52 protein-coding genes and 2 tRNA genes (1 of these 54 running past the window's edge) are annotated in these 56486 nt (G+C 63.4%); 24 read left to right on the top strand and 30 right to left on the bottom strand.

Annotated elements, in window-relative coordinates; all coding sequences use genetic code 11:
- Together O3297_RS22970 and O3297_RS22965 are read right to left on the bottom strand one after the other, a co-directional pair.
- Nucleotides 1-159 carry the start of a response regulator transcription factor gene (locus tag O3297_RS22970; protein WP_305050290.1) on the bottom strand. It extends 510 nt beyond the left edge of the window, so only the first 159 of its 669 coding nucleotides appear in the window; the start codon lies at nucleotides 157-159; the stop codon falls past the left edge of the window.
- Entirely contained in the window at nucleotides 156-1064 is a 909-nt protein-coding gene (locus O3297_RS22965; protein WP_305050289.1) for a histidine kinase, read from the bottom strand. Before O3297_RS22965 ends, O3297_RS22970 begins: the two co-directional genes overlap by 4 nt.
- A 430-nt stretch (nucleotides 1065-1494) precedes the next feature.
- Between O3297_RS22965 and O3297_RS22960 the strand changes: the two genes are divergently transcribed.
- From O3297_RS22960 to O3297_RS22940, 5 genes are all read left to right on the top strand, one after another.
- Nucleotides 1495-2310 (top strand): NF038120 family PEP-CTERM protein, encoded by an 816-nt coding sequence (locus O3297_RS22960; protein ID WP_034784293.1) that lies wholly within the window; start codon nucleotides 1495-1497, stop codon nucleotides 2308-2310.
- Between the two features lies 1 nt (nucleotide 2311).
- Nucleotides 2312-5476, top strand: a complete 3165-nt coding sequence (locus tag O3297_RS22955; RefSeq protein WP_305050288.1) for a S8 family serine peptidase — start codon at nucleotides 2312-2314, stop codon at nucleotides 5474-5476.
- 155 nt (nucleotides 5477-5631) lie between these two features.
- Complete coding sequence (locus O3297_RS22950; protein WP_034784290.1) at nucleotides 5632-6249, top strand: AIM24 family protein; 618 nt, start codon at nucleotides 5632-5634, stop codon at nucleotides 6247-6249.
- Between the two features lie 17 nt (nucleotides 6250-6266).
- Nucleotides 6267-6908 carry an AIM24 family protein gene (locus O3297_RS22945; protein WP_099389936.1) on the top strand — a complete coding sequence of 214 codons (642 nt, stop codon included), beginning with the start codon at nucleotides 6267-6269 and terminating at the stop codon, nucleotides 6906-6908.
- A 3-nt stretch (nucleotides 6909-6911) separates the two neighbouring features.
- Entirely contained in the window at nucleotides 6912-7649 is a 738-nt protein-coding gene (locus O3297_RS22940; RefSeq protein WP_070282895.1) for an AIM24 family protein, read from the top strand.
- A gap of 1 nt (nucleotide 7650) precedes the next feature.
- On the opposite strand, the gene O3297_RS22935 is transcribed toward O3297_RS22940, so the two are convergent.
- Nucleotides 7651-8451, bottom strand: a complete 801-nt coding sequence (locus tag O3297_RS22935; protein WP_305050284.1) for an enoyl-CoA hydratase — start codon at nucleotides 8449-8451, stop codon at nucleotides 7651-7653.
- A 42-nt stretch (nucleotides 8452-8493) separates the two neighbouring features.
- Entirely contained in the window at nucleotides 8494-9123 is a 630-nt protein-coding gene (locus O3297_RS22930; protein WP_070259867.1) for a head GIN domain-containing protein, read from the bottom strand.
- Nucleotides 9124-9299: 176 nt separating this feature from the next.
- On the opposite strand from O3297_RS22930, the gene O3297_RS22925 reads away from it, so the two are divergent.
- On the top strand, nucleotides 9300-9857 hold the full coding sequence (locus O3297_RS22925) for a flavin reductase family protein (protein ID WP_092608849.1): 558 nt from the start codon (nucleotides 9300-9302) through the stop codon (nucleotides 9855-9857).
- A gap of 60 nt (nucleotides 9858-9917) precedes the next feature.
- On the opposite strand, the gene gdhA is transcribed toward O3297_RS22925, so the two are convergent.
- The 5 genes from gdhA to O3297_RS22900 form a co-directional block, all read right to left on the bottom strand.
- Nucleotides 9918-11261 carry an NADP-specific glutamate dehydrogenase gene (gene gdhA, locus O3297_RS22920; protein WP_034784281.1) on the bottom strand — a complete coding sequence of 448 codons (1344 nt, stop codon included), beginning with the start codon at nucleotides 11259-11261 and terminating at the stop codon, nucleotides 9918-9920.
- A gap of 206 nt (nucleotides 11262-11467) precedes the next feature.
- Nucleotides 11468-12715: a DUF819 domain-containing protein gene (locus tag O3297_RS22915; protein WP_305050280.1), complete on the bottom strand. Its 1248-nt coding sequence runs from the start codon at nucleotides 12713-12715 to the stop codon at nucleotides 11468-11470.
- 184 nt (nucleotides 12716-12899) lie between these two features.
- Nucleotides 12900-14261 (bottom strand): tRNA 5-hydroxyuridine modification protein YegQ, encoded by a 1362-nt coding sequence (yegQ, locus tag O3297_RS22910; protein WP_305050279.1) that lies wholly within the window; start codon nucleotides 14259-14261, stop codon nucleotides 12900-12902.
- Nucleotides 14262-14353: 92 nt separating this feature from the next.
- Nucleotides 14354-15742, bottom strand: coding sequence for an FAD-binding oxidoreductase (locus O3297_RS22905; protein WP_305050277.1), 1389 nt, complete (start codon nucleotides 15740-15742; stop codon nucleotides 14354-14356).
- 221 nt (nucleotides 15743-15963) lie between these two features.
- Nucleotides 15964-16602 (bottom strand): TetR/AcrR family transcriptional regulator, encoded by a 639-nt coding sequence (locus O3297_RS22900; RefSeq protein ID WP_034784272.1) that lies wholly within the window; start codon nucleotides 16600-16602, stop codon nucleotides 15964-15966.
- A gap of 105 nt (nucleotides 16603-16707) precedes the next feature.
- On the opposite strand from O3297_RS22900, the gene O3297_RS22895 reads away from it, so the two are divergent.
- Complete coding sequence (locus O3297_RS22895; RefSeq protein WP_305050275.1) at nucleotides 16708-17928, top strand: TCR/Tet family MFS transporter; 1221 nt, start codon at nucleotides 16708-16710, stop codon at nucleotides 17926-17928.
- On the opposite strand, the gene O3297_RS22890 is transcribed toward O3297_RS22895, so the two are convergent.
- The 4 genes from O3297_RS22890 to O3297_RS22875 form a co-directional block, all read right to left on the bottom strand.
- Nucleotides 17925-18170 carry a DUF1059 domain-containing protein gene (locus O3297_RS22890; protein WP_070282880.1) on the bottom strand — a complete coding sequence of 82 codons (246 nt, stop codon included), beginning with the start codon at nucleotides 18168-18170 and terminating at the stop codon, nucleotides 17925-17927. The genes O3297_RS22895 and O3297_RS22890 overlap by 4 nt on opposite strands.
- A gap of 71 nt (nucleotides 18171-18241) precedes the next feature.
- Entirely contained in the window at nucleotides 18242-20614 is a 2373-nt protein-coding gene (locus O3297_RS22885; RefSeq protein WP_305050273.1) for an acyl-CoA dehydrogenase, read from the bottom strand.
- Nucleotides 20615-20736: 122 nt separating this feature from the next.
- Nucleotides 20737-21078, bottom strand: coding sequence for a hypothetical protein (locus tag O3297_RS22880; protein ID WP_099389949.1), 342 nt, complete (start codon nucleotides 21076-21078; stop codon nucleotides 20737-20739).
- Between the two features lie 286 nt (nucleotides 21079-21364).
- A tRNA-Phe gene (locus O3297_RS22875) sits at nucleotides 21365-21440 on the bottom strand.
- A 119-nt stretch (nucleotides 21441-21559) separates the two neighbouring features.
- Here O3297_RS22875 and O3297_RS22870 point away from each other — a divergent pair.
- Nucleotides 21560-22330: a hypothetical protein gene (locus tag O3297_RS22870; RefSeq protein ID WP_211552096.1), complete on the top strand. Its 771-nt coding sequence runs from the start codon at nucleotides 21560-21562 to the stop codon at nucleotides 22328-22330.
- Nucleotides 22331-22375: 45 nt separating this feature from the next.
- Here O3297_RS22870 and O3297_RS22865 read toward each other — a convergent pair whose 3' ends face one another.
- Nucleotides 22376-22804, bottom strand: a complete 429-nt coding sequence (locus tag O3297_RS22865) for a hypothetical protein (RefSeq protein ID WP_305050271.1) — start codon at nucleotides 22802-22804, stop codon at nucleotides 22376-22378.
- Between the two features lie 208 nt (nucleotides 22805-23012).
- On the opposite strand from O3297_RS22865, the gene O3297_RS22860 reads away from it, so the two are divergent.
- Complete coding sequence (locus O3297_RS22860) at nucleotides 23013-24008, top strand: cytochrome-c peroxidase (protein WP_034784396.1); 996 nt, start codon at nucleotides 23013-23015, stop codon at nucleotides 24006-24008.
- Nucleotides 24009-24050: 42 nt separating this feature from the next.
- On the opposite strand, the gene O3297_RS22855 is transcribed toward O3297_RS22860, so the two are convergent.
- The 3 genes from O3297_RS22855 to O3297_RS22845 all read right to left on the bottom strand — a co-directional run bounded on the left by O3297_RS22855 (nucleotide 24051) and on the right by O3297_RS22845 (nucleotide 29737).
- Nucleotides 24051-26435 (bottom strand): S9 family peptidase, encoded by a 2385-nt coding sequence (locus tag O3297_RS22855; RefSeq protein WP_305050269.1) that lies wholly within the window; start codon nucleotides 26433-26435, stop codon nucleotides 24051-24053.
- Nucleotides 26436-26527: 92 nt separating this feature from the next.
- Entirely contained in the window at nucleotides 26528-28792 is a 2265-nt protein-coding gene (locus O3297_RS22850) for a bifunctional diguanylate cyclase/phosphodiesterase (RefSeq protein ID WP_305050267.1), read from the bottom strand.
- Between the two features lie 138 nt (nucleotides 28793-28930).
- Entirely contained in the window at nucleotides 28931-29737 is an 807-nt protein-coding gene (locus O3297_RS22845; RefSeq protein ID WP_305050265.1) for a YggS family pyridoxal phosphate-dependent enzyme, read from the bottom strand.
- Nucleotides 29738-29829: 92 nt separating this feature from the next.
- On the opposite strand from O3297_RS22845, the gene ptsJ reads away from it, so the two are divergent.
- Complete coding sequence (gene ptsJ, locus O3297_RS22840; RefSeq protein WP_305050471.1) at nucleotides 29830-31131, top strand: transcriptional regulator PtsJ; 1302 nt, start codon at nucleotides 29830-29832, stop codon at nucleotides 31129-31131.
- Between the two features lie 33 nt (nucleotides 31132-31164).
- Nucleotides 31165-31884, top strand: coding sequence for a hypothetical protein (locus O3297_RS22835; protein WP_305050263.1), 720 nt, complete (start codon nucleotides 31165-31167; stop codon nucleotides 31882-31884).
- Between the two features lie 50 nt (nucleotides 31885-31934).
- Here O3297_RS22835 and O3297_RS22830 read toward each other — a convergent pair whose 3' ends face one another.
- Nucleotides 31935-32240, bottom strand: coding sequence for a PsiF family protein (locus O3297_RS22830; RefSeq protein WP_211552105.1), 306 nt, complete (start codon nucleotides 32238-32240; stop codon nucleotides 31935-31937).
- A gap of 265 nt (nucleotides 32241-32505) precedes the next feature.
- Here O3297_RS22830 and O3297_RS22825 point away from each other — a divergent pair, with 265 nt between their 5' ends.
- Nucleotides 32506-33045 (top strand): DUF2058 domain-containing protein, encoded by a 540-nt coding sequence (locus O3297_RS22825; RefSeq protein ID WP_034784389.1) that lies wholly within the window; start codon nucleotides 32506-32508, stop codon nucleotides 33043-33045.
- Nucleotides 33046-33200: 155 nt separating this feature from the next.
- On the opposite strand, the gene O3297_RS22820 is transcribed toward O3297_RS22825, so the two are convergent.
- Nucleotides 33201-34202, bottom strand: coding sequence for a hypothetical protein (locus tag O3297_RS22820; RefSeq protein ID WP_305050260.1), 1002 nt, complete (start codon nucleotides 34200-34202; stop codon nucleotides 33201-33203).
- 245 nt (nucleotides 34203-34447) lie between these two features.
- Nucleotides 34448-34523 (bottom strand) — tRNA-Phe (locus tag O3297_RS22815).
- A gap of 186 nt (nucleotides 34524-34709) precedes the next feature.
- On the opposite strand from O3297_RS22815, the gene dkgB reads away from it, so the two are divergent.
- The 9 genes from dkgB (at nucleotide 34710) to O3297_RS22770 (ending at nucleotide 45444) form a co-directional block, all read left to right on the top strand.
- Nucleotides 34710-35534 (top strand): 2,5-didehydrogluconate reductase DkgB, encoded by an 825-nt coding sequence (gene dkgB, locus O3297_RS22810; RefSeq protein WP_305050259.1) that lies wholly within the window; start codon nucleotides 34710-34712, stop codon nucleotides 35532-35534.
- 1 nt (nucleotide 35535) lies between these two features.
- Complete coding sequence (locus O3297_RS22805) at nucleotides 35536-36465, top strand: LLM class oxidoreductase (RefSeq protein ID WP_305050258.1); 930 nt, start codon at nucleotides 35536-35538, stop codon at nucleotides 36463-36465.
- Between the two features lie 66 nt (nucleotides 36466-36531).
- Nucleotides 36532-37770 (top strand): FAD-dependent monooxygenase, encoded by a 1239-nt coding sequence (locus O3297_RS22800; protein WP_305050257.1) that lies wholly within the window; start codon nucleotides 36532-36534, stop codon nucleotides 37768-37770.
- A 159-nt stretch (nucleotides 37771-37929) separates the two neighbouring features.
- Nucleotides 37930-38646: a DsbC family protein gene (locus O3297_RS22795; protein ID WP_034785648.1), complete on the top strand. Its 717-nt coding sequence runs from the start codon at nucleotides 37930-37932 to the stop codon at nucleotides 38644-38646.
- A 132-nt stretch (nucleotides 38647-38778) separates the two neighbouring features.
- Nucleotides 38779-39237, top strand: a complete 459-nt coding sequence (locus O3297_RS22790) for a (2Fe-2S)-binding protein (RefSeq protein ID WP_034753534.1) — start codon at nucleotides 38779-38781, stop codon at nucleotides 39235-39237.
- A 10-nt stretch (nucleotides 39238-39247) separates the two neighbouring features.
- Nucleotides 39248-41512 carry a xanthine dehydrogenase family protein molybdopterin-binding subunit gene (locus tag O3297_RS22785; RefSeq protein WP_305050256.1) on the top strand — a complete coding sequence of 755 codons (2265 nt, stop codon included), beginning with the start codon at nucleotides 39248-39250 and terminating at the stop codon, nucleotides 41510-41512.
- Between the two features lie 13 nt (nucleotides 41513-41525).
- Nucleotides 41526-42134, top strand: coding sequence for a nucleotidyltransferase family protein (locus tag O3297_RS22780; protein WP_305050255.1), 609 nt, complete (start codon nucleotides 41526-41528; stop codon nucleotides 42132-42134).
- Nucleotides 42135-42251: 117 nt separating this feature from the next.
- Nucleotides 42252-44054 carry a M61 family metallopeptidase gene (locus O3297_RS22775; RefSeq protein WP_305050253.1) on the top strand — a complete coding sequence of 601 codons (1803 nt, stop codon included), beginning with the start codon at nucleotides 42252-42254 and terminating at the stop codon, nucleotides 44052-44054.
- 187 nt (nucleotides 44055-44241) lie between these two features.
- Nucleotides 44242-45444, top strand: a complete 1203-nt coding sequence (locus O3297_RS22770; protein ID WP_225317177.1) for a GGDEF domain-containing protein — start codon at nucleotides 44242-44244, stop codon at nucleotides 45442-45444.
- Here the strand turns inward: O3297_RS22770 and O3297_RS22765 are convergent.
- The 7 genes from O3297_RS22765 to rpe form a co-directional block, all read right to left on the bottom strand.
- Complete coding sequence (locus tag O3297_RS22765; protein ID WP_305050252.1) at nucleotides 45395-45859, bottom strand: hypothetical protein; 465 nt, start codon at nucleotides 45857-45859, stop codon at nucleotides 45395-45397. The two genes, O3297_RS22770 and O3297_RS22765, sit on opposite strands and share 50 nt — an antisense overlap.
- Nucleotides 45860-45879: 20 nt before the next feature.
- Complete coding sequence (gene trpC, locus O3297_RS22760) at nucleotides 45880-46680, bottom strand: indole-3-glycerol phosphate synthase TrpC (protein ID WP_034785640.1); 801 nt, start codon at nucleotides 46678-46680, stop codon at nucleotides 45880-45882.
- A 34-nt stretch (nucleotides 46681-46714) separates the two neighbouring features.
- Complete coding sequence (trpD, locus tag O3297_RS22755) at nucleotides 46715-47758, bottom strand: anthranilate phosphoribosyltransferase (RefSeq protein ID WP_305050251.1); 1044 nt, start codon at nucleotides 47756-47758, stop codon at nucleotides 46715-46717.
- A gap of 65 nt (nucleotides 47759-47823) precedes the next feature.
- Nucleotides 47824-48387: an aminodeoxychorismate/anthranilate synthase component II gene (locus tag O3297_RS22750; RefSeq protein WP_099396060.1), complete on the bottom strand. Its 564-nt coding sequence runs from the start codon at nucleotides 48385-48387 to the stop codon at nucleotides 47824-47826.
- 1 nt (nucleotide 48388) lies between these two features.
- Nucleotides 48389-49885: an anthranilate synthase component I gene (trpE, locus tag O3297_RS22745; RefSeq protein ID WP_305050250.1), complete on the bottom strand. Its 1497-nt coding sequence runs from the start codon at nucleotides 49883-49885 to the stop codon at nucleotides 48389-48391.
- Nucleotides 49886-50154: 269 nt separating this feature from the next.
- Nucleotides 50155-50859, bottom strand: a complete 705-nt coding sequence (locus O3297_RS22740; protein ID WP_305050249.1) for a phosphoglycolate phosphatase — start codon at nucleotides 50857-50859, stop codon at nucleotides 50155-50157.
- A complete protein-coding gene (gene rpe, locus O3297_RS22735) occupies nucleotides 50859-51533 on the bottom strand; it encodes a ribulose-phosphate 3-epimerase (protein WP_070254125.1) in 675 nt (224 codons plus the stop codon). The genes O3297_RS22740 and rpe overlap by 1 nt, the downstream gene beginning before the upstream one ends.
- A gap of 165 nt (nucleotides 51534-51698) precedes the next feature.
- On the opposite strand from rpe, the gene apaG reads away from it, so the two are divergent.
- Nucleotides 51699-52073 carry a Co2+/Mg2+ efflux protein ApaG gene (gene apaG / locus O3297_RS22730; RefSeq protein ID WP_034785627.1) on the top strand — a complete coding sequence of 125 codons (375 nt, stop codon included), beginning with the start codon at nucleotides 51699-51701 and terminating at the stop codon, nucleotides 52071-52073.
- A 23-nt stretch (nucleotides 52074-52096) separates the two neighbouring features.
- Here apaG and O3297_RS22725 read toward each other — a convergent pair whose 3' ends face one another.
- Complete coding sequence (locus tag O3297_RS22725) at nucleotides 52097-52243, bottom strand: hypothetical protein (RefSeq protein ID WP_305050247.1); 147 nt, start codon at nucleotides 52241-52243, stop codon at nucleotides 52097-52099.
- Between the two features lie 10 nt (nucleotides 52244-52253).
- On the opposite strand from O3297_RS22725, the gene O3297_RS22720 reads away from it, so the two are divergent.
- Nucleotides 52254-53519: a murein transglycosylase A gene (locus O3297_RS22720; RefSeq protein WP_305050246.1), complete on the top strand. Its 1266-nt coding sequence runs from the start codon at nucleotides 52254-52256 to the stop codon at nucleotides 53517-53519.
- Between the two features lie 41 nt (nucleotides 53520-53560).
- Here O3297_RS22720 and O3297_RS22715 read toward each other — a convergent pair whose 3' ends face one another.
- Nucleotides 53561-53998: a universal stress protein gene (locus O3297_RS22715; RefSeq protein WP_070312619.1), complete on the bottom strand. Its 438-nt coding sequence runs from the start codon at nucleotides 53996-53998 to the stop codon at nucleotides 53561-53563.
- A 137-nt stretch (nucleotides 53999-54135) separates the two neighbouring features.
- On the bottom strand, nucleotides 54136-55455 hold the full coding sequence (locus O3297_RS22710; protein WP_305050245.1) for an MFS transporter: 1320 nt from the start codon (nucleotides 55453-55455) through the stop codon (nucleotides 54136-54138).
- Between the two features lie 62 nt (nucleotides 55456-55517).
- On the opposite strand from O3297_RS22710, the gene O3297_RS22705 reads away from it, so the two are divergent.
- A complete protein-coding gene (locus O3297_RS22705; RefSeq protein ID WP_305050243.1) occupies nucleotides 55518-56294 on the top strand; it encodes an enoyl-CoA hydratase in 777 nt (258 codons plus the stop codon).
- The last annotated feature ends 192 nt before the right edge of the window (nucleotides 56295-56486 follow it).

Raw genomic sequence — 56486 nt, 5'->3', positions numbered from 1 at the left:
CAGGTGCAAGGCATACGCCGTCTCGCCATTGCCCGCCTCGGCCACGACGGCGATGTCGCCGCCCTGTTCCAGCAGGCGGCGGTAGCCCGTGCGCACCACCGGGTGGTCGTCCACCAGCATCACGCGGATCGGCCGTATGCCGCCGTGCATGGCGCTCATGCCGCGCACCGTGCCGCCAGGGCCACTTCGATGCGCAAGCCCTTGCCCAGCGCGCTGATCCAGCGGATATGGCCGCGCAAGCCGGCCACGCGCTCGCGCATGCCCAGCATGCCGTAACCGGATGCCTTCTGCATGTCCTGGCGCAAGCCCCGGCCATTGTCTTCGATGGCCAGGTGCAGCACGCCGCGCGCATCGGCGCGCAATTCCACCGTGGCCTGGTCGGCGCCCGCGTGGCGCGCCACGTTCGTCAAGCCTTCCTGCACCAGGCGGTAGATGGCGGTGGCGGTGCTGTCGTCGAGGCCGGCGGGGATGGCGTGCGCCGCGAAATGGCAGGCGATGCCGTGCTGCTGGGCCCAGCTGTCGCACAGCGCCTGCAGGGCCGGCGCCAATCCCAGGCTGTCGAGCACGGGCGGGCGCAGCCGGCGCAGCATGGTGCGCACCATCGCATGCAGCGCTTCCGAGGAGCGGGCGATGCTGGCGGCGCAGGCCTGCACGTTGGCCTGGTCGCCATCGCGCGCGCGCAGGATGTAGCTGGCGGCGGCGCGGATGGCCGTGCAGTCTTGTCCCACTTCATCGTGCAGCTCGCGCGCCAGCGCGCAGCGTTCCTCTTCCTGCGCGCGCAGCAGGCGCTGCGTGAGGGCGCGGTTTTGCGCCAGCAGCAGCGCCACCTGGCGTCCGCGCCGCACGGCAAAGCCGGCCAGCGCCAGCACCAGCAGCAACAGGCTCAGGACCAGTTCATCGAGTTGCCAGTGTTCCTGGCGCCAGAGCGCGCGCGTCAGCCGTTCGGCCAGGTCCAGCCTGGCGGCCAGCAGGAAAAAAGCCAGCGCCAGCGTGCCGCACGCGATGATGCGCCGGGCCGGCAGCGTGCCTGAGCGGCCGCTGCCGGCCAGTTGGTAGTGTTCCATGATGCTGCTCCCTGAGCACGGTCGATCTCTTTGTTGTGCAAGCTTCATGCCATCGGTGCTGGGGCTGTGGCCGGGCGCGTGGCGGGGAGAGACAAGTGTTCCAGGATGGAACAGGTGTACCGCGATGTGACGGGAAGATGATGGTGCGGCAGGCGCGGTTTTCGAGCTTATCTGAAGTCGGGCCGGCACGCTGGCGCGCACGTCTGCAGTGCGCAGCATTGTTGTTCCAATGTAACGTTGAGATTGCTCAAGCTTTCATAGATAAAACAAAACAAAGTTTCGCGGAGCTAGATAAAAAATAAATAAATGATATTAAAAATATGTTATTTGTTTTATGCGATTTGCTATATTTGTTGACACTTTTGTGAAAAAGCTGAAAGCGGGCGCCAGACCTGCCGACCTATCTATCCACAACAAACAAGGGAATAGAATGAATCGTTCATCACATGCGCGGGTATCGCCCGCCACCGCCAATCCGCCCGCTACCCGCGGTCGCGCCACCATCCTGGCCGCGCTGGCCACCTTGTCCGTGCTGGCCTCGGCGCCGGCCATGGCCGATGTCCTGACCTTCGATAACTTGCGCCCCGACGTGTATGCCAGCGGCCAGACGCTCAATACGTCGAGCTACAACCTGCTGTTCCTGGCCGATCCGACCACGGCGGCCGGCGGCGGCGTCAGCGGCGTGGGCGCCATCCTCGATGGCCGCGTGGGCTCGTCGTGCGATATCGCCGCCTGCCCGCAGGGCGCCACCGGCAATTACCTGGCCATCCTCAACGATGGCGGCGTGAATTTTTCGCGTGCCGACCGCCAGGCGTTCAGTCTGGCCGGTTTCGATTATTCCTTCATCGCGCCCGTATCCGGCTTGCCCAACATGAATTGGGGCCAGTTGCAGCTGAGCGGCACCCTGAGCAACGGCCAGGTGATCAGTACCTCGCTGGCGTTCCCAGGCCAGGGCGGCGATGGCAATTACCATTTCCAGGGCGCTTCCCTGCTGGGCGGCTTCAGCAACTACGCGTTTACGGGCCTGACCTTCAACGCGTGCATTTTCAATGACACTGGCGCGTGCAGCAATTCCATCGATTTCCCCGCCTTTAATCAGGGCCAGTTTGCGCTCGACAATATCAACATCAGCGCCGTGCCGGAACCGTCGACCTACATGCTGATGCTGGTCGGCCTGGGCGCCATCGGCATGCTGTCGCGCCGCCGCACCGGCAAGTTCGCAGCGTTCACCGTACAAGGAGCGTGAGATGAAATTACGTCCCGTTTCACTCGGTATCCTCCTGCTGGCCGCCAGCCTGGCGCAAGCGGCGCAGGCGCAGGAACGCCGCTCCTACATCGTGCAATTGGTCGACAAGCCGGCCGCCACCTACACGGGCCAGGTCGACGGCCTGGCCGCCACCAAGCCGCCCCCGGGCGCGCGCATCAACGTGGGCGCCGCCGATGTGCAGGCCTATTTGAACTACCTCGACACCAAGCAGGCCGCCGTGGCCGGCACCGTCAGCGCGGCTGAAATCACGCACCAGTACAGCGTCGTCTTCAACGGCTTTTCCGCCTTGCTGACGGACGATGAAGTGCGGGCCCTGAAGAAAAACAGCGGCGTGGCCAGCATCAGCGCCGACTCCATCCTGCAGCTCGACACCAGCTACACGCCCAGCTTCCTGGGCCTGGACAAGCCGGGCGGCATCTGGGAGCAGCTGGGCGGCAAGGCGCACGCGGGTGAAGACATCATCATCGGCATCGTCGACAGCGGCATCTGGCCGGAAAACACGGCCTTTGCCGACCGCCTGGACGAGAATGGCGTACCTAGCCACAGCGGCAACAATGTCGTGTACGGCGCGCCACCGGCCAGCTGGCAGGGCACTTGCCAGACGGGCGAAGGTTTCTCCGCCGAGAATTGCAACAACAAGCTGATCGGTGCACGCTACTACCGCGCCGCCACGTCGGCGCTGCACTGGACGGAATTTTTGTCGCCGCGCGATTCCGTCGCCGGCCTGACGGGACACGGCGGCCATGGCACGCATACGGCCTCCACGGCCGGCGGCAACAATGGCGCCCTGGCCACCTCGAACGGCGTGTCGCTGGGCAAGGCATCGGGCATGGCGCCGCGCGCCCGCATCGCCGCCTATAAAGTGTGCTGGACGGCCGCATCGACGGGCCGCAACGGTTGCGCCACGGCCGACAGCGTGGCCGCCATCGACCAGGCGGTCAAGGATGGCGTCAACGTCATCAACTTCTCCATTGGCCCGAACGCGGGCGGCGGCGCCTTCGACGAACCGACGGAAGTCGCCTTCCTCGGCGCGGCGGCAGCCGGTGTATTCGTTGCCACGTCGGGCGGTAATTCCGGCCCGGCCACCCCCGCACCGGACGTGCCGGCGCCCGTGTCGCACATCAGCCCGTGGCTGGCAACCGTGGCCAATTCCACCCACAACCGCCTGTACGCGGGCAATGTCATCCTCAGCAACGGCACCAAGCTGGAAGGCGCGTCGAGCAATGCGAAGACGCCGGCGCTGCCGCTGATCCGCTCGCGCGACGCGGGCCTGGCCGGCGTGCTGCCGACGGACGTCAATCTGCTGCGCTGCTTCGGCGCGGCCGATGCCACTTCGGCGTATCTGGATCCGGCGAAAGTGGCCGGCAAGATACTCGTGTGCGACCGTGGCGGCAACGTGCTGGTCAACAAGAGCGCGAATGCAAAGACGGCCGGCGCGGCGGGCGTGATCATCGCCAACGTGGCCGGCGGCGCCAACACCATCATCAACCAGGCGCACGTGCTGTCGACCGTGCACCTGGCGCAGGCGCAGGGCGACGCGCTGAAGGCCTTCATGGCGGCGACGCCCGATGGCACGGCGGCGCTGGGTGAAGTCCATACGATCCCCGACACCACGGTGCAGGCGCCGATCGTCAGCGACCGCTCCTCGCGCGGGCCGAACGTGGCCAATGCGAACATCCTGAAACCGGATCTCTCGGCGCCCGGCACCAACGTGCTGGCCGGCGTGACGGCCGACCTGACGCAGGCGCAGCGCGATGCCGTGGCGGCGGGCGGCGTGGCGCCGGCGGCCGAGTGGGATTTCTATTCCGGCACTTCGATGGCCAGTCCGCACGTGGCTGGCGTGGCGGCGCTGCTCAAGCAGCAGCATCCCGACTGGTCGCCCGCAGCCATCAAGTCGGCGCTGATGACGACGGCCTTCAGCACCTATTCGGATGGCTTGAACGGTTCCGTGTCGTGGGATGCCACGGCGAAGACCTCGGGCCAGCTGCCATGGGGCCAGGGCGCCGGCCACATTGCGCCGAACAGCGCGGCCGATCCTGGCCTCGTGTACGACATGTCGGAAATCGACTATGCGCGCTTCCTGTGCGGCCTGAACCTGAAGGTCTACAGCGCCGCCACGTGCCAGGCCATCGGTACCATCACGGCCTATAACCTGAACCTGGCGTCGCTGACGGCGGCCAACGTGCTGGGCACGCAAACGCTGACGCGCACGGTGACCAACGTGGGCGCCAGCAGCGCCGTCTACAACGTCTCGGCCAGCCTGCCCGGCTATACGGTGGCGGTGACGCCTACCAGCCTGAACCTTGCGCCGGGCGCCAAGGGCCAGTACCAGGTCAAGCTGACGCGCACCACTGCGCCGGCCAATACCTGGACCTACGGCGCCCTGAGCTGGACGGATGGCACGCACACCGTGCGCAGCCCGCTGACGGCGCGCGGCACCTCGCTGGCCGCCATTCCGCTGGTCAGCAGCGAAGCGGCCACGGGCAGCAAGGTGCTGACCCTGGGCACGGGCTTCACGGGCGCGCTGGTCGGCGTCAAGTCGGGTCTCGTCGAAGCCGTGCGCCAGACGCGCACGATCGGCCAGGCGGCGACAGGCGCTGCCGCATCGGCTGCCTGCAAGGCGGGCGGCGCCACGGGTGTGAACGTGCACAACGTGGTGATCCCGGCCGGCACCCTGGCGGCGCGCTTTGCCACCTACGATGCGGAAACGACGGGCGGCGCGAATACCGACATGGACATGGAGGTCTACAACGCCGCCAATGTGCTGGTCGGCAGCAGCGGCAATGAGAGTTCGAATGAGCAGGTGGAACTGCGCCTGCCTGCCGCCGGCACCTACAAGGTGTGCGTGATCGGTTTTGCGCCGCAAAACGGCCAGGCAGACTACACCTTGTCGTCGTGGGTGCTGGCGCCGGGCTTGAACAACGGCAGCTTCAAGGCGCTGATGCCGGGCACGGCCTACACGGGCGGCACCGCATCTGTCTCCCTGAGCTGGTCCAACCTGGCCGAAGGCAAGCGCCACCTGGGCGCCGTCGGCTACCAGGTGGCTGGCGTGGTGCAGGGCGTGACGGTGGTCGAGGTCAATACCAATGATCCCGTGCCGCTGTTCCAGAATGCGCGCGGCGCCAGGCCGGTGCTGGCGGAATAAACCGTTCATTGTGTGAACGCAAGGCGTGCCTCCGGGCACGCCTTTTTTTATGGGAACCCCCGTTCGCCAGGAATAGCGCTTGCGCGCCGGCAAAGCCACCGGTATCTTGTCGGATAGCCATGGCTTTGTGCCCTGGCATTCTTGGGGAGTCGCGCGTGACCAGTTTCCGCACCAATACCGACCGCCTGCTGGAAGTGCGCCTGCAGGATGAAAAAGTGCTGGCGATTGCCGGCGCCATGGTCGCCTATACGGGCGCCATCAAATTTGAAAAGTCCCTGCTCGGTGGCGAGGGCATCTTTGGCGCGCTCAAGCGCAAGGTGACGAACGAAGGCATGCAGGTGATGCAGGCCGCCGGCACGGGCACCGTGTTTTTCGCGCAGAATGCGGCCGAGATCACCGTCATGGCGCTGGCCGGCGAAAAGCTGACCATCGAAAGCAGCAGCCTGCTGGCCTACGACACGAGCCTGAAGACGGGCACCAGCTTTGCGGGTTTGCGCGGCGCCAGTTCCGGCCAGGGCCTGTTTTCCACCACCGTGGAAGGCAACGGCAACCTGGCCGTCATTTCGCGCGGCAACCTGATCATGCTGGAAGTGACGCCGGCGCATCCGTTGCGCGTGGACCCGGACGCCTTCGTCGGCTTCAAGGGCGACATCCGCCAGGAATTCGTTTTTGATGTCAACTGGCGCACGATGATCGGCCAGAGCTCGGGCGAATCGTACCAGCACAAATTCACAGGCCAGGGCGTGGTGTTCATCCAGCCCGCCGAACGTTAAGTCAGCGAGGACCCGCGATGCCTGTCTATCAGCAGATCAATGAAAAGATGCTTGAGGTCAAACTCGGCAATGAAGAAGTGTTCGCGCGCAAGGGCGCCATGGTGTCGTATCAGGGCGACGTGGCGTTCAGCCGCTCCTTCCTGGCCGGCCAGGGCGTGCAAAGCCTGGCCATGCGCGCCGTCACGAATGAAGGCTACGCCATGATGTCGGCGCGTGGCACGGGCAGCGTGTTTTACGCCCAGGGCGGCCTGTTCGTCACCATCGTGCCCGTGCGCGGCGAAACGTTTTATGTGGAAAGCGATTCCCTGCTGGCCTTCGATGCGCGCCTGACGGCCGGCACCATGTTCCTCGGCAACCAGGGCGGCGTGCAGGGCGTGGTGCGCGGCATGGCCTCCGGCCAGGGCTTGTTTACCACCACCTTGCAAGGCACGGGTGAAGTGGCGATCCTGTCCGACGGCAACGCCATCGGCTTGCCCGTCACGCCGGACGTGCCCGTGTTTGTCGACCCGCAAGCGTATATCGGCCATACGGGGCAGCTGAGCTCGACCATCGTTACGGACCTGAACTGGAAAACCTTCGTCGGCCAGGCGTCCGGCGAATCGTACCAGGTGAAGTTCACGGGCCAGGGCACGGTCTATATCCAAGCGAGCGAAAGGTAAGCCATGACGATTTACAATCCCGATACCTTGCCGAAGAACGATAACCTGAACCGTTTTTCGTATGTCATCGACGTCAAGGAACAGATCTTCATTCGCAAGGGCAAGATGATCGCCTTCTATGGCGAGCTGCGCTTCGAAGCCATGGGCAGCAGCGTGCTCGACCTGATCGTGCGCAATGCCTTCAATGCACCGAAATACATCCACCACTTTGTCGTGGCGCAAGGGCAGGGCCAACTGATCCTGGGCGACAACGGCAATGATCTGGCGTGCTACGACCTGGACAACGCCAACATGACCATCCGCGCGAAAAACCTGCTGGGTTTTACGAAGGACGTGATTTGCCAAGAATCGACCTTGCCCGGCTATCTGACCATGATCGGCACGGGCAAGGTGATCGCCTCGTCGAACGGCCCCGTGCATTTCCTGGAACTGCCGTGCCGCGTGGATGAACAGGCCGTGCTGGGCTGGGCCGATTGCCCCAGCCCCTCGTATCACTACGATTACGCCCACGTGCAGGGCTGGGCCTCGGCCGCCGGCGCGCTTACCGGTTTCAGTTTGTCGGGCGAGGAAAAACAGATCGACTTCACGGGCGCCGGCACGGTGCTGGTGCAGTCGTCCGAGCTGGACGTGACGGGCAGTTCCGCCCTGATGCAGCTGCTGGCGCAATTGCCGCTGCTGGGCAAGGAGGACCTCGGTACCTTGAGTCTTTCCGTGCAGCAGCAGATGAAGCAGGAGCGTTAAGCTACTTGGCGGCCGCCCAGCCGGGCGGCCGTTTCTCCAAAAAGGCGGTGACGCCTTCGTCCGCATCCTCTTCCATCATGTTGCGCGCCATCACGTCGCCCGCGTACGCATACGCGTCGTCCAGCGGCAGCTGGCGCTGTTGGTAAAACATTTGCTTGCCGTAGCGGATGGCCGTCGGGCTTTTCGCCATGATCTGCTGCGCCAGGCGCGCCACGGCGTCGTCGAGCGCTGTGTCGGCCACCGTTTCGTTGATCAGGCCCCAGTTGGCGGCCGTGTCGGCATCGATGAAGCGGCCCGTCACCAGCATGTCGAAGGCCCGCTTGGGCGAGACATTGCGCGACAGGGCCACGGATGGCGTGGCGCAGAACAGGCCCACGTTGATGCCGGACACGGCAAAGCGGGCGGACGCTCCCGCCACGGCCAGGTCGCAGCTGGCGACCAATTGGCAGCCGGCCGCCGTGGCGATGCCGTGCACGCGGGCAATCACGGGCACGGGCAAGGTTTGAATGGCTTGCATCACGCGCGAGCATTGCGCGAACAGGGTTTGGTAATACGCAAGCTGGCGCGTCGCCTGCATCTGGCGCAAATCGTGGCCTGCGCAAAACGCCTTGCCTTCGGCGGCCAGCACCACGCAGCGCACGTGCGGCTGCCCGGCGATGAAGTCGAGTTCAGCCTGCAGCGCGGCCAGCATGGCTTCCGACAGGGCATTGAATTGCAGGGGACGGTTCAGGCGCAGGGTGACCAGGCCACCCTCGTCCTCGCGCAGCACCAGCGGTGCTTGCGTGTCATGTGTTGCGGTCATGCGGTCTCCAGTGGCCTGATGGCCTTGTTATTTTAGGAAATCTTATTTGGCGGCGTTGACGCTGCCGATGCCGGCGATCGACTTGTGCACGATCTTCGGCTTGCCGTAATAGATCAGTTCGCCCATGCCGCGCACCACGGCGTTCAGTTCACCCGAGGAATACACCTTGACGGAACCGATGCCGTCGAAATTGACGTCGACGTTTTTCGCCAACAAGGCTTTCGTATCGACTTCACCCACGCCTTGCGCCTTCAGGCGCAGCCAGTCGACTTGTCCATCGGCAGCCAGGCGGCCCGCGCCCTTGTAGCTGATGTCGACTCGTGGACCATTGAGCTTGGTCAATATCTTTTCTCCCGCGCCTTCCGCGATCAGCTTGCGCAAGGTGGGCATGGTGATGATCACCCGCGGGTCGCCATCCGTCTTCTTGATGTCCTTGTCCTTCATGGAAATTTTCAGCTCGCCATCGACCACTTCCGTGATCACGCCGCTGAGGAATTTCTGGTCGCCGCGCAGCAGCAGGCTTTGCTCCTTGCCCGATTCGACTTCGATGCTGATGGGGCCGCGGATGTCGATGGCGTTGAAGGCGCCGACCGTGCGGGTTTGCTCGTCGGCATGGGCGAGCGTGGAGAGGCAGGCAAGGGACAGGACTGACAACAGGAACAGAGGGCGCATGGCGGTTTCCTTGAGTAGTTGATCAGTGTATTCTATTGTGCAACATCTCCATTGGGGAGAAATTTGCGATGAACTGCACAAATCGCGGCGCGGATGATACGGTTGCTATCGGGCAGCCGCGCGCCCGGCAAGGCGCCATTGGGCTATGCTATGGCGTACCGCGTCCTGGAGACTGCATGAAAAATTACCACAAAGAAGATTATCCCGTCGCCGACATCCGGCGCTTCCTTGAACCGGGGCCCGTGGTGCTCGTCAGTTCAACGTGGAAGGGGGAAAGCGACGTCATGACCATGGCCTGGCACATGCTGATGGAATTTACGCCATCCTTGCTGGGCTGCTTCATTTCCGACGCGAACCACAGCTATGAAATGATCAAGCGCAGCATGGAGTGCGTGATCAACCTGCCCACTGCCGATATGGTCGACCAGGTGGTGGCCATCGGCAATTGCAGCGGCGAAGATACGGACAAGTTCACGGCCTTCGGCCTGACACCGCAGCCGGCCGAGCAGGTGGGCGCGCCCCTGATCGCCGAGTGCTACGCCAACTTCGAATGCAAGCTGGCCCAGGTGTCGGGCAACCCGAAAGGCGGTTTCTTCATTTTCGAGTGCGTGAAAGCCCACGTGGCCACGTCGCCCAAGCTGCCCGAAACCCTGCACTATCGTGGCAATGGCGAGTTCATGGTGTCGGGCAGGACCATCAGCCGCAAGAGTCTGATGAAACCTGAAATGCGTTAACCCCAAACGCAAGGGCCGGGGTCGGACCCTGGGGGGCCGACCCCAGATGTTGTCATTGGGTTAAATGACCCCTTGCGCCAGCATCGCATCGGCCACTTTGACGAAGCCGGCGATATTGGCGCCATCCACATAGCTGACCGTGCCGTCGGCGCGCGTGCCGTACTGCTTGCACGCGGCGTGGATGCCTTGCATGATCTGCAGCAAACGCGCATCGACTTCTTCGCGCGGCCACGATATGCGGGCCGCGTTCTGGCTCATTTCCAGGCCGGACGTCGCCACGCCGCCCGCATTGCTGGCCTTGCCCGGCGCGTACAGCACGCCGGCCGCTTCGAAGGCCTTGGCGGCCTCGATGGTGGTGGGCATGTTGGCGCCTTCGGCCACGCACTGCACGCCATTGGCGATCAAGGTGCGTGCATCGTCGATGTTCAGTTCATTTTGCGTGGCGCAGGGCAGGGCGATGTCGACCGGCACATGCCATGGCGATACGCCTGCTTCGAAGCGCACGCCCGTGCGCGCGGCGTAATCGCTGACCCTGCCATACAGATGGTTCTTGATCTCCATCAGGATGGCCAGCTTTTCCGGCGTGAAACCTTCCTCGTCGATGACGGTGCCGCTCGAATCGGAGACGGTGATGACTTTCGCGCCCATGGCCATGGCTTTCTCGACCGCGTATTGCGCCACGTTGCCCGAGCCGGACACGGACACGCGCATGCCTTCGAACGAGCGGCCCCGGGTTTTCAGCATTTCCTGCGCGAAATACACGGTGCCGTAGCCCGTCGCTTCCGGACGCATCAGCGAGCCGCCGAAGCTGGCGCCCTTGCCCGTGAATACGCAGTCGGCACGGTTGCTGAGCTTTTTCATCATGCCGGCCATATAGCCCACTTCGCGCCCGCCCACGCCGATGTCGCCGGCCGGCACGTCCGTGTCCGAACCCACATGGCGGAACAGTTCGCTCACGAAGGCCTGGCAGAAGCGCATCACTTCGCCCGGGCTCTTGCCCTTCGGATCGAAATCGGCGCCGCCCTTGCCGCCGCCCATCGGCAAGGTGGTCAGGGCATTCTTGAACGTCTGTTCGAAGGCGAGGAATTTCAGCACGGACAAGGTGACGGAAGGGTGGAAGCGGATGCCGCCCTTGTACGGCCCGATGGCCATGCTGTGCTGGATGCGGTAGCCGCGATTGACTTGTACTTGCCCGTGGTCATCGACCCACGACACGCGGAACATCACCACGCGCTCCGGCTCGATCAAGCGTTCCAGCAAGCCTTGTTCCGCGTATTTCGGGTGCTGTTCCAGGAATGGCCACAAGCTCTCCATGACTTCGGTGACGGCTTGCAGAAACTCGGGTTGACCTGGATTGCGTGCGGCGACATGCTGGACATACTCGTGAGCAGATGCGTATTTCATCAGAATTCCATGGAGGTAATCGGTTATTTGGGCAACTATCATCGCAGATTTTGCACGAAAATGGTGCGGAAATTTGGTTTTGAGGGGTTTCTGCTACATTGTGGGGATTTTTGAGGACGTTGCGACCGATGCGAGTGGTAAACGACAACGCCAGCCCGAAGGCTGGCGTTGTTGTTGCGGATCGCCTGGTCAAGCCAGGATCGTCATCACCCCGCCATGCTGCGCAGAATCAGCCCCGTGATGTAGGCGCCGTAGGTGCCCAGCGCATAGCCAAGCACGGCCAGCAGCACGCCGACGGGGGCCAGGGCCGGATGGAAGGCGCTGGCGATGACGGGGGCGGAGGCGGCGCCGCCGATGTTCGCCTGCGATCCCACGGCCATGAAGAACAGGGGGGCGCGGATCAGTTTGGCGACAAGCAGCATCAGGCCGCCATGCACGGCGATCCAGATCAGACCCAGCAGGAACAAAAACGGCTTGTCGAGCAGGGCGCCCAGGTCCATGTGCATGCCGATCGTTGCCACCAGCACGTACAGCATGGCCGAGCCGATGGTCGAGGCGCCCGCGCCTTCCAGGCTGCGCGCCTTGGTAAAGCTGAGCAGCAAGCCGAAGGTGGTGGCGAGCACGACGATCCAGAAGAAGTTCGACGTCAGGCTGTAGTCCTGCAAGCGCCATGCGGCGGGCAGGGTGTTGATCCAGCTGATGATGGGGCCGGCCAGGAAGTGCGACAGGCCCGTCACGCCCAGGCCCACGCCGAGAATGATCATGATGTCGGTCAGGGTGGCGATGCGCGCATGCTGCGTGCGGTAGCTTTCGATGCTGTCCTTGAGCGCATTGATGGCCGTCAAATCGGCACCCGTCCAGCGGTCGAAGGCGCCCGCGCGTCCGGCCAGGAACAGCAGCACGGCCGTCCACACGTTGGCCACCAGCACGTCGACGGCGACGAACTGGCCAAACAGGGTGGCGTCCACTTCAAACACTTCCTTCATGGCCGCCTGGTTGGCGCCGCCGCCTATCCACGAGCCGGCCACGGTGGTCATGCCGCGCCACGTGTCGCCTGCCACCGTTTCCGGGTGGATCAAACGCAAGGCTTCGAACGAGACGAGGGCGCCCAGCATGACGCCCAGGGTGCCGGTCAAGAACATGATGATGGCCTTGGGGCCGAGGCGGATGATGCCGCCGAAATCGATGGCCACGCACAGAAGGACCAGCGCGCTGGGCAGCAGGTAGTCGCGCGCCACCGCATACAGGCCGGAAGCGTTGCCATCGATGATGCCAAACGTGTTGAGCAGTGCCGGGATCAGGTAGCACATCAGCAGCGACGGGATATAGGTATAAAACTTTTTCCAGAAGCCATTTTGGCGGGAAGCGGTCCAGAAGACGCTTCCCAGGGTCATGGCGAGCAAGCCGAGGACGACGGCGTCATTGGTGATCAGGGCAGAGGTGGCAGGTGGCATCGGGGATTCCGGTGAACGTGTCAGGGACGCACCGGGTGCCGATAAGGCCCCCGGGCGCAGGGTGGCCGTATCGTATAGCAATGTTGAAGCCTAAACAAATTGTTTAGGCGGTGATGTGTGGATTTTTACTTGTCAAATCAAACACTTAGATACTGGTTCCTCACCCCGCGCTGCAGACTGGCGGTTACAAATAGCGCGCCAGCAAGGCCTTGTCGAGGGCCCCGTCGAGTTCAATGCGCACGAAGTGGCCGCTGCCGGGCGCCACCTGGATCTCGCTGCCGTCATCGCCGAGCATGCGGGCAATAGTGAAATCGCGGTTGCCACCCGGATGCACGGCCTCGATGCGGTCGCCCACGGCGAAGCGGTTTTTCACTTCCACCCTGGCCCAGCCGTCCGTCACGCCCAGCACGTCGCCCACATACTGGCTGCGGTCCGCTTCCGACGCGCCGCGCATGTAGTTCTGGTGCGTCTGCGTGTGGTGGCGCTGGTAGAAACCATCCGTGTAGCCGCGGTTGGCCAGGCCTTGCAGCTGACCTAAGAGACCAATATCGAAGGGGCGGCCCGCCACGGCGTCATCGATGGCCTGGCGGTAGACTTGCGCCGTACGCGCCGCGTAGTACAGCGACTTGGTGCGGCCTTCGACCTTCAGCGAATCGACGCCGATTTTCACCAGGCGCTCGATGTGCTCGACGGCGCGCAAATCCTTCGAATTCATGATGTAGGTGCCGTGCTCGTCCTCGAGTATCGGCATCAGCTGGCCCGGACGCTGGGCTTCTTCAATAAAATATGGCTGGTCGGCCAGCGGGTGGCGCGGCTGCTGGTGCAGGGCGGAAAACGCGTTGTTGTCGGCTTCGGCCAGCGCATGGTGAAATTCCAGCGGCACTACCTGCATGCCGCCCAGGTCGCCGCTGGCGTCTTCGGATGCATTTTTCACCTTGTAATCCCAGCGGCAGGAATTCGTGCACGTACCCTGGTTGGGATCGCGGTGGTTGAAATAACCGGACAACAGGCAGCGCCCCGAATAGGCGATGCACAGGGCGCCATGGACGAATACCTCGAGCTCCATTTCCGGGCAGCGCTGGCGGATTTCCTCGATCTCGTCGAGCGACAATTCGCGCGACAGGATCACGCGCGTCAAGCCCATGCGGTGCCAGAATTTGACGTCGGCCCAGTTGACGGCGTTCGCCTGCACCGACAGGTGCACGGGAATCTCCGGCCACTTGTCGCGCACCATCATGATCAGGCCCGGGTCGGCCATGATCAGCGCGTCCGGACGCATGGCGATCACAGGTTCCATGTCGCGCAAATACGTTTTCAGCTTGGCGTTGTGGGCGAAGATGTTGCTGGCGACAAAGAATTGCTTGCCGCGCGCATGCGCACCATCAATTCCCTCCTGCAAGGCTTGCAAGGTCGAAAAATCATTATTGCGCACACGCAAGCTGTAGCGCGGCTGGCCCGCGTAGACGGCGTCAGCGCCAAAGTCGAAGGCGGCATGCATCTTGGCCAGGGAGCCGGCAGGCAGGAGGAGTTCGGGAGCGTGGCGCATGGAGGAGGGGCAAAGCCGGCGATTGTAAGCGGGCGGCGAGCGCATTGCATTGCCCTGGATCAAGGGATTGCAAGGCGCTGCGCCGTGGCAGCCTAGGCGGCCGGACAGATGTTCTGGTTGGCGCGGAACAGGTTGGCGGGATCGTATTGCTTCTTGATGCGCGCCAGGCGCGGATAGTTCACGCCATACGCGTCGGCCGTGCGCCCGCTTTCATCCTCGGTCAGGAAATTGACGTACACGCTGCCCGTCGCATACGGCGCGGCGTCGTTGAAAAACTCGCGTGCCCAGGCGATGCAGCGTGCGTCATCGGCCGGCTCGTCCCAGCGCGTGTGCACGTTCATCACGTACAGGGCGTCGCGGTGCGGATAGGCCGTATCCTGCGGCGCCGGCCGGCTCGCCTGCGCGCCCAGCAGGCCGAGGAAGATTTCGCATTGCGGCGTCGGCAGCTTGCCGGCATGGCGGATGACAGTATCGATGGCCGCGTCGCTGAGCTGCGTGAAGTTGTGCGATTTCCAGTAATTGCGCGCGCCCGGCGTGAGCAGGGCATCGAACGCCTGTTGCCAGGCCGTGTACGGCATGCTGCCCAGGTGCATGCCCAGCGGCTGGCCGAAGCTGCCGATGCGCTCGATCGCTTCCTGCATGGCGGCAGATTGCACGGGTGAAAAGACGGGCAGGACCAGCACGTCCTGGCTGTGCACTTCCGGTGGCAGGAAGGGCAGCGGCGGCGCCTTGCGCAAGACGGCCCAGACGGTCAATTCATCGGGCATGCCGTCGACGAAATCGCGGTATTTCGTCAGCACCGCCTTCGCTTGCGCGTAAGGAAACACGATGAGGCCAGCCGTGACTTGCGGCCCCACCGGATGCAGCTGGAACTCGAAGCGCGTGACCACGCCGAAGTTGCCGCCGCCGCCGCGCAAGGCCCAGAACAGGTCGGGATGCTCCGTCGCGCTCGCATGCAGGAATTGTCCATCGGCCGTGACGACGTCGGCCGCCAGCAGGTTGTCGGCCGCCAGGCCCAGCGTGCGGCTGAGCCAGCCAAAGCCGCCGCCCAGGGCCAGTCCTGCCACGCCCGTGGTGGAATTGATGCCCAGCGGCGTGGCCAGGCCGAACGCTTGCGCCTCGTGGTCGAAGTCGTGCAAGGTGGCCCCGCCTTCGACGTGGGCGCGGCGTTGTTGCGGATCGATATGCACCGAGCGCATGCCGGACAGGTCGATCACCAGGCCATCGTTGCACAGGGCGCTGCCGGCGATATTGTGGCCGCCGCCGCGCACGGCCAGGGGCAGGCCGTGGTCGCGCGCATATGCCAGCGCCGTGCGCACGTCGGCCGTGCCCGCGCAGCGCGCGATGAGGGCCGGATGCCGGTCGATCATCGCATTCCAGACGGCGCGCGCGCTGTCGTAGCCGGCGTCGTTCGTTTGTAGCAGTTGCCCTCTCAATGAGGCTTGCAACTCATTGAGCTGGCCGTTCGTCAAGGTATTCATCGTGTACCTCCCAGCGGCTGCATGCGGTTATGGGTATGGTGACGGGAAGCAGGAGGACTGTCCCCGCGTGCCGGCCTGCATGCATCGTTTGCCAGCGCGTGGTTTCATGATAGGAAGGCGCCAGACGGTACGCAAGCCCAGGTGCTGGCAACTGAAACAAGGAAGTGCGAGGGCTTGCGCTGCGACAGACGATGGGCTGCCTGACCGACGGGGGTGCCGCTTCAGGCGTAGGGCGTGCCCGCCATGGCGGCGTTCAAGCCCGTGTGTCCCCGGTCCACCAGGGACAGGAAGCCGGCCTTGGCCAGTTGCGCGTCGCCATGTTGCGCGAAGGCACGGTGCGCTTCGATGAGGGCGGTGCTCCAGGTGGCCAGCAGCAGACTGGCCGCCAGGTGCGCGAGGGGATCGCTTGCATCGCGCCCCGTGGATTCGGTCAGCGCTTGCGCCACCACTTGCGCCAGTTCGTCGCGGATGGCCCGCGCCCGCGCTTTCAAGGTATCGCTGGCTTCGATGGTGGCAATGAAACCCTGACCAGCGGCGGAAAAGGTGATGTAGGGACTGTCTTCCAGTACCAGCCGGTGCGCCAGCAGGCGCAGGGTTTCGATGGGCGGGATGGCGGGATCGCGCTGGCGCAAGGCGTCGCGCAGCAGTTCGCGCCCCTCTTCCTCGCGGTCGAAGAACATGTCTTCCTTGCGGGGGAAATGGTTGAACACCGTCATGCGTCCCACGCTGGCGGCCGCCGCGATCTCGTCCACCGTCACTTGCTCGAAGCCGCGCACGAAGAACAGGCGCGTGGCGGCATTCGAGATGGCTTGGCGGGTGGCAAGGCGTTTGCGGGAGCGGAGGTCGGAAGGAATCGTCATGTTGCCACGATCATACACGAAGTGTACTGAGTACAGATAAGGCTTGCTGGCGCGGCAAGGCTGGGCGTACTATTTATATACTGAGTACATATTTAGATTGAGTATATGAAAGAATCTGTTCCCGTGGCGGAATTGCCCGTCATTTTTACCACTGTCGTGCTCGACGCCGTCGGCATCGGCCTGATCTTTCCCATCCTGCCGGCGCTGCTGCGGGACGTCACCCATGCCGCCAATGTGGCGCCGTATATCGGCATCATGACGGCCCTGTATGCGTTGATGCAGTTCATCTTTGCGCCCGTGCTGGGGGCGCTGAGCGACCGCCTGGGCCGGCGCCCCGTGCTGCTGCTGTCGCTGGCGGGCGCGGCCGTCAATTACCTGTTCCTCGCCTTTGCGCCCAGCCTGTGGATGCTGTTGCTGGGGCGTGCCATCGCCGGGTTGACGAGCGCCAACGTTTCCGTGGCCACCGCCTACATCACCGACATTTCTCCCGAGGTGAAGCGGGCGCGCCGCTTCGGCTTGCTCAACGCCATGTTCGGCGCAGGCTTCATCATCGGCCCCGTGCTGGGCGGCGCGCTGGGCGATTACGGGCTGCGCCTGCCGTTCATGGCGGCAGCCGTTTTGAATGCCGGCAATTTGCTGCTGGCCTGGCATCTGCTGCCAGAATCACGCGCCCCCTCGCGCACGCCGACACGGGGGAAAATCGACCTGGCGGCATTGAACCCTCTGCGCCCGTTGCGCTGGGTTTTCTCGGAGAAAAGCTTGCTGCCGATTACCGTCATCTTCTTTACCTTCAGCGCGGCCGGCGAAGTGTATGGCGTGTGCTGGGCGCTGTGGGGCCACGACGCGTTCGCGTGGAACGGGCTGTGGATCGGCCTGTCGCTGGGCGCCTTTGGCGTGTGCCAAGCGCTGGCCCAGGCTTTTTTACCTGGCCCGGCCGTGAAACTGCTGGGCGAGCGCGCCACCATCCTGGCGGGCGTGGCCTGCGCCTGCGTGGCATTGACCGTCATGGCGTTTGCCACGCGCAGCTGGATGATCTTCGCCATCATGCCCGTGTTCGCTCTTGGCGGCATCGGCGCGCCGGCCTTGCAGTCGCTGGCGACGCGGCAAGTTGCCGAGGACCGGCAAGGCCAGTTCCAGGGTGTGCTGGCCTCGGCCGTGAGCCTGGCATCCGTCCTGTGTCCGCTGGTGTTTTCCAGCATCTATTTTGGCGTCAGGGCGTACTGGCCCGGCGCCATCTGGCTGTCGGTGATCGTCGTGTACGCGGCACTGGTACCGCTCGTGCTGGGCTTGCGCTTGCAGAAACCGGCGCAAGCCCTGGCAGGCTAGTGCGCGTGCGAGGCCCCGCTGCTGCCGGCTTGTCCCGTCATGGGCAGATGTTCGGGCGGCATGCCGTCCTTGAACAATTGGCGTAGTTGCTGGCGCAGCTCCGGGGTATCGTGGTGATGGTGTACCGAGACTGCGTGTTCCACAGCAATGCCCAACAGCTCTTCCTCGCTGTCAGCCGAGATGGCTACCGAGCAATGCGTGTCGCTTGGGAATTCCCTGCAATCGATGTATTTGCGCGTCATGATCGACTCCTTTCTGGAAAGAGCGGGCACCGCACCCGCTCAATTCAGTATAGGCCGCAAAGCAGCCCCGCCTAGGCTGCGCGGCTCTCGCCAGCGGATTCGTCATCCAGACGCTGCACGGCGCCGCCGCCTTGAGCCAGATGCGCCGCATCGGCGGGAAAATCGTCGACCTGGATCAAGCCGTCGACCAGGCGCGCATATTCGAGCAAGGTATTGTGCTCCTGGCAGCTGACCGAGCCTGCGGCCTTGGCCGTTGCCAGCCACTGCTGCATGGCGGACAGGCTTTGCGGCAGGTGCCGCAGGGCTGTGCCTGCGGGCGTGTCTTTCAGGCGTTTTTCGATGTGCAGCACGTCGGCCAGCAGGGCCAGTGCCCGCTCGGCGCAAGCCACGGGATCTGTGTTGTCGTTGGCCACATAACCGTCGGCCAGCAGGCGCTCGCGGTCGGCGCCCGGCGTTTGCAGGGCCAGCGCCACTTCACTGCCAAGCTCGTCGGAAGGCGGGCGATGCGGCAGGCCGAAGGGAAACAGCAGGGTGCGCAGCAGCACGGCCAGCACGCGCGCGGGGAAATTGTCGAGCACGCCCGTCAAGCCCTGTTGCGCCTTGACCAGCGCATCTTGCAGCGACCAGTGCACGTAGGGCAGGTCGGCTTCGGGGCGGCCATCATCCTCGTAGCGCTTCAGCACGGACGAAGCCAGGTACAGTTGCGCCAGCACGTCGCCCAGCCGGGCGGACAGCCGCTCGCGGCGCTTGAGCTCGCCGCCAAGCACGAACATCGACATATCCGTCATGACGGCAAATGCCGTCGACAGCCGCGTCAGGGCGCGGTAGTAGGGCGCCAGTGCGGGCGCGCCGGCGTCGGGCGCGGCCGCCAGGCGCGCGCCGCCCAGTCCATACCACAAGCCCCGTGCCAGGTTGCCCAGCACAAAGCCCACATGGCCAAAGAAGGCAGCGTCGAAATCCCGCAGGGCTTTGCGGCCATCGCTTTCGCTGACGGCGGCCATTTCCCTGAGCACATACGGATGCGCGCGGATGGCGCCCTGGCCGAAGATGATCAGGCTGCGCGTGAGGATGTTGGCCCCTTCGACGGTAATGGCGATGGGGATTTGCTGGTAGGCGCTGGCGAGGAAATTGTTGGGCCCCACGCAGATGCCCTTGCCGCCGAGAATGTCCATGCCGTCATTGACGAGCGCGCGGCCCCGTTCCGTGACGTGGTATTTGACGATGGCGGAAATGACGGCCGGCTTTTCGCCCAGGTCGACGGCGTGCGCGGCCAGCGTGCGGGCCGCGTCCATCAGGTACAGGTTGGCGCCCATGCGGGCCAGCGCTTCCTGCACCCCTTCGAACTTGCCGATAGCCATGTTGAACTGGCGCCGCACGGCCGCATACGCGCCGGTGCCGCGCACGGCCATCTTGCCCATGCCCACGCTGGACGAGGGCAGCGAAATGGCGCGCCCGGCCGCCAGGCACTCCATCAGCATGCGCCATCCCTTGCCCACTTGCGCCTGGCCGCCGATGACCCAGTCGATGGGAATGAAGACATCGTTGCCCGAGGTGGGGCCGTTCTGGAACGCGGCGTTCAATGGGTGATGGCGGCGGCCGATCACCACGCCGTCGTGGCTGGCGGGGATCAGGGCGCAAGTGATGCCCGGCGTGTCATTCTCGGACAGCAGATGTTCGGGGTCGCTGGTCTGGAATGCCAGTCCCAGCAAGGTCGCGACGGGCGCCAGGGTGATGTAGCGCTTGTTCCAGGTGAGGCGGAAACCCAGCGTGGCGCGGCCCTCATGCATGCCCATGCACACGACGCCGAGGTCGGGAATGGCGGCCGCATCGGAACCCGCATACGGGCTGGTGAGGGCAAAACAGGGAATCTCGGTGCCGGCGGCTAATCGCGGCAGATAATGGTTTTTCTGTTCTTCGGTGCCGTAATGCAGCAGCAGCTCGGCCGGCCCCAGCGAATTGGGCACCATCACGGTGACGGCCAGCGCCGAGCAGCGGCTCGACAATTTCATGACCACTTGCGAGTGCATGTAGGCGGAGAATTGCTTGCCGCCGTATTGTTTCGGGATGATCATGCCGAGGAAACCTTGCGCCTTCATGTAGGCCCAGGCCTGGGGCGGCAAGTCCTGCGCCTGCTGCGTTTCCCAGTCGTTGACCAGTTCGCACAGCCGCTCGACGTCATGCTCGAGAAAGTGACGCTCCTCGGTCGTGAGCGAGGCATGTCCATAGGCCAGCAGCTTGGGCCAGTCGGGCCGGCCGGAAAACAGGTCCGCGTCCCACCACGTTGTACCCGCTTCGAGCGCGTCGCGTTCCGTGTCGGACATGGTTGGCAAGATGCGCTTGAACAAGGCCAGCAGGCGCGGGGTGACGAGGGCGCGGCGCACGGGACCGGGGGCGAACAGTAAAGCCAAGCCCAGCAGGGCTACCATCAGTAGGATCGTCAGCATGCGTATCTCCCTGTGTAATGAGAACAGGGTAGGCCGATTTGGCGAATGTTACTGTGCGGTACAGCGCATACGCACAACGCCAACCGCATGGGTTGGCATTGTGGTGTATGGCGTGGGGCGTATTAGCGTTGCGGGACGACAATCACCGTGTCGCCCGTCTTGCCTTTGGCGCCGTCGTCGCCCTTGGCGCCATCGTTGCCTTGAACGCCATCGTTGCCTTGTGCGCCAGTGGCGCCCTTGGCGCCGTCATATCCGGCGGCACCGCTGTCGCCGGTCTGGCCCGTGGCGCCGGTCGCACCGGTCGCGCCGGCAGGGGCTTCAGCACCCGTCGCACCCGTAGCGCCGGCAGGACCAGGCGCGCCGGCAGGGCCGGGAACCACTTGTACGATAGGTGGCGCTTCGCGCTGGCAAGCGGTCAAGGCGAGGGTAGAGGCGAGCGCGAGCAATATCAGGGTAGTTTTCATGATGCATCCTTTGGCAGTGTGCCGTGATGTACGGAACGGCTCGACGGCGTCGGGCGCGAGTTTCGCATGGCGGTGTTACGGAGAGAATCTGATCAGGTGGCCGTTGCGCCGTGTCGCGCAGGACGCTGGCGGCGGGAAGGGGGTGTGGTCTGCCTGCAGCATGTGCTCTTGGGCAGCCGCAGTCCGTACGTTTGCGTACATAGCGGCGGGGTGGGGGAGGGTTTGGCAAAGAGAAACAAAAAAGCCAACCCGAAGGTTGGCTTTTTGCTATGTACTGTTGAATTCTTGGTGGCCCGGGGCGGAATCGAACCACCGACACAAGGATTTTCAATCCTCTGCTCTACCGACTGAGCTACCAGGCCAAGGCGGCGAATTATAGCAGAAAGACTTTCCACCTGACCAGAGCTAGCTGTGTTCAAATGCAACAGATGGCCAAAACATAGTGTTTTGGCATCCTTGTCTGACCTGAAGGGATGTGGCGATGCAGCGATGTATTGGAGTGCAAGGCCTGGCGGCGGCGGGCTTGTTCGGCTTGTTGTGCGGCACGGCGCGGGCCGACGGGCTCGCTGATTTGAATGCGGCGCTGGCGCGCTTGCAGGGCCAGATGCCCATCAAGGCGCAGGTCGAATCGAAATCCTGGCGCCGCGAGGGCGAGGGCAAGGCGGCGGAAGAGGATAGCGGCCAGGCCACTGTCACTGTCGAGGGCGGGCCGGCGGGCTTGCAGGTGCTTTACGGCAAGGACTTGCTGGCGAAAGTGGAAGCCGAGCAGCGTGCCAGGGTGAAGGATCCGAAGGTCAAGACGCCGATCGGCTTTGCGCTGGGGGAAATGAAGGCGACGGAGCTGCGTTCCATGGTGTCGGCGGCCGATGCCCTGTCGCGCGAGATCGAGGAAGCCGTGTTCAGCAGCGAAAAGATGGATAGCTACAAGGGCAAGCCGGCGCGTTTGCTCAGCTTTACCTTGTCGCTTGACAAGGTGCCGGAGAAAGACCGCAAGTATGTGAAGAAGTTCGAAGGCGGCATCGAGGTATGGATCGCCGCGGACGGCACGCCGCTGGCCAGCCATTTCCACTTTGACGTGAGCGGGCGCGCCTTTGTCGTCGTCAGCTTTACGCAAAAGTCGGACGAGACGCGCCAGTATGGCGTCAGCGGCGACCATTTATTGTTGCTGCGCAAGGAGAGCAAGAATGCCACCGCGGGGGCGGGCGAGAAGGTGGAGAGCAAGATCGTCAAGACCTTGCAATTGCAGTCCTGACGTGTTGCAGAATCACTCAAGCCGCTGATCCAGCGGCTTTGTTTTTTACATGGCGGCGCTGCCGCCCAGGGCGCTCTTTTGCAGCACGCAGCGCCCCGCCTCGCAGGTGGCGCCCGGGTCCGTGACGATGGAGCAGGTCGACATCATGCCGTCCGCTTGCTGCTGTTTGCGGCTGGCCTCGGCTTGCGCCTGGGCCAGTGCCTTGAGTTTCTTGCCGTCATTGCCCTTGCTGGACCAGGCCAGGTAGCGCTCGGGGCCGCCGCAAGCCTTGGCGCCGATGGCGATGGTCTGGCATTGCTGGGTGGAATCGCAGGCGGCTACGCCCACTTCCGCCTGGATTTGCGCCAGCAGACCGGCATTGCCGGGGGCGGGCGGCGCATCATCTTGCGTGGGGGCGCTGCCGCAGGCGCTGGCGGCCAGCAGCAGGAAGCTGGCGCACGCGGCGCGCAGCAGGGAGTAGATAGGTGTGTGCATGCCTTTATCATGTGCCACGCTTGCGTAAATGGCAAGCGCGATTCGCACTTGGCGAGAACCTTGACCCTGGTCATTTTCCTTATTAACTAGTCAAAGTTAATATAAATCAACATCCAACCAGCGATGTACGGGTGGCAACCGGGCCGGTGCGCTGCATTCCCGCGCCGGCGCGCGCCGCCGATTCGGGAATGCTTCCAGGAGTTAGATTATGCGCCGCACCCTCTCACCCTTTCTCTTCATCACCAGCCTGGCCCTTGGCGGCGTTCTGCATGCCGCCGACAAGGAGCCGATCCAGCCCATCACTGCCGCCAAGATCGCCAATCCGGCCATGGTCGAACTGGGCAAGAAGCTGTTTTTCGATCCCCGCCTGTCGCGTTCGGGCTTTATTTCCTGTAATAGCTGCCACAACCTGAGCATGGGCGGCACGGACAATATCAAGACCTCGATCGGCCACAACTGGCAGCGCGGGCCCATCAATTCGCCCACGGTGCTCAATTCCAGCATGAACGTGGCGCAATTCTGGGATGGCCGCGCCAAGGATTTGCAGGAGCAGGCGGGCGGTCCCATCGCCAATCCCGGCGAAATGGCTTTTACGCACGAGCTGGCCATCGACGTGCTGGCCTCGATTCCCGCCTACCGCGCGGAGTTCCGGCAAGTGTTTGGCCAGGATAAGCTGACCATCGAGCAAGTCACGCGCGCCATCGCCGCCTTTGAAGAGGTGCTGGTGACGCCAGGTTCCCGTTTCGATCAATGGCTGTCGGGCAAGAAAAGCGCGCTGACGAAGGACGAGCTGGCCGGCTACCAGCTGTTCAAATCGAGCGGCTGCATCGCCTGTCATAACGGCCCCGCCGTGGGCGGCAACACTTTCCAGAAGATGGGCGTGGTGGAACCGTATAAAACGGCGATGACGGCGCAGGGACGCTCGGCCGTGACGGGCAAGGATGCGGACCGCTTCAACTTCAAGGTGCCGACCTTGCGTAACGTGGAACTGACGTATCCCTATTTCCACGATGGCGAGGCGGCGACGTTGACGCAAGCCGTCGACGTGATGGGCCGCCTGCAGCTGGGCCGCACCTTCACGCCCGATGAAAACGCCAAGCTGGTAGCCTTCCTGAAAACCCTGACGGGCAAGCAGCCGCACATCGTGCTGCCGATCCTGCCACCATCGTCGGACACGACGCCACGGCCGGTGCCGTTTGACTGAATGAGTCCATGAAAAATGCCCGCATCAAGCGGGCATCGGGGTCTATTTCAATGTTCTCTGGAACAACTGATAAATCCGGCGGTACTCGTCATACCACGCTTCCGGCTGCACGAAGCCGTGGCGCTCCATCGGGTAGCTGGCCATTTCCCAGTTATCCTTTTTCAGTTCGATCAGGCGCTGCGACAGGCGCACGGAGTCCTGGTAAAACACGTTGTCGTCGATCATGCCGTGGGCGATCAGGAGGTTGCCCGTCAGCTTGTCTGCGTATTCGATCGGCGACGAGATTTTATAGGCTTGCGGATCGATGTCCGGCGTGTTCAGGATATTCGCCGTGTACTCGTGGTTGTACGTGGTCCAGTCCGTCACGGGACGCAGGGCGGCGCCGGACTTGAAGATTTCCGGCGCGCGCATCAGGGCCATCAGGCTCATGAAGCCGCCATAGCTGCCGCCATAGATGCCCACGTTCCGGATGTCGCCCTGGTGCTGCTGCGCCAGCCAGTTGGCGCCGTCGACAAAATCTTCCAGTTCCGGGTGGCCCATCTGGCGGTAGATGGCCGTGCGCCAGGCGCTGCCGTAACCGAGCGAGGCGCGGTAGTCGACGTCGAGCACGATGTAGCCTTGCTCGACCAGCAGGTTGTGGAACATCTGTTCGCGGAAATAGACGGGATAGCGCTGGGTCACGTTTTGCAGGTAGCCGGCGCCGTGCGCGAACATGACGATCGGATAGCGCTTGCCCGCTTCCAGCTGCGCCGGGCGGTACAGCTTGGCCCAGATCGGCGCCGCGCCATGCGTGGACGGTACTTGCACCAGTTCCGGCATGACCCAGTTGCGCGCCTTGAAGGCGTCGCTGCGCGTATCGGTCAGGATACTGGCCTTGCCGCCCGCGACGGCAACCGTCGCCAGCTGGGCCGGCATATAGCTGGTCGAATAGCGCAGCAGCAGCTTGCCGTTATCGGGCGACAGGCCGAAGTTTTCCACGCCTTTCAAATTCGTCACTTCGCGCGCGCCGCCTTCCCTGGCCGTGCTGGCGCACACTTCATACGTGCCGGGCGCCTGCCGGTTGCACATGAAATAGGCATGCTTGCCGTCGCGGCTCCATTCGACGGCGCTCACTTCCCATTTGCCTTGCGTCAATGCGCGTGCCGGGGCCGCGCCCGTCTTCGTGTACAGGTGGGCGTAGCCGCTTTCCTCGGACAGATACCACAGGGTGGTGTTGTCGGGCAGCCAGCCGAATTCGTCGGCGCGGCGGTTGACCCAGGCCGTGTCGCTGATGCGGTGCACGGGCACGAGGGCGGCGTTGGCCAGGTCGACGTTGGCGAGCCAGCCATCCTTGTTGTCGACGGCGCGGATGCGCACGGCCACCTTGCTGCCGTCATCGGTCCAGGCGATGCCGTCGCGCTGGGCGTCGATGCGCACGGCACGGTTGCCTTTAAGGGGCGGCAGCTTCTGTTCGGCGCGCAGACTGGCCAGCGGGTCGGTGGCGATGCCGGGCAGGCTGTCAAAGGCGATCTCGCGCACGGTGCCCGTGCGCAGGTCGGCCAGCTTCAGGCTTTGCGCGATCGGCATGTTGCGGCCCACGCGCGTGCGCTCGTCATCGACGTCCGGGTAGCCCGTTTCCGTCACGTAGCGCGCCAGTTTGCCCAGCTTGCCCTTTTCGGCCGCCTTGTCTTGCGTGACGAACAACAGCCAGCGGCCGTCCGGCGACAGGGCGCTGCCGGAAATGGTGACTTTGTCGCCCAGGTAGATCGGTTCCGGCGCGCGCGTGGCGTCCAGGCGGCGCTCTTCATGGCGGCGTTCGCGGCTCGCGTCGCGGTCTTGCTTCTGGCGCGCCAGGTTGACGATCAGGCGCAGCTGCAGGTCGCGCAGGGCGTCCGCTTCCGGTGTGGCGTCCGGGTCCTTGGCGGCGCGCAGCAGGGCGACGGGGGCGCTCAGGCGCTCCGCGCGGCTCCAGCTGAACCAGTCGGTGCCGCTGCGGTATTGCACGGCGCCGCCGTCGGCAGAGTACTGCGGGTCGCTGATGGCCGAGACGCCGCGCGTGATTTGCGTCAAGGCGCCGCTTTTCAGGTCGCGCTCGAACAAGTCGCCGTTGCGCAGCAGGATGGCGCGCGTGCCGGAGCGGTTGACGACCATCTGCTGGCCATCGAGATTGGCCAGCTGCGCATCGTCGACCTTCTTGCCGCTATTCAGTTTGGCGTTCGCGCCTGGCAATTGATACGTGTCGCGCAGGGGCGAGCCGAGGCGTTTTTGCTTGTAGTAGAGCTGGCCATTCCAGCCCCACCATGCCGCTTCGACGGGCGTGCCGATCCAGTCGGGGTCGGCCATGGCCTGGTCCAGCGTGATCGGCGTGGGGGTGGTGGTGGATGGGGCCGCATGCGCGGCGGGCAGGGCGGCTATCAGGGTGAGCAGCAGGGGAAGAACCAGACGCATCGGGGATCACTTTAATCAAAGGGGATGGTGAAGGTACAGGCTATGAGGCCGGTATTCTAGCGGAGGAGTTTCGTGCAGGAAATGTCGGAAAGCTAAGCTTGGCGCTGGGCCAGCCAGGCGAGAAAGTCATCGAGCGGCATCGGCCGCGCATACAGGTAGCCCTGCAAGCCGTCGCAATCGTGGGCGACCAGGAAATCGGCCTGCTCCTGCGTTTCCACGCCTTCGGCAACGACGCGCAAGCCCAGGTGGCGCGCCATGGCCAGGATCGCTTGCACGATGGCCGTGTCGCGCGCATCGTGCGGCGTGTCGTCGATGAAGCGCTTGTCGATCTTGAGTTCGTACAGCGGCATCGACGTCAGGTAGGCGAGGCTGGAATAGCCGGTGCCGAAATCGTCGATGGAAAAGCGGATGCCCAGGGCCGCCAGTTCGCGCATGCGCGCCAGCGAGGCGTCGCGCTGGTCGATCAGCAAGCCTTCCGTCAGTTCCAGGATCAGGGCGCCGGCCGGCGTGCCGTGTTCGGCCAGCGCGGCCTGCACGCGGGCGGCAAAATCGGGCTGGCGAAACTGGGCCGGACTCACGTTCACGGACAGGGCGACAGGCGATCCGGCCCGCGCCAGCATGGTGGCGGCGCGGCACGCTTCGCGCAGGGCCCAGTGGCCCAGCTTGACGATCAGCCCCGATTCCTCGGCGATGGGGATGAAGATGCCGGGAGCGATATGGCCGCCGTCCGCCTGCGGCCAGCGCATCAGCAGTTCGGCGCCCGTCACCCGGCCGTGGCGGTCGACCTGCGGCTGCACGTGCATGCATAATTCACTGGCATCGAGGGCGCGCGCGAGTGTCCTTTCCAGGGTCAGGCGGCGTTCCACGCCCGCCTGCATGGCCGCTTCAAAGAAGGCGATGCCGTTGCGTCCTTCCGCCTTGGCCCGGTACATGGCGATGTCCGCTTCGCGCAGCAGGTCGTGCGCCTGCTGGCCCGCTTTCGGCAGCAGGGTCACGCCGATGCTGGCGCTGCAATGATAGGACTGCCCTTCGATCTCGAAGTCGCGCGCGATGGCGGCGCGGATTTTCTCGGCCACCTGGGCCGCCGCGCGGGCGGCGTTGTGCAGGTCATCGGCCAGGTGCGCCAGCAGCACGACGAATTCGTCGCCGCCGATGCGCGCCACCGTGTCGGCCTTGCGCATCAGTTGCGCCAGCCGTTCGCCGGCCAGGCGCAGCAGCGCATCGCCGGTGGCGTGGCCGCGCGCGTCGTTGATGTGCTTGAAGTGGTCGAGGTCGATGAACATCAGCGCACTGATGGTATGGCCGCGCGGCGCGGCGGCCAGCAGGTGGCCGATGCGGTCCATCAGCAGGCGCCGGTTGGGCAGGCCCGTGAGCACGTCGTAGAAGGCCAGGCGGTGGATGTCCGCTTCCGATTTCTTGCGCTCGTCGATTTCGCGCTCGACGGCCACCCAGTGCGTCTGCCTGCCGTCCGCATCCGTGAACGGCACCAGTTCCGCTTCGACCCAGTACGCCTTGCCGGCCTTGTTGTAATTGAGCAATTCCGCGCGTGCCGGCTGGGCGCGGGCCATGGCGGCGGCGATGCGCGCCAGTTCGCCCGCATCGGTGGCGGGGCCTTGCTGGAACAGCAGGCTGCGGCCCAGCACCTCGGCGCGCGCATAGCCGCTGCTGCGCTCGAAGGCGTCGTTGACGAAGATGATGCGCGTGGCCGGCGCCGCACCCGCGCCTGGCGGGCCATCGGCCACTTCGGCGAGCATCACCATGTCGTTCAGGCGGGCCAGCGCCGTGGCCGTCAGGCGCAGATCGGCGTTCAGCTGCGACAGGGCCTGGCTGCTGCGTTCCAGGTGGCGCAGCAGGAAAGCGCAGGAGAGGGTCAGCACGGCGGCGATGAACAGGAAGTTCAGGGCCACGATCAGCGCGCGCAGCACGGGGGAGTCGGGCACGCCGCGCAATTGCAGCTCCACGTCGGGATGCAGGCCGAGGAAAAAAATGGTCAGCGAAGTCAGGGCCAGGGTCGACAAGGCTGGCCCCATCCCCAGCAGCAGGGCCGCCAGCACGGGCATGAGCATCATGTAGATCTGGCTGACGGGGCCGATTTTCAGCAGCAGGCCCACGCCCACCAGGTAGGCGACGATCAGGAATTGCCACACGCGCCAGCGGTAGGGCATGGCGCGCAGATGCCAGATGAGACCGACCCAGCCGATGGCCAGCACGTCGAGGGCGACTATGGACCAGATAGCTTCGCGCGCCGCCAGCAGGGCGCTGGGAATGGCAGTGACGATGCCAAGCAGCAGCACCGCCTGCAGCAAGCGCGCAAAAATCTGTCCGCGCCAGTGCGCGAGATCGTTTGACGCGGCCACGCTGCCGTCCTTTCCCCAAGGAGCTGTGCTGCCGAGCTGAGCAGTATGGTAAAAATATTACGCGGTATCGTTCTGCATGTCATCTTGATCATTCGATATGATTGACTGCGTGACTACCCGCAGGGCGCATCGGGCCGTCTATTCCTTTTCCGCCGTGGGCCAGTAGTGGCTATCTGGCGTGTCCCGTGCGCCGAAGATGGCCTGGCCGACCCGCACGACGGTAGCGCCTTCTTCAATGGCGATTTCATAATCGCCGGACATGCCCATCGACAGCTGGTCGAGGCCGATGCCATCGGGAACATCCTGGCGCAGCCGGTCGCGCAATGTGCGTAGCAGAACGAAGCAGCTGCGCACGCGCACGGCTTCCGCCGACAACAGCGCCAATGTCATGAGTCCGCGTACCCGCAGCGCCGGGAAGACGGGCAGCTCGCGCAGGAAAGCGGCCACCTCGTCCGGCGGCAAGCCGTACTTGCTGGCTTCTCCCGAGGTGTTCACTTGCACGAACACATCGAGCCCCCGTCCTGCCGCTTGCAGGCGCCGTTCCAGCGCCTCGGCCACGCGCAGGCTGTCGAGAGCCTGGAATTCGCTGGCAAAGCGCGCCACCAGCTTCGCCTTGTTGGTCTGCAAATGGCCGATCACCGACCATTGCAGGTCGCCCAGGTCCGCCATCGCTTCCCACTTGCGGCCTGCCTCCTGCGGCTTGTTTTCTCCCAGCATGCGGCAACCCGCGGCGTAGGCCAGGCGCAGGCTCGCCTCGGGCTTGGTCTTGCTGACGGGCAGCAGGCGCACGCCGGCTGGATCGCGGCCGACCCGCTGGCATGCGGCGGCCATGCGCGCGTGCACGGCGGCCAGATTGCGGCGGAAGTCGTCCACCGACACGGCTTGCGGCCAGCGCCCATGCTGCGCGTGCATGGTTGCAGTGAGCAGGGGAGTGTCATTGTTCATGTATCAGCCTTGTGTCAGCCTTATGAGCGGCAGGAGTTGCCGCAGTGATGTATGATTGTCCTATGCCAAAATATATCATGTCTGAGACTATCATGAGGATTGCAGGGAAAACCGCTGCGGAGCTGTTCGACAGCATCCGTACTCTGACGCAGGCGGGCGAACTGGCGCCGGGCCAGGAGTTGCCGACCGTACGCGAGCTGGCCGCGACCTTGGGCGTCAACCGCAATACCGTGTCGCTGGCGTACAAGCGCCTGGCGACGGCCGGGATCGCGGTCACGCAAGGGCGATTGGGCACGGCCATCCGCGCACAGCGCGATCCCGGCGAGCAGGAAGGCCTGTTGCCCGGCTCGCCGCTGGCCGACCTGGGCGGCGGCAATCCTAATCTTGCCTGGCTGCCCGATGTCGGCGCGGCCCTGGCGCGCAAGCCATACCGCCCGCGCCTGTATGGCGAAGCCACGCTGGATCCGGAGCTGGAAGCCCTGGCGCGGCGCTGGATGGCCGGCGATTGCCCTGAGGGCCACGACATCACCCTGACGAATGGGGCGGTCGATGCGGTGGAGCGCCTGCTGGCCGCGTATCTGGTCGCGGGCGACAAGGTGGCCGTGGAAGACCCGTGCTTCGTCAGCAGCATCAACACCTTGCGCATCGCCGGGCTGCACGCCGTTGGCGTGGCTGTCGATGCCGAGGGCATGCAGGCCGGGGCGCTGGAACGGGCGCTGGCGCAAGGCGCGCAAGCCGTCATCGTGACGCCGCGTGCGCACAATCCGACCGGATGCAGCCTGAGCGCTGCGCGCGCGGACCAGCTGCGGGCGGTGCTGGCCGCTTACCCGCACGTGCTGGTCATCATCGACGACCATTTCTCGCTGCTGTCCGTCGCCAGCTACCAGGACGTGATTCCCCATGCGGCCCGGCGCTGGGCGCTGATCCGTTCGGTATCGAAGATCTTCGGCCCCGACCTGCGCCTGGCCGTTGTCGCCAGCGACGGGCAGACCGCCCAGCGCCTGCGCCTGCGCCTGGCGCCCGGCACGAACTGGGTCAGTCATCTCTTGCAGGATGCCGTGAGCGCCTGCCTGTCGTCACCGGAAGTGTCCGCGCAGGTGGCCCTGGCCCGTGCCGACTATGCGCGCCGCCGCGGCATCCTGGCCGATGCGCTGGCGGCGAAAGGCCTGGTCTGCGCCAGTCCTGCCGATGGACTGAACCTCTGGCTGCCGCTGCCGGGCGGCAGCCAGGCGGCCGTGCTGGCGCTGGCCCGGCATGGCTGGCTGGTGCGCGGCGGCGAAGCCTTCGGCGTGCAGGCGCCGGCGCAGGGATTGCGGATCACCGTATCGACCATGGACGAAGCGCGTGCGCAGTCGTTCGCCGGCGTGCTGGCCCAGGTGCTGGGCCGGCCATAGTTTTTTAATTCCTCGCCACAGAAAGGGAACATCATGAAAGTCCATTTCATCGTGCATGAAGCGTTCGAGGCGCCGGGCGCCTACGAGACATGGGTACGCGAGCGCGGCTACGCGGCCACGTATTCCCGCGTCCACGCCCATGAACCGCTGCCCCCGTCCATCGCGGACATCGACCTGCTGGTCGTCATGGGCGGACCGCAGTCGCCGTCGACGACGCGCGAGGAATGCCCGCATTTCGACGCCGCCGCCGAACAGGCCTTGATCGCCGCATGTGCCGCGGCGGGCAAGGCGGTCGTCGGCGTCTGCCTGGGGGCGCAGCTGATCGGCGCGGCCCTGGGAGCGCGCCATGCGCACAGCCCTGAAAAGGAGATCGGCAAGTTCCCCATCATGCTGACGCGAGAAGGACAGGCGAACGACAAGTTCGCCCATTTCGGCGATGTCCTGGAGACCGGGCATTGGCATAGCGACATACCGGGCCTGACTGACAGCGCGAAGGTCATCGCCCACAGCGAAGGCTGCCCCCGCCAGATCGTCGAATACGGCAATCTGGTGTACGGATTCCAGTGTCATATGGAGTTCACGCCGGAGGTGGTCGACCTGCTGATCGCCGCTTCAGAAACGGAACTGGCCACGCTGGAGTCGCACCGCTTCGTGCAGCAGCCAGCGACCCTGCGCGCCCACGACTGGCAGGCCATGAATGGCAAGCTGTTTGTTTTCCTTGACCGGCTCATGCAGGCCTACGCATCGCCGTGAAAAAAAACGCCAGCATGATGCTGGCGTTGTGGGGCAAGCAGACGAGGCGCTTATTTTTTCGGCGCGCTCAGGCATTCCTTCATGAAAGCCTTGCGGGCATCGCCCTTCATGTCCTTGGCGTCGACATTGCATGCCTTCATCTTGTTTTGCTGCGTCATGGCCGGCGCCGGCTTGGCGCTCAGGCATTCCTTCATGAATGCCTTGCGCTCATCGCCTTTCTTACCGGCGGCGTCCGCATTGCAGGTCGTCATTTTTGACTGTTGGGCCGTCTTGGCGACAGGCGCCGCTTCCGGCGCGGCGGCAAAGGCGGTGCTGGCAAACGCGGCGGCGATGCAGAGGGCGAATAATTGTTTCATGGCAAATCCTTGTAGACGCAGTCAGTGGAAGGGGACGTGCAACCGGCAGGCAATGCCGATATGCAGAACGTAACTAACTATATGACATTTATCAACAAAATTTGCAATCGAGTGTGTCTTTTTGTTACTGGCCGGCGCCAGGAACCTGCCGGCTGCCCCGGGCAGCCATCTTGCGGCGGCAGCCCCCCTGTTTTTTGCTATGCTAGCGACTTTCCACCGGCCGATGCCGCTGCCTTGGCCGGCGCACCCTCAATACGGAGTAGTTATGGTCTCGTTGCAAGAGCAGTTTTTAAAGGCCGGCCTGGTCGACAAGAAGAAGGTCAAACTGGCCAACCAGGACAAGAGCAAGCAAAAAAAGGACGAGCGCAAGAGCGGCACGCAAAGCGTCGACGAAGTGCGCCTGGCCGCGCTCGAGACCCAGCGCAAGAATGCGGAACGCGCGCGCGAACTGAACGCCCAGCGCGACGCGGCCGCCAACCAGAAGGCCATCGTGGCGCAGATCGCGCAAATGGTGCAAAAGAACCGTCAGAGCAAGGGCAACAACGGCGACGTGCCGTACAACTTTACATTTAATAACAAGATCGAGCGCATCTACGTGACGGCGGCCGTGCAGGCCCACCTGGTGGCTGGCCGCCTGGTCATCATCTGCCTGGGCGGCGCCGTGGAACTGGTGCCGCGCATCATCGCCGACAAGATCGCCGAACGCGACCCCGCCATCGTCGTGCGCGTCAAACAGGCCAGCACGGAAGTAGACGAGGACGATCCGTATGCGGCGTTCCAGATTCCCGATGATTTGATGTGGTAAGAACGACGGGGCTGGCCGCAGCCGGCAGCCTTGCTCGATTCAATAAAAACGCCAACCCGAAGGTTGGCGTTTTTATTGGCGCGGCAAATTCTGTTACCCGGCGCAAGCAAGGCACGGGGAGATGCAAGGCTAGGCCGGTATCTGGACAGTTACCATTACTGCGCTGCGGGCGCGCTTCTCTCATTCGTGGCTTGCCTGGCAGCAGGCAGGCCAAATGACGCTGGTAATCGCCCCAGGATTTCGCCAGTGATGCCGGAGTAAAAAACGATGCCCAAGATATTCCCAGTAAGAAATACTCTATCTGTCGTAGTCACGTCGATTTGTTGTGGTGTTGAATCGGACGACTTGTAGTCGTAGGCAATGTAAGGCGATGCCAGCTGCATCACGATCATCGCCTTCAAGACCGGCAATTCTTTTGCCGCGACGGCATTTTCCAGCGTAAACTGGAATGCAGGTTTTATGTATTGGGTGTAGCCCCGGTCAATATCCAGGAATGGGATGCGATTGACGGCAACGCCCATCGTGGATGTGTACGTTTCTTCAATGGGATAGTAGCCGCGATAGGTGCTGCGTCCTTTATAACGGCCTTTCGAGTTCAATTTGGAACTCAAGTCAAATTGGTCCAGTCCTTTATAGGAAGGCTTGTTGATGTCATAGTCCGGCGCGCCGATGCCATTCAAGTCTCGTGTGCGGGGAAAGACATACAGCTTCACTTTTCCCGTATCCGCATTGAAATCGTACCCAATGCCAACGGAATATGCTCCGTCTTTTTTGACGGAAACAACAAAGGCCAGTGCATCATTCAAGCTCGAATCCGCCACCACTTTTTCGTTCAGCGCTGCCGCCATTCTGCGCTTGTAGTCAGCCGTCGATTCAAACTCCCCCTTTTTCTCGCGCACAAATTTTTTGACTGCCTCGATGACCGCGCCCAGCGGCAAGCCTGGATACGCCGGATCGAGGCGGTCGCTGTCGAGCATCTCCATGGAAAATTTCTCCCCCTCCACCTTTCGTTCCCATGGCCTGTGGAGGACGGCACTCTTCTGTTCCTGAGGCGTTGCGCTCGATGGGTTTTTCACTTGCTCTGCCACTTGCGTGGCCTGTGCCGTGCCCATGCCGGCAAGTGCGCTGGTGGCAGCCAGCAAGAACCATTTTTTCATTTTCATCATCCTTGATGCCGGTGTTAATGTTTATTTAATTTTAACATGTTTCCCGTGGGGAATATCTGCCGGTATCGGGGTACTGGCGTCTCGCGTCAGGCCATGCGCTGGAGGGGAAATACCGTATCGGATGAGGGGAGGATGCCGGCATGCGGCCGGAAGAGGGGGATGCTGCGGTGAATTGGCGCAGTCCACAAACAAAAACGCCACCCGAAGGTGGCGTTTTTGAATGTAAAACGAATTCTTGGTGGCCCGGGGCGGAATCGAACCACCGACACAAGGATTTTCAATCCTCTGCTCTACCGACTGAGCTACCAGGCCAAGGTGGCGAATTATAGCAGACCAAAACGGGAATGCAAGAGCCGGCTGTGACTTTTCCCCGATTTTCTGCATAGGCAACACCTTACTTGCCTACGGGTCAAATATGATTTGATATAAACGGTATTTTTCTCAACAAAGGATGGGCGCATAGTGTAGTCATCGTTACTGACTTGAGAGGATTACCGCATGAACGCCACCCCCCATCACACCGCCATCCCTGAAATCGGCCTGGGCACTTTCCGCCTGCAGGGACAGGTCGTCATCGATTCCGTCGCCACGGGCCTGGACGTTGGCTACCGCCATATCGACACGGCGCAAATCTACGGCAATGAAGCCGAAGTGGGCCAGGCCATCGCCGCCAGCCCCGTCCCGCGCGACGAGCTGTTCGTCACCACCAAGATCTGGATCGAGAGCTTGCGGCGCGACAAACTCATTCCCAGCTTGAAAGACAGCCTGCACAAGCTGCAGCTGGAGCAGCTGGATTTAACGCTGATCCACTGGCCGTCGCCGCAGGACGCGATTCCCGTGGCCGAATACATGGCGGCGCTGGCGGAGGCCAAGGCGCAGGGGCTGACCAAGGCCATCGGCGTGTCGAATTTCACCAATGCGCAGCTGCAGCAAGCCATCGATACGGTGGGTGCGGCGGAAATCGCCACGCAGCAGATCGAGATCCATCCGTTCCTGCAAAACCGCAAGGTCATCGATTTTGTGCGCAGCCAGGGCATCCACATCACGGCCTACATGCCGCTCGCCTATGGCAAGGTGATGGCGGACCCCGTGATCGCCGCCATCGCCGCGAAGCACGGCGTGACGTCGGCGCAGGTGGCCCTGAGCTGGTCGCTGCAGCAGGGCTTTGCCGTGATCCCCTCGTCGACGAAACGTGCCAACCTGGAAGCGAACCTGCATTTTCAGCGCATCACCCTGTCGCCGGACGAGATGGCGCAGATGGCGACGCTGGAACGGGGCGAACGCCTGGCCAACCCGGACGGCCTGGCGCCGCAGTGGGATTGAGATGGGCGCCATGACAAAGCTGGGGCAGGGCGGTTTCAGTATCGGCCTGGAACTGCCGCTCGATAATGACTGGTCGTCCATGGGGCGCCAGGCGAATGCGGTCTCCGGCCGCATGCCGGGCGAACCTGATCTGACACAGCACGCGGCGCTGGCGAAGCTGGCCGACCGCCTCGGTTTCAGGGCCCTGTGGCTGCGCGACGTGCCCCTGTACGACCCGTCGTTCGGCGACGCGGCCCAGGTCTTCGAGGTGTTTACCTATCTTGGCTACCTGGCCGGCATCACCGGGAACATCTTGCTGGGCACGGCCGCCGTGGTGCTGCCGCTGCGCGAGCCCGTGCTGACGCTAAAAGCGGCGGCCAGCGTGGACCAGTTGAGCGGCGGGCGTTTGCTAATGGGCGTGGCCAGCGGCGACCGGCCCGTCGAGTATCCCGTGTTTGGCCGCGATTTCGACGGGCGCGGCGCCGCCTTCCGCGAGCAGGTCGCCATGCTGCGCGACTGGGGCGAGACGCGTCTGCAGCCCGGCATCCGTTTGCTGCCCAAGCCAGCCGCGCCCTTGCCCCTGCTGGTGGCGGGGCTGGCGCAGCAATCGCCCGCATGGATCGGCGCGCAGATGGATGGCTGGCTCGCCTATCCTGGCATGCCGGACGACCATGCGCGGCGCTCGGCGCAATGGCGCGCCGTGGCTGGCGATGACAAGCCGTATGTCAGCTTCATCCACCTGGACCTGGACGAAGATCCGAACCTGCCGCTGCAGCGCTTCCGCTTCGGTGGACGCACGGGGCGCCATGGCCTGATCGCGGAGCTGCACGCCATGCGCGCGGCCGGCGTGCGGCATATCGGCTTGCAGCTGCGGCAGAACCGCCGCCCGCTGGCCGAGACGATGCAGGAGATCGCGGACCATGTGCTGCCCGTCTTTCATGGCGCCGCTTGATCTGGGGCACGCGTTCTGTACTTCCGGACTATCTGAAAAGGGTGGGGCAAACGCTATAATGGCCGCATGAACAGTCCCACTCCCCCTACCATGCGGCGCTTCATGCATAGCCACAGCGACGTTTGCATCGTCGGCAACGGCGCCATCGCGAAAACCACGGCGCTGGCGTTTGCCCAGGCAGGACAAAGCGTCACCCTGTTAGCGCCGGTGAGCCCGCCCGCCCCCGCTTCGGCCGCCAAGCCGGTCGAAGCCAGCTGGGACGTGCGCGTGTATGCGCTCAATCATACGGCGCACCAGTTGCTGTCGTCGCTGAAGGTATGGGGTGCTTTGGCGCCCGACAGGGTGGCGCCCGTTGACGCCATGCTGGTCAACGGCGACGGCGCGCAGGCGGGCGGACTCGGTTTCGACGCCTACGGCGCCCATGTGGGCATGCTGGCGTGGATCATCGAAGACCGCAACCTGGGCCAGGCGCTGGACGCCGCCCTCAAATTCGCGCCGAACGTCAGCGTGCTGCAGGGCCGGGCCAGCCGCCTGGAATGGACGAACGATTCGGCCATCGTGCACCTCGATGGCGGCGACACCATCACTTGCGCATTGGTAGTGGGCGCGGATGGCGCCCAATCGTGGGTGCGGGGCCAGTGCGATATCGGGCTCGATTACCGCTCCTACGGCCAGCGCGGCGTGGTCAGCAACTTCGCCTGCGAAAAGCCGCACCATGGCGCCGCCCACCAGTGGTTCACGGGCAGCGAAGGCATCGTCGCCTTGCTGCCGTTGCCAGGGGACCGCGTTTCGCTGGTCTGGTCGGCGCCCGATGCGCTGGCCGATACCTTGATGGCCGAATCGGCCGACGCCCTGGCCGCGCGCCTGGCCGCCTATTGCCACGACAAACTGGGCAAGCTCACGCCGCTGCAGCCGGAAGTGGTGCGCGCATTTCCCCTGACCCTGATGCGCCCGCACGCCATGGTGGCGCCGCGCGTGGCCCTGGTGGGCGACGCCGCCCATGTGGTGCACCCGATGGCGGGCCACGGCATGAACCTCGGTTTTGCCGACGTGGCGCAGCTGGTCAAGACGATCAGCGAACGCGAAGCGCACCGCGGCATCGGCGACGAACGCGTGCTGGCCCGCTATGCGCGCGCGCGCAAGGAAGACGTGCTGTTGATGCAGCTGGCGACCGATGGCCTGGCGCGATTATTTGGCGCCGATCTGGAACCGTTGCGCGTGGTTCGCAATTTGGGATTAAACTTGCTGGATAAATTGCCGGCCCTGAAGCGGAAAATGATTGCGCACGCATTGGGACATCAGTAAATATCAGCGAATCTTAAGATATCGCCGGATAATGGCAGGTGTGAAAATTCAAGGTCGCCGCAGCTGGTCTGCGGCGATCGTTTTGTCAAAGAGATAACGATGCCGGGCCAGAGGCCAGTCCCGCCAGGCGTTTCAAGTGGAGAAGTGATAGTGATAAAAATGAGCAGAATCGCATTGGTACTCGCCTCTGGCCTGATGATGTCGTGCGCCGGCGCGGAAACGCCGACGGAAGCGAACATCAAAAAGCTGATCGAGCCGCGCCTGGGCGAAGGCGCCAAGGTCGATTCGGTCAAGGAAACCCCATACGGCGGCCTGTACGAAGTGCGCACGGGCGGCGACATCCTGTACACGGACAAAGCCGCGCAATACCTGTTCGTCGGCCACGTCTTCGACGCCAAGACGTCGCAAGACCTGACCAAGGTGCGTCTGGACGAAGTCAATCGCATCAAGTTCTCCGACTTGCCGCTCGATTCCGCCATGAAGACCGTCAAGGGCAATGGCAAGCGCGTGATCGCCGTGTTTGAAGATCCGAACTGCGGCTATTGCAAGCGTTTCCGCCAGAATGCGCTGAAGGAAATCGACAACGTCACCGTCTACACCTTCATGTACAACATCCTGTCGCCCGACTCCATCGTCAAGTCGCGCAATGTGTGGTGCGCGCCAGACCGCAACAAGGCCTGGGATGACTGGATGTTGAACGGCAAGGCGCCGGCCACGGTGGCCGCCACTTGCGCCAATCCGCATGAAAAAATCCTGGCACTGGGCCAGCAATTGCGCGTCTCGGGCACGCCAGCCATCTTCTTTGCCGACGGCAGCCGCATTCCGGGCGCGGTCGATGCGAAGACGCTGGAACAGAAATTCTCGACTATTAAGTAATCCGGGCTGTCGCCAGGAAGGCTGGACGGCGCGCCCTCGCAAGGCGCGCTTTTTTTTGCACTTTTTTCCGCTGTCGTATCATCAAGTGTTGTTCGTAGACGCCATAACAATCCAAAAAAGGGGAAGCAGCAGATGATTACCTTGAATATCAACGGACGCGACACGCAGGTCGACGCCGATCCTTCCACGCCCATCCTGTGGGCGCTGCGCGATAACCTGAATATGACGGGCACCAAATTCGGTTGCGGCGCGGCCCTGTGCGGGGCCTGCACGGTGCACCTCGACGGCCAGCCTATCCGCTCCTGCATCACGCCGATTTCCTCGGTGGGCGCGCAAAAAATCACCACCATCGAAGCGATGGAAAACGACCAGGTGGGCAAGGCCGTGCAGGCGGCATGGGTACGCCACGACGTGCCGCAATGCGGCTACTGTCAAAGCGGCCAGGTGATGAGCGCGACGGCGCTGCTGCGCACCAACAAGGCGCCCAGCGATGCCGACATCGACGGCGCCATGAGCGGCAATATCTGCCGCTGCGGCACCTATCAACGGATCCGCGCAGCCATCAAGGACGCGGCCAAGACCCTGGCCTGAGGAGAGCGACATGCGTATCGAATGGTTGAATCAGGAAGCATTGCAGCATGGCGGGGTGACCCTGGGCGCGGCGCTGGCATCGGCGCCGGTGGCCGTTGCCGATGGCGTGTCGCGGCGCGGTTTCATGAAGGCCGGCGCTGCGGCCGGCGGCGGCTTGATGCTGGGCTTTTTCCTGCCCGGCGCAGGCAAGCTGGCGCAGGCGGCCGATGCCGCGCCCGCCAAGCCCGTGTATGCGCCGAACGCCTTCTTGCACATCGCTCCCGATAATTCGGTGACGGTGCAGGTGAACCGGCTGGAATTCGGCCAGGGCGTGCAAACGAGCTTGCCCATGCTGATCGCCGAGGAACTCGACGCCGATTGGAGCCTGGTGCACGGCGCCCTGGCGCCAGCCGGCGAGCAGTACAAGGATGCCGCCTATGGCATGCAGATGACGGGCGGTTCGGGCAGCATCGCCCACTCGTTTACGCAGTACCGCGAAATCGGCGCCAAGGCGCGCGCCATGCTGGTGGGCGCCGCTGCCGCGCAGTGGAAAGTCAGTCCCGACCAGGTGCGTGCCGCCAAGGGCGTGCTGTATGGCCCTGGCGGACAAAAGGCGACGTATGGCGAGTTTGCCGACGCGGCCATGCGCCAACCCGTGCCTACCTCCGTCAAGCTGAAAGACCCGCGCGAATTTGTCATCATCGGCAAACCCGTGAAACGCCTCGACGCGGCCGCCAAGTCCACGGGAAAACAGCAGTTCGGCATCGACTTCAAGCCGCCCGGCGCGAAAGTGGCCATGGTGGCGCGCCCGCCCGTGTTTGGCGCCAAGGTGGCGAAATTCGACGCCAGCAAGGCGAAAGCCATCAAGGGCGTGCTCGAGGTGCTGGAAGTGAAGACCGACCGTGGCGGCAGCGGCGTGGCCGTCATCGCCGACGGCTACTGGCCCGCCAAGCAGGGACGCGACGCGCTGGTGATCGAGTGGGATACGAGCGCCGTGGAAAAGGTCAGCAGCGACAAGCAGCTGGCCGCCTTCAAGGCGCTGGCGAAAACGCCGGGCACCATCGCCAAACCTGCCGACATGGGCAAGCTGGCCAAGGCGCCGAAAAAGATCGAAGCCGTGTACGAGTTCCCCTACCTGGCGCACGCGCCGATGGAGCCGCTCAACTGCGTCGTCGACCTGCAGGCGGACAAATGCACGATGTGGGTGGGCTCGCAATTCCAGACCGGCGACCAGGCGGCCATCGCGGCTACTTCCGGCCTGAAACCCGGGCAGGTGACGCTGCACACCATGATGGCTGGCGGCGGCTTCGGCCGGCGCGCCGTGCCCTCGTCCGATTATGTGGTCGAAGCCGTCAACGTCGCCAAGGCATACAGGGCGGCGGGCAAGAGCGGCCCCTTAAAGCTGATGTGGAGCCGCGAGGATGACATCAAGGGTGGCTACTACCGGCCGTCGCATGTGCACCGTGCGCAGATCGGTCTCGACGCCAAAGGGAAAATCCTCGCCTGGGACCACACCATCGTGGGCCAGTCCATCATGGCCGGCACGCCGTTCGAAGCCTTCATGGTGAAAAATGGCGTCGACGGCACCATGGTCGAAGGCATGGGCGAGCCGTACACCCTGCCGATGAAGCTGTCCGTGCACACGGCCAAGGCGAACGTGCCCGTGCTGTGGTGGCGCTCCGTCGGTTCGACGCATACGGCCTTTGTCATGGAAACCCTGATCGACGAGGCGGCGCACGTGGCGAAGATGGATCCCGTCGCCTACCGCAAGCAGCTGATCGACGCCAGGCACACGCGCCACATCGCCGCGCTGGACCTGGCCGTGGTCAAGTCCGGCTATGGCAAGAAGAAGCTGCCGAAAGGGCAGGCCTGGGGCGTGGCCATGCATGAATCGTTCAATTCCGTCGTCGCCTACGTGGTGACGGCTTCCGTGGTGGAAGGCGCACCCAAGCTGCACCAGGTATGGGCCGGCGTGCATTGCAACCTGGCCGTCAACCCCTTGACGATCGAGGCGCAAGTACAGGGCGCCGCGCTGATGGCGCTGGGCATGACCATTCCCGGCGCGGCCATCACGCTCAAGGATGGCGTGGTGGAGCAGCAGAACTTCGGCGACTACCCGGTACCGCGCATGCAAGACATGCCGGTGATCGAGGTGCACCTGGTGCCATCGGGCGACGCGCCAACGGGCATGGGCGAACCGGGCGTGCCGCCATTGGCGCCCGCATTCGCCAATGCGCTGTTCGCCCTGACGGGCAAGCGCCTGCGCAAGCTGCCATTCGACCTGGCGGCCGCATGACGGCAGCTGTTTTTTGAGTACGGTCGGCATCTTGCTGGCAGCCGGAAGGGGGCGCAGATTCGACCCTTCCGGCGTGCAGAACAAATTATTGCAGCCTTTGACGGAAGGCCCGCATGCGGGCTTGCCGGTGGTGGCGGCTGCCGCAAAGTCCATGCTGGCGGCCTTGCCGCGCGTGCTGGCCGTGGTGCGTGCCGACGATACGCAGGTGGCGCGCGTGCTCGGTGCGCTGGGCTGCGAGGTGCGCGTCTGCCATGATGCCGACAGGGGCATGGCCGCCTCGCTCACCTGCGCCATTGATTACGTGCGCGGCGCGCCGGGCTGGCTGATCGCCTTGGGCGACATGCCTAGTGTGGAAGCGGCTACAATCTCCGCCTTGTCGCAAGCCATCGGCGATGGCGCGCACATCGCCGTTCCCGTGTTCCAGGGCCGGCGCGGCAATCCTGTCGCCTTCAGCGCCTTCCACTTGCCGCTGCTGCTGGCGCTCGATGGCGACCAGGGCGCGCGCAGCATCGTCAACAGCCATGCCGTATGCGAAGTGACAGTGGACGACAGCGGCATCTTGCGCGATATTGATACACCTGACGATTTGTCGCCGGTGCCTGGCGCACCCGGGCGATTGTAGAACATCCATGCCAGACACGAGGAAAACATGAAGAAAGCACCGATTCAAAAAATCACCGCCAAGGCGGGAGCCAAGGCAAGCGGCAAAGCCACAAGCAAAGCCGTAGCGAAAACCGCAGTGAAAACCACACCGGCCGCCGGCATCATCTACAGCATCGCCGCTGCCGACCTGGCCGGCCACATGTTCAAGGTGACGTTGACAGTCAAGTCGCCGGCCGCCATCGGCCAGGTCTTGTCCTTGCCGGCCTGGATCCCGGGCAGCTACATGATCCGCGAATTTTCGCGCAACATCGTCAGCATCCGCGCCGAGTCCGAAGGCAAGGCCGTGGTGCTGACCAAATTGGACAAACACTCGTGGCAAGCCGCTCCGTGCAAAGGCCCGTTGACGGTGGAATACGACGTGTATGCCTGGGACCTGTCCGTGCGCGCCGCCCACCTGGACCAGAATCACGGCTTCTTCAACGGCACCAGCGTGTTCCTGCGCGTGCTGGGCCAGGAGGCCGAGCCGCATGAAGTGCACATCGTGCAGCCGAAGGATGCGGCCTGCAAGACCTGGAAGGTGGCCACCACCCTGCCGGAACTGAAAGCGAAGCGCTATGGCTTCGGCAGCTACCAGGCGGCCAACTACGATGAGCTGATCGACCACCCGGTGGAGATGGGCGACTTCGCGCTGGCCACCTTTACCGCGCATGGCGTGCCGCACGATATAGTCGTCACGGGCAAGGTGCCGAACCTGGACCTGGACCGTCTGTGCCGCGACCTGAAAGCCATCTGCGAAACACAGATCGCCTTCTTCGAGCCGAAGACCAAGAAGGCGCCGATGGACCGCTATGTGTTCATGACCATGGCCGTCGGCGACGGTTACGGCGGCCTCGAACACCGCGCCTCGACGGCGCTGATCTGCGCGCGCGCCGACTTGCCGACGACGGCGTCGACCAGCACGGAGATCGGCGACGGCTACCTGAAATTCCTGGGCCTGTGCAGCCACGAGTACTTCCACACCTGGAACGTCAAGCGCATCAAGCCGGCCGCCTTTGCGCCGTACAACCTGCAGGCGGAAAGCTATTCGCCGCTGCTGTGGCTGTTCGAAGGCTTCACCAGCTATTACGATGACCTGATGCTGGTGCGCGCGGGCCTGATCGACGAGGCAGCCTATTTCAAATTGCTGGGAAAAACCGTCAACAGCGTCTTGCGCGGCAGCGGCCGCACCAAGCAAAGCGTGGCCGATTCCAGTTTCGACGCCTGGGGCAAGTACTACCGCCAGGATGAAAACGCGCCGAATGCCATCGTCAGCTATTACACCAAGGGTTCGCTGATCGCGCTGGCCTTTGACCTGACAATCCGCAGCAAGACGAACGGCGCAAAGTCGCTGGACGACGTGATGCAGGCCTTGTGGCAGCGCTATGGCCGCGATTTCTACAAGGGCAAAGCGCGCGGCGTGACGCCGGCGGAAGTCGAAGCCCTGTTCGATGAGATTGCCGGCACGCGCATGAAGCCGTTCTTCGAGCGCTACATCCGCGGCACGGACGATGTGCCGCTGGCGCGCCTGCTGGCGCCGTTCGGCGTGAAATACAGCGATGCGCGCAAGGCGGAAAAGGCCAGCCTCGACGTCAACCTGGGCCGCGACGGCAACGATGCCAGGCTGGCGCAAGTACACCAGGGCGGCGCCGCCCACATGGCCGGCCTGTCGGCGGGCGACGTGCTGGTGGCCGTCGACGGCTTGCGCGTGACGGGCACCAACCTGGACACCTTGCTGGGCCGCTACGCCGTCGGCGCCAAGGTGGCGATCCACGCTTTCCGCCGCGACGAGCTGATGACGTTTGCGGCCGTGCTGCAGGGCGACCGCGTGCCGGGTGTCAGCCTGGCGCTGCTGCCGGCGCCGAAGAAAGCCGCGGGACCGAAGCGTCCTAGCGCGGCATGATGCAGTTTGTCATGCAGTAGGACAGAAAACCGGCCGTCACTGGCCGGTTTTTTTATTGCAAGTAGCAATTTCTCAAATGCAACTTATCCGCTGAACTGGCGGCTTGCCATCATATTTACCGTAAATGAACTAATTTTTCTTTAACTAAACTAAAATTGCCGAACTGCTTCTTTTAGATCGCGCCAACGTGCAAACCCTCGATCCGCGAACCATCATGCTGATGACGACCCTGATGTGCGGGGCGATGAGCATTGTCATGTTCTCGGTGTATCGCAGTTTCCGGCGCGAGGTGCATGGCCTGGGACATTGGGCGGCCGGTTTGCTGTTGCTGGTGTGCGCGTCCCTGCTGTTCGGCACCCGCGAAGTGCTGCCGCCGGCATTGTCCGTGATCGCGGCCAATGCGGCGCTGGTGGCCGGCATCGGCCTGTCGATGCTGGGCACGGAGACATTCTTTGGCCTGGCGCCCAGCCGCCGCGCCTATCTGCTGATACTTGCCCTGGCCATCGCCGGCAATAGCTGGTGGCTGCTGGTGCACCCTGATTTCTCGGCGCGCGTGGCGGTCTTCTCCCTGCTGGTCTTCCTGTTTTACGCCCGCCAGGCGCAGTTGGTGTGGCGCCATGGCGAGCGCCATTTCTCGAGTTTTTTCTTTGGCGCGCTGATGCTGACGCAGGCGATCGTGGTGCTGGCGCGCGGCGTGTCTGCCTTGCTGCATGGCGGCGCCAGCGTGAACCTGACGGTGGCCGGCACGCCGGCCGGCATCTATCTGGCGGTCGCCAATTTCATGGCGCTGCTGCTGACGGTGGGCTTCATGACGGTGGCGACGCGTCGCCTGCAGCAGATACTGGAGCGCCGCTCGACCCACGATCCGCTGACGCAGGTGCTGAACCGGCGCGGCTTTGGCGACGCCTATGCGCGCGAAATGGGCAATCTGCGGCGCCGCCGTTTGCCGCTGACACTGCTCAGCATCGACCTCGATTACTTCAAATCGATCAATGACCGCTACGGTCACGCGGTGGGAGACCAGGTGCTGGCGCATGTGGCCACTGTCATCGGCGGGGCCTTGCGCGAATCGGATTGCGTGGCGCGTTACGGCGGCGAGGAATTCGTCGTGCTGATGCCGGACATGCCGGTGCAAAGTGCGCTGGGCGTGGCCGAACGCATCCGCACCTTGCTGCGTGAGTCCAGTCATGCGGGACTGCCTTCGTGTACGGTCAGCATCGGTGTCGCTTGCCAGGCATCGGTGGTGGAAGGGCTGGAACAGTTGCTGTCGCGCGCCGATGCGGCCCTGTACCTGGCCAAGGAGCGGGGACGCGACCGCATCGAACTCGATACCGCTGCGCTTACTGTGGACCGGACAATGTCCGCAGCTGGAATCGGTACTGGTCGTTGAACAGGAAGGTTTCGGAAAAATCGAAGGTCTGGGCATGGCGGCGCATCAGGTGTGCCGCCGGCGGAAAGAGCGTCTGCACGCGCCGCACGGCGGCCAGGGCCGCGGCCGATGCTTCGCTGTCGCGCGAACGGTGGACATGCACGCTTTTCAGCTCGCCGTCGGGCCCCACGCTCAGGTCGAGCACGACGATGGCCGGCAGCATGGGCGGCAGGCGTCCGCTGAACGTGTATGCAGCGTTGGCCTCCATGATCTGCTGCGCCACCAGTGATTTGTAGGCGTCGATGCTGGCGGCGAGCTGTATCGCGGCGGGCGTGCGAGCGGGCGCAGGTGTGGGCGTGCGCGCCGCTGGCGGGGCCGCAGTCTGGCAAGCCGACAGCAGGCTGGCGGCGGCAAGGACGATTATCGCGTGTCTCATGCCTGCCAGCCTACCATGGTTTAGCTGAACAGGCGCTCCAGCTCCACGCCGGGGTCTGGCGCACGCATGAACGCTTCGCCCACGAGGAAGCTGTGGATGTGCGCGTCGCGCATGCGTTGCACGTCAGCCGTGCTGTGGATGCCCGATTCCGTGATGATCAATCTGTCTTGCGGGATGCGCGGCAAGAGATTGATGGTCGTGTCGAGCGACGTTTCGAAGGTGCGCAGATTGCGGTTGTTGATGCCGATTAGCGCGCTCTTGAGTTTCAGGGCCGCCGTCAGCTCTTCGCCGTCGTGGCTTTCGATCAGCACGCCCATGCCCAGTTCGTGGGCGCACGCTTCCATCTCCGCCATCAGGCCATGGTCGAGCGCCGCGACGATCAGGAGGATGCAGTCGGCGCCCATGGCCCGCGCTTCATAGATCTGGTACATGTCGACCATGAAATCCTTGCGCAGCACGGGGATGGTGCAGGCGGCGCGCGCCTGCTGCAGATACTCCACGGATCCCTGGAAGAACTGTTCGTCCGTCAGCACGGACAGGCAAGCCGCGCCATGCGCCGCATAGCTGGCGGCGATATCAGCCGGACGGAAGTCGGCGCGGATCACGCCTTTCGACGGCGACGCTTTTTTCACTTCGGCGATGATGCCGGGCTTGCCGGCGGCGATGTGCTGGCGCAAGCTTGCTTCAAAGCCGCGCAGGCCGGCGCGCAGTGCGCTGTCGCTTTCCACGTCGCCGCGCAGGCTGGCCAGGCTGCGGCGGGCTTTGGCCTTGGCCACTTCATCGGCCTTCACGGCCAGGATTTTATCGAGTATGTCGGACATGATGGTCGCTATTCTATAAGGGAGGGCGGGGAGCTTACGCTTTTGCCGGGGTGCCCAGCTGCTGCGTGACCTGCACGAATTGAGCGAGTTTCGCCAGCGCCGCGCCCGAGCTGACGGCGGTGCGCGCGCGCGCCAGGCCGTCTTCGATCGAGCTGGCCACGCCGGCCGCGTACAGCGCCGTGCCCGCGTTCAGGGCGACGATGTCGGCAGCGGCACCTGGCTCGCCGCGCAGCGCTTCCATCATCTTGGCCTTCGATTCGGCGGCATCGGCCACTTTCAGGTTGCGGCTGGCGATCATCGACATGCCGAAGTCTTCGGGATGGATTTCATATTCGCGGATTTCGCCGTTGACCAGTTCGCCGACGAGGGTAGAGGCACCGAGCGAGACTTCATCCATATTGTCGCGGCCATACACGACGATGGCATGCTGTGCGCCCAGACGCTGCAGCACGCGCACCTGGATGCCGACCAGGTCGGCATGGAACACGCCCATCAGGATGTTCGGCGCGCCGGCCGGATTCGTCAGCGGACCGAGGATGTTGAAAATCGTGCGCACGCCCAGCTCCTTGCGCACGGGCGCTGCATGCTTCATGGCCGCATGGTGGTTCGGCGCGTACATGAAGCCGATGCCCGTCTGCGCGATCGACTGGGCGATCTGCTCGGGCTGCAGGTTGATGTTGACGCCCAGGGAGTCGAGCACGTCGGCGCTGCCGGACGAGGACGAGACGCTGCGCCCGCCATGCTTGGCGACGCGCGCGCCGGCCGCCGCCGCCACGAACATCGAGGCGGTGGAAATATTGAAAGTGTGCGCGCCGTCGCCGCCCGTGCCGACGATGTCGAGCAGGTTGGTGGTGTCGGCCATGGGCACCTTGGTGGAAAACTCGCGCATCACTTGCGCGGCGGCGGCGATTTCGCCGATGGTTTCCTTTTTCACGCGCAAGCCCATGGTGAGGGCGGCGATCATGGTGGGCGACATTTCGCCGGACATGATCTGGCGGAACAGGTACAGCATTTCGTCGTGAAAGATTTCGCGGTGTTCGATGCAGCGCAGCAGGGCTTCTTGTGGGGTGATCGGCATGATGCTTCCTTCTTCAATGATGGCGCAGGACGACACTGATGGCACGCCGTGGCGTGCGCGGAAAATCAGCGCTCGAGAAAATTCTTCAGCAGGGCGTGGCCGTGCTCCGAGAGGATCGATTCGGGGTGGAACTGCACGCCCTCGATATCGTATTCCCGGTGGCGCACGCCCATGATTTCGCCGTCGTCCGTCCACGCCGTCACTTCCAGGCAGGAAGGCAGCGAGGCGCGTTCGATCGCCAAAGAGTGGTAGCGGATCACTGTGAAGGGGCTGGGCAAGCCTTTGAAAACGCCCACGCCCGTATGCGCGATGAGGGAAGTCTTGCCATGCATGACTTGCTTGGCGCGGATGACCTTGCCGCCAAACGCTTCGCCGATGGCCTGGTGGCCCAGGCACACGCCCAGTATCGGCTTCTTGCCGGCGAAGTGCTTGAGCACTTCCACCGAAATGCCCGCCTGTGCCGGCGCTTTCGGGCCGGGCGAGATACAGATGCGGTCCGGGTTCAGCGCCTCGATCTGTGCGATCGTGATTTCATCGTTGCGGTAGACCCGCACGTCTTCGCCCAACTCGCCGAAATACTGCACGATGTTGTAGGTGAAGGAGTCGTAGTTGTCGATCATCAGCAGCATCTTAAAACCCTCCATCCAGGCCATCTTGCACTTGTTCGGCGGCGCGCAGTACGGCGCGCGCCTTGTTTTCGGTTTCCTGCCATTCCATTTCGGGGATGGAATCGGCCACGATGCCGGCCGCGGCCTGCACATACAGCATGCCGTCCTTGACCACGCCCGTGCGGATGGCGATCGCCACGTCCATTTCGCCGCCAAACGACAGGTAGCCGCAGGCGCCGCCGTAGATGCCCCGCTTGGTGATTTCCAGTTCGTCGATTACCTCCATGGCGCGCACTTTCGGCGCGCCCGTCAGGGTGCCGGCGGGGAAGGTTGCGCGCAGCACGTCCAGGTTCGACAGGCCATCTTTCAGCTTGCCTTCCACGTTCGAGACGATGTGCTGCACATGCGAGTATTTTTCGATGACCATGCGGTCCGTGACGTGCACGCTGCCCGTCTCGGCGATGCGGCCGATGTCGTTGCGCGCCAGGTCGATCAGCATCACGTGCTCGGCGATCTCCTTCGGATCGGCCAGCAGCTCGGCCGACAGTTCGGCGTCGCGCTCTGGCGTGGCGCCGCGTGGACGGGTGCCGGCAATCGGACGCAAGGTGACTTTCTTGCCGCCGTCCGCCGTCTTCTCGTTGCGCACCAGGATTTCCGGCGAGGCGCCGATGATCTGCATGTCGCCGAAATTATAGAAGTACATATACGGCGACGGATTGAGCGAACGCAAGGCGCGGTACAGTGTCAGCGGCGAATCGACATACGGCTTGCGGATACGCTGGCCGATCTGTACCTGCATCAGGTCGCCCGCCATCACGTATTCATGCGCCTTGGCGACGGCCTTCAGGTAATCTTCCTTGGAAAAGTCGCGGATGGTTTCCGTGCGCACGGAAGCGCTGGTGACGGGGGCATCGACACCGCGGCGCAGCATCATGCGCAAGTCTTTCAGGCGCTGCTGCGCTTTCGAAAACGATTCGGGCTGCGTGGTGTCGGCGTAGACGATCAGGTAGAGCTTGCCGGACAGGTTATCGATGACGGCCAGTTCTTCCGTCACCATCAGCTGGATGTCGGGCAGCTTCAAGTCGTCTTTCGGCGCGCCGCCGGCCAGTTTTTTCTCGATGTGGCGCACGGTGTCGTAGCCGAAGTAGCCGGCCAGGCCGCCGCAGAAGCGCGGCATGCCGGGGCGCAGGGCTACCTTGAAGCGCGACTGGACCTGTTCGATGAAGTCGAGCGGATTGCCTTCGTGTTCTTCGATCACTGTGCCGTTCTTGACGATTTCGGTGCGCTTGCCATAGCTGCGCAACACGGTCGTGGCGGGCAAGCCGATGAAGGAATAGCGGCCGAAGCGTTCGCCGCCGACGACGGATTCGAGCAGGAAGGTGTTCTTGCCGCCTTGTTGGGACTGTGCCAGTTTCAGGTACAGGGTGAGCGGGGTTTCCAGGTCGGCGAACGCTTCCGCGATCAGGGGGATGCGGTTGTAGCCTTGCTGGGCCAGCGATTTGAATTCGAGTTCGGTCATGTTTCTCTCCATGCCGTCAGGGTATGAGTGTGCATAGTGCACAAACCCTGCGGTGGGTTATCAAAAAACTTGCCGGGACATGCAACATGCGCAAAATGCGCAAAGAACGCGTGTGCAGCCGGCAGCAATCGTAACGGCTCGGCCCTTAGGCCTGCCAGGATTGCCAGCGTCGCCAAAGCCAGGCCTCAATCGAGCCGGTTTGGGTGACATTGTGTTTTTTGATGAGAAACGTGTTCACGATATGGTGTTGGGTTTGGTCAGTATGCTGGTTAATTTTGCATGCTAATAAAACGGGCTGCTTCGAGCAGTGTCTTTACTATACCATCGGAATCGGTATCGTGTATAGAGTGTCCGTGATTGTAGCCATACGGTACCGTCAGTACGGGGCAAGCCGCAGCCCTGGCCGCTTGTGCGTCATTCGAGGAGTCGCCGATGGCCACCACTTTGGAGGGCGGCAAGTCGAAGTCCGCGCACACTTGCAGCAGCGGCATGGGGTGCGGTTTTTTCTGCGGCAGCGAATCGCCGCCGTAGACGATCTCGAAATACTGGTCCAGGTTTTTCAGTTTCAGCAGGGGCAGAGCGAAGGCGATGGGCTTGTTGGTGACGCAGGCCAGGCGCAAGCCCGCCGCCTTCATCGCCGCCAGTCCCTCTTCCACGTCCGGGTACAGGGTGCTGAACTGGCCGTTGATGGCCAGGTAGTGGCGCTGGTAACCGTCCATCGCCTGCTCGAAACGCTGTTCCACGCCGGCCGCATCGAAGTCGAGCGCAAGCACGGTGCGGATCAGGTTTTCCGAGCCCTTGCCCACCATCAGCTTGATGGCGTCGGCGCTGATGGGCGCCAGGTCCAGTTCGGCGCGCATGCCGTTGATGGCGATATGAAAATCGGGCACGGTGTCGAGCATCGTGCCATCGAGGTCGATGATGGCGGCGCGCACGCCGGCCAGTACGTGATCCTTCACCGTGCCCGCTTGCATCAGGCGCCTTTGACAGTTGCCAGCTCGGCGCGCATGGCGTCGATGACGGCCTTGTAGTCCGGCTTGCCGAAGATGGCCGAGCCGGCGACGAAGGTGTCGGCGCCGGCGGCAGCGGCAGCGGCGATGTTGTCGATCTTGATGCCGCCATCGACTTCCAGCATGATGTCACGGCCCGACTCATCGATCATGCGGCGCGCTTCGGCGATCTTCTTCAGCGCTTGCGGAATGAAGGACTGGCCGCCGAAGCCCGGGTTGACGGACATGATCAGGATGATGTCGATCTTGTCCATCACGTGTTCCAGGTAGTGCAGCGGTGTGCCCGGGTTGAATACCAGGCCCGATTTGCAGCCATTGTCGCGGATCAGCTGCAGCGAACGGTCGACGTGATCCGACGCTTCCGGGTGAAAGGTGATGATGTTCGCGCCAGCCTTGGCGAAATCCGGGATAATGCGATCGACAGGCTTGACCATCAGATGCACATCGATGGGTACTTGCACGTGCGGGCGGATCGCTTCGCACACCAGGGGGCCGATGGTCAGGTTCGGCACGTAATGGTTATCCATCACGTCGAAGTGGATGATGTCGGCGCCGGCGGTAACGACGTTGCGCACTTCCTCGCCCAGGCGGGCAAAGTCGGCGGACAGGATGCTGGGAGCGATACGGAATGTTGTCATGGTGAAGTAGCCAAAGGATAGAAAATGCGATTTGCGCTATTTTACGCCTGACGCCGCTACCGTGCCTCATTGAAGTACGGTGAAATACAGAATACGCATCGCGCGATGGCCAATGCGGCGCGCGCGACACACAATATGACTGGCAATGTCTGAAGAGGAATGACGATGGCGACTTATGAATTTACGGTAACGGTCAAGACGCAATATCTGCCCGATCAATCGGCACCGGACCAGGGGCGGCACGTGTTCAGCTACACGATCCGCGTCGTCAACACGGGCACGGCTGGCGCGCAACTGATTTCGCGCCACTGGGTCATCACGGATGCGAACAACAAGGTGGAAGAGGTGCGCGGCCTGGGTGCCGTCGGCCACCAGCCGCTGCTGCAGCCGGGCGAGCAGTTCGAATACACGAGCGGCACCATGCTGGGCACGCCGCAAGGCTCGATGCATGGCGAATACTTTTGCGTGGCCGAAGATGGCCATCAGTTCGAAGCGCCGATCCCCGAGTTCGTGCTGTCGGTGCCGCGCACCCTGCATTAAGGAAACGCCGGGGGCTTGCCCCCTTATTTCAGTTTTTCGGTGGCGTCCTGTTCTTCACTGAGCTGCTTGCGTGCCGGCGGTGTGGGCTTTTTGCCCGAATACATGGTCCACCAGACTATAAATGCCAGCAAGAAGAACGCCACCAGCGCCTCTATCATCAAGATCCACATACGCATCCCTATGTTATTTACACGCAGCCCATTTACCAGCCGTCTGTTTACACGCGGTAGTCTACTCGTTTCAGCCGGTGGCGTCGCGCTTGCGCTTTCCGCCTGCACCACGCCGTCCACGCCACCCGCTGCCTCCAGCGGCAAGGCGCCCGCCATCGCTCCGACCGTCGTCAGGCCGGTGCCGGCCAAGCCTGCCGACGCCAAGGATGTCACGGATACGGCAGTCCCCACTTTCGTGCCCGCCAAGTTCGCCGCCTTGCCTGGCTGGGCCCGCGACGACATGCGCGCGGCCTGGCCCGCCTTCATGGCGTCGTGCGGCGTGCTGGTCAAGCGTCCTGACTGGAAAGAATCGTGCACGATTGCACGCCAGGTGAATGCCGACAGCGACAAGGCCATCCGCCTGTTTTTCGAGACCTTCTTTGTGCCCAATCAAGTTGTCACCGCCGATGGCGCCAATACTGGACTGGTGACCGGTTATTACGAGCCATTGCTGCACGGCGCGCGCAAGCGCGGCGGTCCATACCAGACACCGCTGTACAAGGTGCCTGACGACCTGGTTTCGGTGGACTTGTCCGGCGTGTATCCGGAATTGAAGAACATGCGCTTGCGTGGCAAGCTGGTCGGCAAGAAGGTGATACCGTACGCGACCCGCGCCGACATCGAGCGCGCCACGTCCGTCACGGGCAAGGAATTGCTGTGGGTGGATGACGAAGTCGAGGCATTCTTCCTGCAAGTGCAGGGTTCCGGGCGCGTGCAGTTGACCGATACGCAGGAAACCGTGCGCGTGGCGTACGCGGATCAAAACGGCCATCCGTATAAATCGATCGGCCGCTACCTGGTCGACAAGGGCGAGCTGACCTTGAGCCAGGCATCCGCGCAAGGCATCAAGGCGTGGATCGCCGGCCACCCCACGCGCAAGGATGAATTGTTCAACGCTAATCCCAGCTATGTCTTCTTCAAGGAAGAGCGCCTGCCCGACCCGAAAGTGGGGCCGAAGGGCGCGCTGGGCGTGCCGCTGACGCCGCAGCGCTCGGTAGCCATTGATTCGCGCTTCTTGCCGCTGGGCGCGCCCGTGTTTTTGTCCACCACGCAAGCCAATAGCGAGATCCCCATGCAGCGCCTGGTGATGGCGCAGGATACGGGCGGCGCCATTCGCGGGCCGATCCGTGTCGATTATTTCTTTGGCTTTGGCGCGGAAGCGGCCGAGAATGCGGGCCGCATGAAGCAGAGCGGCGCCGTGTGGGTGTTGTTGCCGAAACAGGCGCCGGCGCGCTAGAGGAGGTGCGCGGCGCCGGCGGGTGATGGTCTGGCGTCAGCTTAGCGCAGAACCATCACTGGCAAGTGCGTGTGGGCCAGCACTTTTTGCGTTTCGCTGCCCACGAACAGTTTGTTCAAGCCCTTGCGGCCATGCGAGGCCATCAGGATGATGTCGCAATGGTAGGTCTGCGCCGCATTGACGATTTCATCGTGCGGGCTAGGTGACACGGCCACCACGCCTTCGAAGGGTACACCGGCAGCGCGCGCCGCTGCGCCGATCTTGTCGATGGCGCGTTGCGACGCTTCCTGCATCTGCTGTTCATACAGGCTGGCGTCGAGCACGATGCCGCCGTCGGCCATCGGCGAAAACGGGAAGGGCTGCACCACGCTGATGGCGACCAGCTTGGCTTTGTTCAGTTGGGCGAAGGCGAGGGCGGTCTCGGCGGCTTTGTCGGACAACGGCGAGCCGTCGGTGGGAAATAAGATGGTGTTAAACATAGCGTGCTCCTCAAGTGATGTAAGACAGCTTATGGATTTATATCAATTAAAACCTTGATATAAATCAAACCTCACAGGCTTTGGCGTGAATAGTGTCGCCAAGGCAATCTTTTAGCAGTGTATGCCTGTTCATCGCATCAGGTGCGCACACTACGCAGCGGCGTGCCCCACACCATGGCGGCTGTCAACAGGATGCTGCCGGCCGCGATGCAGGCCAGGCCATTGCGCACGCCAAAGTGTTCCGCGATCCAGCCGGCGGCCAGCGCGCCCAGCGGCGCCGTCGCCACCGTCAGAAAGCGCATGGTCGACGTCATGCGGCCCAGCATGGGATCGGGCGTGACTTTCTGGCGCAGGCCCAGATAGGGAATAAAGAACAGCATCACGCCGCAATCGAAAAAGAACATCAATATGGCATACGCCACGGCGCTGGCGGCAGCGCTGCCGAACAGCGCGGCGGGAATCGTTGGCGTCAGGGCAAAGCAGAGCGAGGTCGATGCCAGGCCGATCAGGATGGTGCGGCCGGCGCCGTAGCGCTTCGTCAATGGCTTGACGATGAAGGCGCTGAGCAGCACGCCGGCGCCGCCCAGCATCTGCGTCATGCCCAGCACGCCAGGACTCATGCCCAGGTCTCGCGTGGCGAACAGCACCGTCAAGGCCATGCTGGCGTAGAACAGGAAGTGCCAGATGCCGGCGCCCCACGCCAGCGCGCGCAGCAGCGGTTCGCGCCAGACGAACAGCAAGCCATCGGCGATGTCGCGCAAGGCGTGCTTGTCGGATGGGGCGGGGCGCGGATCGCGCACGCTCATGGCACGCAAATTGAAGACGGAAATCAGATAGCCGCAAGCCGTGCACAGGATGGCGACGGGCGCTGACAAGACTTGCACCAGCACGCCGGCCAGGCCGGGACCGATCAGGCGCGAAGCCGATTCGGTGGCGGCAAATTTCGATTGCGCATCGATCAAGCCATCGCGGCCCACCAGGAAAGTCAGAAACACCTGCTCGGCACCGCCACCGACGACGAAGCCCGTGCCGATGATGAACCCCACTATATATAACCACGGCATGGACAGCACGCCGCACCAGTAAGCCACGGCCACGCTGGCCAGGGCCAGGCCGGACATGCTTTCGCTGAACAGCATGATCGGGTGCTTGCTGCGCCGGTCCAGCAGCACGCCGACGGGCAAGCCGAAGAGGGCGAACGGCAGCGCCTGCAAGGCAACCAGCATGCCCATCTGTTCTGGCGTCGCATGCAGTAACAGTACCGCACACAAGGGCAGGGCCAGCGAGGTGATCTGGGCGCCGAAGCAATTGAGGCCGTTGCTGAACCACAGGCGGCGGAAATTGACGCTGGCGGCGCTGCCGTCGCCGCGCAGGTAATGGGCGCAGTACTGGAAGAGGGAGGAGAAAATATGTTGCTCGATATGAAAATGATCAGGCTCACAATAATAGCAGCGCACCCGCCGCGCCGCTGCCGTTAGCCGCTACAATCGTTGCACCGTGTTCATCCAGAGGAGACTATATGCAATACGAAGACTTGATCATCGATATCCAGGACAAAGTGGCGGTCATCCGCCTGAATCGCCCGAAGGCATTGAATGCCTTGAACGACAACATGATGAATGAGCTGGGCGACGCCTTGCTGAAGTTCGATGCCGACGAGAATATCGGCTGCATCGTGCTCACGGGCAGCGAAAAAGCGTTTGCCGCCGGCGCCGACATCGCCGCCATGGCCGATTACACCTATCCGGACACTTTTACCCAGGGCTACATCAGCCGTAACTGGGAGCATATCTTGCGCGTGCGCAAACCTGTGGTGGGCGCGGTGGCTGGCTATGCGCTCGGTGGCGGCTGCGAACTGGCCATGATGTGCGACTTCCTGATCGCTGCCGACAGCGCCAAATTCGGCCAGCCGGAAATCAAGGTTGGCGTCACGCCGGGCGCGGGCGGCACCCAGCGTCTGCCGCGCGCCATCGGCAAGGCCAAGGCCATGGATTTGCTGTTGACGGCGCGCACCATTGATGCTGCCGAGGCGGAGCGCATCGGCCTCGTATCGCGCGTGGTGCCGGCCGATAAGTTGCTGGAAGAAACCCTGGCTGCCGCCAAGACCATTGCCGCCATGCCGACTTCGGTTGCCATGATGATCAAGGATTGCGTCAACCGCGCCTTTGAAAGCACCTTGACGGATGGCGTCGCCTACGAGCGCCGTTTGTTCCAGGCCGCCTTCGGTACGCCTGCGCAAAAAGAAGGCATGCACGCTTTCCTGGAAAAGCGCTTGCCAAACTTCGACGGTCTTTGATATGATTCGCCTCCCCGATGAGACGCACTGGTTTGCGGCACAAAAGGGACGGCCTTCCGGGGCTGGCTAGTAAAAAAGAAGGTTGACGAAATGCTGCAAACGCTTCATACTCTTCCTTCTTCGCAGCTGACAAACACAACGCTTTGTCGATAGCGCGAAAGCAGTAACCGAATACAGTTCTTTAACAATTAA

The organism is Janthinobacterium sp. SUN128 (assembly GCF_030587275.1).
Lineage (GTDB): Bacteria > Pseudomonadota > Gammaproteobacteria > Burkholderiales > Burkholderiaceae_D > Janthinobacterium > Janthinobacterium lividum.
The sequence above is the reverse complement of the archived record's forward strand: the minus strand, read 5'-3'. Positions and strand labels throughout refer to the sequence as shown.

Coding starts and splice junctions, on each gene's coding strand:
- O3297_RS22965 (WP_305050289.1), bottom strand. CDS start 1,064: ATGGAACACTACCAACTGGCCGGCAGCGGCCGCTCAGGCACGCTGCCG.
- O3297_RS22960 (WP_034784293.1), top strand. CDS start 1,495: ATGAATCGTTCATCACATGCGCGGGTATCGCCCGCCACCGCCAATCCG.
- O3297_RS22955 (WP_305050288.1), top strand. CDS start 2,312: ATGAAATTACGTCCCGTTTCACTCGGTATCCTCCTGCTGGCCGCCAGC.
- O3297_RS22945 (WP_099389936.1), top strand. CDS start 6,267: ATGCCTGTCTATCAGCAGATCAATGAAAAGATGCTTGAGGTCAAACTC.
- O3297_RS22940 (WP_070282895.1), top strand. CDS start 6,912: ATGACGATTTACAATCCCGATACCTTGCCGAAGAACGATAACCTGAAC.
- O3297_RS22935 (WP_305050284.1), bottom strand. CDS start 8,451: ATGACCGCAACACATGACACGCAAGCACCGCTGGTGCTGCGCGAGGAC.
- O3297_RS22930 (WP_070259867.1), bottom strand. CDS start 9,123: ATGCGCCCTCTGTTCCTGTTGTCAGTCCTGTCCCTTGCCTGCCTCTCC.
- O3297_RS22925 (WP_092608849.1), top strand. CDS start 9,300: ATGAAAAATTACCACAAAGAAGATTATCCCGTCGCCGACATCCGGCGC.
- gdhA (WP_034784281.1), bottom strand. CDS start 11,261: ATGAAATACGCATCTGCTCACGAGTATGTCCAGCATGTCGCCGCACGC.
- O3297_RS22915 (WP_305050280.1), bottom strand. CDS start 12,715: ATGCCACCTGCCACCTCTGCCCTGATCACCAATGACGCCGTCGTCCTC.
- yegQ (WP_305050279.1), bottom strand. CDS start 14,261: ATGCGCCACGCTCCCGAACTCCTCCTGCCTGCCGGCTCCCTGGCCAAG.
- O3297_RS22905 (WP_305050277.1), bottom strand. CDS start 15,742: ATGAATACCTTGACGAACGGCCAGCTCAATGAGTTGCAAGCCTCATTG.
- O3297_RS22900 (WP_034784272.1), bottom strand. CDS start 16,602: ATGACGATTCCTTCCGACCTCCGCTCCCGCAAACGCCTTGCCACCCGC.
- O3297_RS22895 (WP_305050275.1), top strand. CDS start 16,708: ATGAAAGAATCTGTTCCCGTGGCGGAATTGCCCGTCATTTTTACCACT.
- O3297_RS22890 (WP_070282880.1), bottom strand. CDS start 18,170: ATGACGCGCAAATACATCGATTGCAGGGAATTCCCAAGCGACACGCAT.
- O3297_RS22885 (WP_305050273.1), bottom strand. CDS start 20,614: ATGCTGACGATCCTACTGATGGTAGCCCTGCTGGGCTTGGCTTTACTG.
- O3297_RS22880 (WP_099389949.1), bottom strand. CDS start 21,078: ATGAAAACTACCCTGATATTGCTCGCGCTCGCCTCTACCCTCGCCTTG.
- O3297_RS22870 (WP_211552096.1), top strand. CDS start 21,560: ATGCAGCGATGTATTGGAGTGCAAGGCCTGGCGGCGGCGGGCTTGTTC.
- O3297_RS22865 (WP_305050271.1), bottom strand. CDS start 22,804: ATGCACACACCTATCTACTCCCTGCTGCGCGCCGCGTGCGCCAGCTTC.
- O3297_RS22860 (WP_034784396.1), top strand. CDS start 23,013: ATGCGCCGCACCCTCTCACCCTTTCTCTTCATCACCAGCCTGGCCCTT.
- O3297_RS22855 (WP_305050269.1), bottom strand. CDS start 26,435: ATGCGTCTGGTTCTTCCCCTGCTGCTCACCCTGATAGCCGCCCTGCCC.
- O3297_RS22845 (WP_305050265.1), bottom strand. CDS start 29,737: ATGAACAATGACACTCCCCTGCTCACTGCAACCATGCACGCGCAGCAT.
- ptsJ (WP_305050471.1), top strand. CDS start 29,830: ATGAGGATTGCAGGGAAAACCGCTGCGGAGCTGTTCGACAGCATCCGT.
- O3297_RS22835 (WP_305050263.1), top strand. CDS start 31,165: ATGAAAGTCCATTTCATCGTGCATGAAGCGTTCGAGGCGCCGGGCGCC.
- O3297_RS22830 (WP_211552105.1), bottom strand. CDS start 32,240: ATGAAACAATTATTCGCCCTCTGCATCGCCGCCGCGTTTGCCAGCACC.
- O3297_RS22825 (WP_034784389.1), top strand. CDS start 32,506: ATGGTCTCGTTGCAAGAGCAGTTTTTAAAGGCCGGCCTGGTCGACAAG.
- O3297_RS22820 (WP_305050260.1), bottom strand. CDS start 34,202: ATGAAAAAATGGTTCTTGCTGGCTGCCACCAGCGCACTTGCCGGCATG.
- dkgB (WP_305050259.1), top strand. CDS start 34,710: ATGAACGCCACCCCCCATCACACCGCCATCCCTGAAATCGGCCTGGGC.
- O3297_RS22805 (WP_305050258.1), top strand. CDS start 35,536: ATGGGCGCCATGACAAAGCTGGGGCAGGGCGGTTTCAGTATCGGCCTG.
- O3297_RS22800 (WP_305050257.1), top strand. CDS start 36,532: ATGAACAGTCCCACTCCCCCTACCATGCGGCGCTTCATGCATAGCCAC.
- O3297_RS22795 (WP_034785648.1), top strand. CDS start 37,930: ATGAGCAGAATCGCATTGGTACTCGCCTCTGGCCTGATGATGTCGTGC.
- O3297_RS22790 (WP_034753534.1), top strand. CDS start 38,779: ATGATTACCTTGAATATCAACGGACGCGACACGCAGGTCGACGCCGAT.
- O3297_RS22785 (WP_305050256.1), top strand. CDS start 39,248: ATGCGTATCGAATGGTTGAATCAGGAAGCATTGCAGCATGGCGGGGTG.
- O3297_RS22765 (WP_305050252.1), bottom strand. CDS start 45,859: ATGAGACACGCGATAATCGTCCTTGCCGCCGCCAGCCTGCTGTCGGCT.
- trpC (WP_034785640.1), bottom strand. CDS start 46,680: ATGTCCGACATACTCGATAAAATCCTGGCCGTGAAGGCCGATGAAGTG.
- trpD (WP_305050251.1), bottom strand. CDS start 47,758: ATGCCGATCACCCCACAAGAAGCCCTGCTGCGCTGCATCGAACACCGC.
- O3297_RS22750 (WP_099396060.1), bottom strand. CDS start 48,387: ATGCTGCTGATGATCGACAACTACGACTCCTTCACCTACAACATCGTG.
- trpE (WP_305050250.1), bottom strand. CDS start 49,885: ATGACCGAACTCGAATTCAAATCGCTGGCCCAGCAAGGCTACAACCGC.
- O3297_RS22740 (WP_305050249.1), bottom strand. CDS start 50,859: ATGCAAGCGGGCACGGTGAAGGATCACGTACTGGCCGGCGTGCGCGCC.
- rpe (WP_070254125.1), bottom strand. CDS start 51,533: ATGACAACATTCCGTATCGCTCCCAGCATCCTGTCCGCCGACTTTGCC.
- apaG (WP_034785627.1), top strand. CDS start 51,699: ATGGCGACTTATGAATTTACGGTAACGGTCAAGACGCAATATCTGCCC.
- O3297_RS22725 (WP_305050247.1), bottom strand. CDS start 52,243: ATGTGGATCTTGATGATAGAGGCGCTGGTGGCGTTCTTCTTGCTGGCA.
- O3297_RS22720 (WP_305050246.1), top strand. CDS start 52,254: ATGTTATTTACACGCAGCCCATTTACCAGCCGTCTGTTTACACGCGGT.
- O3297_RS22715 (WP_070312619.1), bottom strand. CDS start 53,998: ATGTTTAACACCATCTTATTTCCCACCGACGGCTCGCCGTTGTCCGAC.
- O3297_RS22705 (WP_305050243.1), top strand. CDS start 55,518: ATGCAATACGAAGACTTGATCATCGATATCCAGGACAAAGTGGCGGTC.